Origin of the sequence: Myxococcus sp. CA033 (genome assembly GCF_013336625.1) — a bacterium.
GTDB lineage: Bacteria > Myxococcota > Myxococcia > Myxococcales > Myxococcaceae > Myxococcus > Myxococcus llanfairpwllgwyngyllgogerychwyrndrobwllllantysiliogogogochensis.
This window is the reverse complement of the sequence record NZ_JABUMU010000025.1, coordinates 113,756-170,024: the sequence shown is the minus strand read 5'-3', so window position 1 is coordinate 170,024 and position 56,269 is coordinate 113,756. Positions and strand designations below refer to the sequence as shown.

Here is a 56,269-nt window from a genome sequence, read left to right as displayed (position 1 = left end):
GGGCCTTCTCGCTCTCAGGTCTTCTGCGCACACAGAGCCGAACGAGAGGTGCCCCTGCTCCCTCTTCCCGCTCACTTCACGCCCGCCCGCCCTCCGGCCTGATCGAGAATCACGAACTCCGGTTTAGCGTGTCGCAGCGCTCAAGCCGCGTTCAGTCCTTTCCCAGGGTGCGGAACACGGCGGGCAGCTCCTGGGCGCCCAGCCCCGCGCCGACGGCCCGCCGGTAGTTCTCGAGCAACTCCCTGGGGAAGCGCGTGCTGATGCGTGCGTCCTGGCTCAGCCGGACGATGTGCTCGATGGCCGCGACATGGGTGTTGAGGCTGCACTGCTCACCCGTGAAGTCGTCGCGCGCGACCATGTCCTGCGCGGCATCGGCGGTGACGGAGATCAACCCCAGGAAGGAGTTCTTCTGGGCAAAGAATGCCTTCGGGTCGAGTCCCTCGGCCTTGCACATCGCCGCCGCGTGGAGGACCGCCAGGGAGCCTCCGTAGTAGGCCTCGAGAATCGCGCAGTCGAGCGTCGCCGCGGAGCCAATCTTCTCGTCGACGTAGACGGAGTTCTTCGCCACCGCCTGGAGCGTCCCGAGGTGCCGGTCGAAGACGGCGCGCGACCCGGCGTAGAAGACCGTGGCGTAGTCGGTGGCCACGAAGGCGGGATAGGCGAGGATGGCCGCATCCAGGTAGTCCACGCCGTGGGCCGTCGCCCACTCCAGTGCGTTCCTTGCGTCCGCGGGCGAGCCGCTGGTGAGCTGGACGAGCGTCGTCCCGGCGAGCGCCGCCACCACGTCCTTCGAGGAGAACACCTCCGAGAAGGCGGCGTAGTTCGACAGCGAGACGACCACGAGGTCGCGCCCCGTGATGGCCTCGCGCAGCTCCTCGAACGCGAGGGTGCCACCGCCCACGGCCTGGGCCTTGCTCGGCGTCCTGTTCCAGACCGCGACCTCGTGCCCCACCGCCGCGAAGGCCCGCGCGAGTGCACTTCCCATGAGCCCGCTGCCAATCACCGCGATCTTCGACGAACGGCCGGATGTCATCTTCAGTCTCCTGATGCTGCGCTCGAATGCCGCGCCCGGAATCGGGGCCTGAAGATGAGACCACAGCTTCGGGAGGAATCGACCCTGGATGTTTTTGTCCGCCTCCGGGGAGCGCCGTCCGTGCGGGCCTCAGTCCGCCAGCGAGCCTGACTGGAGGGTGCTCGCCGCCGAGTTCGTCATCCGCTCCGCCAGCGTTTGCACCGAGCGCGCCACGTTGCGCGTCTCCTCCACGACGCGAAGCGTCTGCTGCATCTCCTGGGAGAGGTCCTGGATGGCCACGGCAATCTGGGACGTGCCCGCCTCCTGCTGCGACACCGCCGCGGAGATCTGCCGCACGCTGCCGCTGGTGTCGCCGATGATGCCCGCGAGCTTCTGAAGCTGCGTGCCCGACACGCGCACCGCATCCAGGCCCACCCTCACCCGCTGCTCGCCCTGCTCGCTGAGCTTCGCGGCCTCGCGCATGCTGGTGCTCACGCCCTCGAGCACCTCGCGAATGCGCTGGGTGGCGACAACGGACTGGTCCGCCAGGCTGCGCACCTCCCGCGACACCACGGCGAACCCCTTGCCATGCTCCCCGCTGCGCGCCGCTTCAATCGCCGCGTTGACCGCCAGCATGTTGGACTGGTCCGCCAGTCCCTTGACGGTGTCGACGATGCCGGAAATCTCCCGGGTCCGCGAATCCAGCGCGAGCATGCGCGCGGCCATTCCCGACACCTCCAGACGAATGGCTTCCAGGTTCGTCAGCGTCTTCTCGATGGCCGCACCGCCCTCGCGGCCCGCCTCCTCCGCGACCACGATGGAGTGGGTCAGCGCTCGCGTCTTCTCCGACGTGACGAGCGAGCCCTGACGGATTTCCTGCACCGTCTGGTCCAGTTCCTTGAGCGCCGTGGCCTGCCGGTCGATTCCCACCGTCTGCGCCTCGCTCGACGTGCGCAGCTGCTGCACCACCGACGCCAGCTCTCCGGCGCCGCGCCCCATGTCCCTGGCGAGCATCTGTACGTCCAGGCGCCGGGCCTCCAACTGGCGCGTATGCGATTCCAGCGAGCGCACCACCCGCAGGGAGCGCCGCGCGACGATTCCCACCAGCGACGCGGTGAGCGCCAGGAAGCCCCAGTGGACGAACGAGCCCTCCAGCTTCACCCAGCCCAGCAGCGGCAGCATGCCGAGCACGAGGATGGCGGCGAGCACGCCCAGGCCGACGCCGAAGATGCGTGCATCGACATTGCCGCGATACGCGGCGACGACCGCGACAATGACATACGCCAGCAGGCAGGGGATGGAGTAGAGCATCACCAGCTGGAACAGCCAGCTCGCGACGCCCAGGTCCACCAGCACCACCGCGGTATTGAGGGCCGCGAGCACGGTCAGACACCACACCAGCCCCCGGAACCAGCGCAGCCGGCCCTCCAGGATGCCATCCAGGATGAACCAGCCCAGTCCCGGCAGCACACAGTAGGCCGCCGTGAGGGTGACCTGCCCCATCACCCGGTCCACGTCCCAGGCCAGGGGCAGCACGCCGCTCATGCCCGCCAGCAACACGCCCGAGCTTCCGGCGAAGACGGCCAGCGACAGCAGCACGCGCCGCTGCCCGCCCATCAACGCCATGCCCAGGGCGACCAGCGCGACGGCCACCAGCAACACCCCCGTCACGAGGGACGCCTGGCCCTGCCGCAGCACCTGCGCCATCAGCGCCGGGTGGGAGCCCACTTGCGCCCGCAAAGTCACGCCGATGGCCGGAGTGCTGCTCTGGATGCGGAGCAGCATCCGCGAGCCCTGGACCGAGGACGGCAGGGGAATCAGCTTCCCCAGAATGCCCTGCCTCACCTCGGTGCCCGACGGGTTCACCGTCCCGCTCGAGTAGACGCGCCGGCCCCCGACGTAGACCTCGAAGGCGTTGGACACGGAGCCCAGCAGCAGCGCGGGCTCACCCCACCCACGCTCCGGGATGGGAATGCTCACCCAGAGGAGCGTGTGTCTCCCCCGTCCCGGTGGCGTCCCCAGCGCCTGCATGGGTCGCCACGCGCTCGAATCGGCTTCACGCGCCCAGACGGGCACACCCTCCGGCCCCAGCGGTGAGTCTCCCCAGCGGTAGAGCCATCCCTCCCGCAGGTCCACCCCGCCCTCGCGCACCTGCGCCTGGACGTTGGAGCCCCACACCGCCAACACGAGCAGCACACGCGCCAGGCGCGACAGCCACCTCCCATCAAAACGCCCCTGCATGAAAGGAAGCCCTCGCGGCGAGACATGAAACATCGATGACGGGCGCTGCGAGACATGAGACCGGGCCATGAAGGCACCGATGCTCATGTGTCGACGACACCTCCGCAAACGGGTCTCTCTCACCCCGCCCGCCTGCTCCACACGCGTGCATCACCAGCGCTGCCTCCGAGCACGCATCCACTCCGCGTGACGACGCGATGCAGTGCCGACAGCGCCATGAATCAGCAATCCCAGACTTCCGCTCTCCGAGCCCGCGCCCCAGCTCACAACGCCCGCTGTCCGGATTCCAGAAACTGGATCCAGCCCTCGGACAACCGTGACAGCGGACCGTTTCAGATGGCTTCAAATCCAGACAACCGCGCGGTGAATCCGTTGTTTCGCACTGGCACCCTCGTTGCTTTTCCGCAAGGGCGTGACAGAGCGAGCGACATCCCCCCACGAGCCTTCTCCCCGGCGTGAAACATCTGGCTGGGATTCCAAGCCACCCGGTGAATTCTCGGTTTCTGCCGCACCGCTCCTGACGGATTCGACCTCCCTTCGCGCGCCGCCCCTCCCCGCCCGCCCTGGTACTCCCATGTCCTCCACGTCTCCTCGCCGGGCCAGCAGTCGCGCCATCTTGCGTCTGCAGTGGCTGCTCCCCCTGTTGTGGATGGTGTCCTCGAGTCAGGGCGCGGCGGCCCCCATCCTGCGCCACACGGCGAACCAGCGCGGCGACCTCCTGATGGTGGGCAACACGCTCGCCCACGACTGCGCCTCCGGCGTGCCGGCGCCGCTGGTGGGGACGGTGGGGAGCTGCGGGTCGAACACCTCGGATGACGCGGTGGACGTCTACTGGACCCTCCAATCAGGCGTGGCGACCGCGAACACCTCGGTGAGCCCCACCAATGCCCGGAGCCGCGCCGCGCTCAGCATCCCCACCGGCGCCATCGTGACGTATGCGCGGCTGTACTGGGCCGCGCACCTGTCCACCACCACGTCGCAGCGGACCCCGGACACCACCGCGGAGTTCAGCCGCCCCGGGGTCTTCACGCAGCAGCTGACGGCGGACGTCGCGCACAGCTACGCCCCGAGCAATCGCTACATCTACGAGTCCTCCGCGGACGTCACCAGCCTGGTCGCCGCCCACGGCACGGGCGACTACGAGGTGAGCAGCGTGGACGCCGTGCCGCTCGCCAACCTCAACAGCATGGACCCGTTCAGCGCGTGGGCGCTGGTGGTCTTCTACCGGCACCCCGACTCGCCCATTCGCAACCTGGCGCTCTTCGATGGCATCGATTACGTCAGCAGCGGCAACCCCCAGACGGTGACGCTGTCGGGCTTCACCGTCCCGCCGTCCGGCTTCGATGCCAAGCTGGGCGTGCTGGCCTTCGAGGGTGACGCCACGCGCACGGGCGACCAGTTCCTCGTCAATGGCGTGAGCATCTCCGACGCCGCCAACCCCGCGAACAACTTCTTCAACGGCACGCGCTCCGTGCTCGGCACGCCCTCCACGCATGCCAATGACCTGCCCCGCCCGACGGGCGCGCAGGCGAGCATGTCGGGGGTGGACATGGACGTGGTGGACATCACCCACCGCGTGACAGGGGGCGCCACGTCCATGTCGCTCACCGCCACGTCCACAGGTGACTCGTACATCCTCGGCGCGTTCGCGACGTCCATCGCCACGCTCCGGCCGGACTTCACCAACACCTACAAGACCGCGACGGCGGTGAACCCGCGCGCGGATGGCTCGCTGCGCGGAGGCGACGTCATCGAATACAACATCGTCACCACCAACACGGGCGACGACGTCAGCATCGAGACCGTCTTCACGGACCCGCTGCCCGCCCAGCTCACCTTCCAGCCGGGCTCGCTGCGGATTGTCTCCGGCCCCAACGCGGGCGTGCTGACGGACGCCCCGGGCGACGACGTGGGTGAGGTCAGCGCGGCGGGCGTCATCACGGTCCGGCTCGGCACCGGCGCGACGGCCACGCTGGGGGGCACCCTGCAGCTTCAACAGAGCACCACCGTCCGCTTCCGCGCCGTGGTGAAGGCCTCTGCCTCCGGAGTCATCGCCAACCAGGCCACCCTCACCGCCGCGGGCGAGCGAGGCGCTCCCGCCAGCTCCGCCACCAGCTCCCCCTCGTCGAACACCACCGGTCCGACGACCATCACCGTGTCCGTCCCGGATGCGCCCGTGGTGACGGCCCCGGCGAATGGAAGCACCGTGGCGACGAGCACGCCCGTCTTCTCCGGTACGGCCGAGCCGGGCAGCACCGTCAGCGTGGAGGTCGACGGCGTCGTCGTCTGCACCGCCCCCGCCCATGCGAGCACGGGCGCCTGGTCCTGCACCAGCATCGCGCTCCCCGAGGGCGCCCACACCGCCACGGTGACGGCCAGCGACCCGGCAGGCAACGTCAGTCCGCCCACCCAGGTGGACTTCACCATCGACACCCTCGCCCCTGACACGAGCATCGTCACCGGGCCCACGGGCGCGGTGGCCTCCAACAGCGCGACCTTCACCTTCGCCTCCAACGAGAGCCCCATCACCTACGCGTGCAGCCTGGATGGCGCGGCCTTCGCGCCTTGTGCCTCGCCGGCGACCTTCGGTTCCCTGTCCCAGGGCAATCACACCCTGGCGGTGCGCGCCGTGGACGCGGTGGGCAACATGGACCCGACGCCGGCCACCCGCGCGTGGAGCGTGGACACCGTCGCGCCGGACACCACCATCGTCAGCGGCCCGTCCGGACTGACGAACTCCGCCAGCGCCACGTTCACCTTCGGCTCCAATGAGGCGTCGGTGACGTACCAGTGCGCGCTCGACGGCGCGACCTTCGCGTCCTGCCCGAGCCCCGCGACGTTCGCCGACCTGTCACAGGGCAGCCACACCTTGCTGGTGCGTGCGGTGGACGGCGCGAGCAACGCGGACTCCTCACCCGCCAGCCGGACGTGGACCGTGGATACGGTGGCGCCGGACACCACCCTCGTCAGCGGACCGTCCGGTGCAACGAACTCCGCCAGCGCCGCCTTTGCATTCAGCTCCACCGAAGGCTCCAGTACCTACGAGTGCAGCCTCGACGGGGCGACCTTCACCTCCTGCTCGACGCCCGCGACGTACAACACCCTCTCCCAGGGCAATCACACGCTGGCGGTTCGCGCTCGCGACACAGCGGGCAACGTGGACCCGACGCCGGCCACCCGCGCGTGGAGCGTGGACACGGTGGCGCCGGACATCACCATCGTCACCGGTCCGTCGGGGACGACGAACTCCACCAGCGCGACGTTCACCTTCACGTCCAGCGAGACGCCGGTGACGTTCGAGTGCGCCCTCGATGGCGCGAGCTTCACCGACTGCTCGACGCCCGCGACCTACGACACGCTCTCCCAGGGCAGCCACACCCTGGCGGTGCGCGCCCGTGACGCCACGGGCAACCTCGACGCCACTCCCGCGACCCGGACCTGGACGGTGGACACGGTGGCTCCGGAGACGTCCTTCACCAGCACCCCGCCGTCCTCTTCCAATTCGGCGATGGCTGCCTTCGACTTCACCTCCAACGAGAGCAGCGTGGCGTTCGAGTGTCGGCTGGATGGTGAGGTGTTGTTCACTCCTTGCGCCAACCCTCAGGCCTTCCCGGCACTGGCGCAAGGCAGTCATACGCTGCAGGTTCGCGCGGTGGACTCCGCGGGCAACGTGGACCCGACGCCCGCGACGTACACGTGGACCATCGACACGTCAGCGCCGGACACCACCCTCTCTGGCGGACCCTCGGGGACGACGGCTGCGACCAGTGCGACGTTCTCCCTCGCCTCCACCGAGAGCCCGGCGAGGTTCGACTGCTCGCTCGATGGTGCGACCTTCGTCTCCTGCACGAGCCCCGTGACACACACGGGCCTCGTGGATGGCGCTCACACCTTCGCGGTGCGCGCGGTGGATGCCGCCGGCAACATGGACCCGACGCCGGCCACCCGCACGTGGACGGTGGACACCACGCCCCCCGAGACATCCTTCACCAGCACCCCGGCGCCCGTGGCCAGCTCCGCGACAGCCACCTTCGGCTTCAGCTCCAATGAGGCGCAGGTGACCTATGAGTGCTCACTCGACGGCGCGACCTTCGCCACCTGCGCCACCCCGCAGCCCTTCCCAGGGCTCCAGGACGGCCCTCACACCCTGGCGGTCCGCGCCCGCGACGCCGTGGGCAACGTGGATGCGTCGCCCGCGACGTATGTGTGGAGCATCGACACGTCGGCTCCGGACACCACCATCGTCACCGGCCCGTCCGCGCTGACGAACAGCGCCGACGCGACGTTCTCGTTCAATGCCTCGGAGTCAGGCGTGACGTACGAGTGCTCGCTCGACAGTGCGACCTTCGCCTCCTGCGCGAACCCCGCGAGCTTCGGGTCCCTGACGGACGGAAGTCACACCCTGGCGGTCCGCGCTCGCGACGGCGCGGGCAACACGGACGCGACGCCCGCCATCCGGACCTGGACGGTGGACACCACGCCGCCCGACACCACCCTGACGAGCCAGCCGGCGTCCATCACCAACACCACCTCCGCCACATTCGGCTTCGGCAGTGACACGGACCCGGTGACGTACGAATGCGCTTTGGACGGGCCGGCGTTCACCGCCTGCGCTCATCCCGAGACGTTCCAGGGACTGGCCCAGGGCAGCCACACGCTGGCCGTGCGCGCTCGTGATGCGGCCGGCAATGTGGACCCGACGCCCGCGACCTATGCGTGGACGGTGGACACCACCGCGCCGGATGCGCCCGAAATCGATGTGCCCGCCAATGGTGTCGTGGTGCCCACTCGGCAGCCCGCCATCTCCGGCACCGCGCAGCCGGGAACCCTGGTGACAGTGACGGTGGATGGCTCCGTGCTGGGCACGGCTCCCGTGAACGCGCAGGGCGAATGGACCTTCACCCCGGCCACCCCGCTGGGCCAGGGACCGCACACCGCGACGGCCACGGCCACGGACGCCGCGGGCAACGAGAGCGATGCCAGCGCGCCCACGAGCTTCACCGTGGACACCGAGGCGCCGGAAGCCCCCGTCATCAGCGCACCCGCCAGCGGCGCCACCATCGCCACCGCGACGCCTGTCTTCGAAGGCACCGCCGAGCCCTTCGCCCAGGTCACGGTGGTGGTGGACGGCGACGTGGTGGGCACCGTGACGGCGGACATCGACGGCCACTGGAGCCTCCCCAGCCCGGACACCCTGGCGGAAGGCCCTCACACCGTGGAGGCCACCGCGACAGACTCCGCGGGCAACACCAGCGAGGACACGTCACACGACTTCGCCATCGACCTGTCCGCGCCGGAGACCTTCATCGACTCCGGTCCGCTGGCCTTCACTCGCGAGACGTCCGCCGCCTTCGTGCTGCGCATGGAGAACGGCGGCATCCGCTTCGAGTGCGGACTGGACGGCGCGGCCTTCATGGACTGCACCAGCCCGGTGGCGTTCAGCGGCCTGGCGGAAGGAAGCCACACCCTGGCGGTGCGCGCGGTCAACGGCCTGGGGACCGCCGACGCTACGCCCGCGACCTACGCATGGACGGTGGACCGGACGGCGCCCGTGTCGCCCACCGTCGTCTCGCCCGCGAGTGGCACCGTGGTGGGCACCGCGACGCCGACCCTCGTGGGCACGGGTGAGCCCAACAGCCACGTCTACCTTGAGGTGGGGACCGCCACGTATGGCCCCATCCCCGTGAATGGAGCCGGCGACTGGACCTTCGCCCTTCCGGTGGAGCAGCCCGAAGGCCCCGTCACCGTCTCCGCCACCGGCGTGGACGCCGCGGGCAACAGCTCCGGTGCGACGTCCCATGGGTTCTTCATCGACCTGACGGGGCCCGAGACGTTCATCGACTCCGGTCCAGCGCGGCTCACGCGCGAAACGTCGGCCTCATTCGAGCTGCGCTCCGAGGGTGGCGCGGTGGGCTATCAGTGCAGCCTGGACGGTGCCGCCTTCGCGACGTGTGACCCTCCGCTGGAGCAGACCGGCCTCGTGGATGGCGACCACCTGCTGCTCGTGCGCGCCGTGGACGCCGTGGGCAACGTGGACCCGACGCCGGCCGAGTACGCCTGGCGAGTGGACACGACGGAGCCGGACACCCTCGTCACCTCGGGCCCCGCGCTCCTCACCGACGAGTCCTCGGCGACGTTCGAGTTCGCCTCCAGCGAGCCCGACTCCACTTTCGAGTGCAGCGTGGACGGCGCGACCTATGCGGCGTGCACCAGCCCGGTCACCTTCGAGGGCTTCACGGAGGGCGAGCACACGCTGACGGTCCGCGCCGTGGATGCGGCGGGCAATGTCGACGGCTCGCCTGCCTTGCACACGTGGACGGTGGACCTGACGCCTCCGAATGCCCCGGTCATCACCGCGCCTGCCCCGAGCGCCGTTCTCGCGGATGGCACCGTGACTCTCACCGGCTCGGCCGTCGGCGCGGAGACGGTGCTCGTGACGGTGGGAAGCACGACCCACGGCCCCATCCCCGTGGACTCCAATGGCCACTGGACTTTCACGCTCCCCTTCACGCTGGCGGATGACACGTACACCGCCGTCGTCACGGCGACGGATGCCGCGGGCAACACCAGCGCCGCGACGAGCGTCACCTTCACGGTGGACACCACGGCGCCGGACACGGCCATCGACAGCGGCCCGGAGGCCCTGACGAACGAAGTGCTCGCTGCCTTCGTCTTCTCGTCGAACGAGGCCTCGGTGACCTATGAGTGCAGCCTGGACAGCGCGGCCTTCGCGCCGTGCACTGTCCAGGATGAGGCCGGCCCCCTCGCGGACGGCGAGCACACGCTGGCGGTCCGCGCGGTGGATGCGGCGGGCAATCGGGACGCTTCGCCGGCCACGCACACGTGGACGGTGGACACCGAGGCTCCTGCGGTCGCCATCACCTTCCCTACCCAGGGCGCGGTGCTGGACACCGCGACGGTGACGTACTCCGGCACGGCGGAGGCAGGCAGCACGGTGACGGTGGTGGCGGACGGCATCACCCTCGACTCCTTCGTCGCGGGCAGCTCGGGAGTGTGGACGCTCCCGGGCGGCTCGCCGCTCGCCGACGGCACGCACACGGTCTCCGTCACGGCGACGGACGCCGCGGGCAACACCAGCACCGTGGTGACGCACACGTTCAACGTGGACGCGCAGCCGCCAGAGACGCGCTTCACCCAGACGCCTCCCGCGCTGACGCGCCAGGAAACGGCCACGTTCGGATTCGGCTCGGACGAGTCCCCGGTGACGTATGAGTGCAGCCTGGACGGCGCGACCTTCGCGACCTGCACGAACCCGGTGGAGCTGCTCGGCCTGACCGACGGCGAGCACACGCTGGAGGTCCGGGCCCGGGACGAGGATGACAACGTGGACCCGACGCCGGCGTCCTCCTCGTGGACGGTGGACACCCTGGCGCCAGACACCTTCATCGCGAGCGGCCCTCCACTCACGGAGGCCCCTGCCCTGGCGGTGTTCGACCTCGACTCCAACGAGGCGGCCGTCACCTACGAGTGTGGCCTGGACGGAGCGGCCTACGTGCCATGCACGGACCCGGTCCGCTTCACCGACCTGGCGCTGGGGGCGCACACGCTGAACGTGCGCGCCGTGGACGCGGCGGGCAACGTGGACGACACGCCGGCCACCTACGCATGGGTGGTCACCGCCGACGCGGATGGCGACGGACTGACGGACGCGGAGGAGCTCGTGCTGGGCACCGACCCGAACGACGCGGACACGGACAGCGACGACCTGCCAGACGGCATCGAGGTGAAGGTCGCTGGGACGGACCCGCTCGACGACGACACGGATGATGACGGCCTGCTGGATGGCAACGAGGACGCCAACCACGACGGCGTCGTCGACGCGGGCGAGACGGACCCGAAGAAGACGGACACCGACGGCGACCTGCTCGCGGACGGCCTGGAGCTGGGCCTCACCGAGCCCCAGGGCACGGGCACGGACCTGACGCGCTTCACGCCGGACGCGGACCCGACGACTGTGACGGACCCGCTCAACCCCGACACGGATGGCGGCAGCGTGCGCGATGGCATCGAGGACGCCAACCACAACGGCCAGGTCGACTCGCGCGAGACGAATCCCCTGCGGCCCGAGGACGACCTCGACTCCGACCTTGACGGCATCGACGACGCGACGGAAATCGAACGGGGCCTGGACCCACGCAACGCGGACACCGACTCCGACGGCGTGCCGGACGGCCTGGATGGACTCGCCGACACGGATGGTGATGGCGTCATCGACGCGCTGGACCCGGACAGCGACAACGACGGGCTCATGGACGGCACGGAGATGGGCGTGACGCGGGAGAGCGCGCCGGCGGACACGGACCGTGGCTCACCCCACTTCCGCCCCGACACGGACCCGAGCACCACCACCGACCCGAAGACCCCGGACACGGACGGTGACGGGTTGAGTGACGGCGAAGAGGATGCCGACCCCAACGGCCGCGTCGATGCCACGGAGACGGACCCGAACATCCCCGACACGGATGGGGACGGCCTGAGCGACGGCGTGGAGGTGAAGGGCAGCAACCCCACCGACCCGCTCAACGCCGACACGGATGGCGACGGACTGGTGGACGGCTTGGAGGATGCCAACCACGACGGCGTCTTCGGCAACGGCGAGACGGACCCGAACAACGCGGACACCGACCTTGGTGGGGCCAGCGACGGCGAGGAAGTCTCCGGCGGCTCGAACCCACTGGACGGCAACGATGACTTCCTCATCGCGGGCCGTGGCTGCAGCACGGGCGGCACGGGCACCTTCGCCCCGCTGGCGCTGCTGCTCCTCGCGCTGCCGTTGCTGAGCCGGCTTCACCGCGCCGGCGAACGGCGCACCCAGGACGTCCAGGCCCGCTGAGCATCACCCTGGCGCTGACGGATGACCTGCTCGACACGTATCGAGCAGGTCATCCGCGGAGGCGCGGCCGCTCGTCCCCACTCGGGCGAGCAGGTGTGCCCGCCTTGCGCGCGCGGCTGGTCGCGGGTGGCACCGGCTCGTCGAGGGCGCGGAGTTCGTCAGCATGGAGACGGCCCCAGTCACAGAGCGCCCCCACTATCGGCCGCAGGCTGAGCCCGAGCGCGGTGGCCGAATAGACGACACGCGGTGGCACCTCGGCGAACACCTCGCGGCGAACGACCCCGTGCGCCTCCATCTCCCGGAGCTGCTGCACCAGGACCTTCTGACTCACGCCAGGAATCACGCGCCGGAGCTCGGAGAGCCGCTGGGGTCCCCCGAAGAGGAAGTACAGGACGAAGACCTTCCAGCGGCCCCCAATCACCTTCAGCGCGCGCTCCGCGGGCACCAGCGGGAGCTCCTTCATGATGGGCATGGTTACCTCTGGGTTCCTATGGAACGAAGACGTCCGTAGAGGGTGAAAAGGTCTGTAGTCGCCAGGAGGGAGCGTATGGACAATCCGTGCCAGAAATCACGCGACTCCTGAAAGGAATCTCCATGTCCGTTGGCACGAAGCGATCCACCGCTCCCATTGCCCTCATCACCGGCGGAAGCCGAGGCCTCGGCCGAAGCACTGCGCTGGCCCTCGCGGACCGGGGAATGGATATCATCGTGACCTACCGGACAGGCCACGACGAGGCGAACGACGTCGTCGCCTCCATCCGCGCCAAGGGACGCAACGCCGTCGCGCTTCATCTCGACGTCGGCAAGACGGGGACCTTCGAGGCGTTCACCGCCGAAGTCCGCGAGGCGCTGAAGCAGACATGGTCTCGTGAGCGATTCGACGCCCTCGTCAACAACGCCGGCATCGGCGGCTACTCGCCGTTCATCGAGACGTCCGAGGCCACCTTCGACGAGCTCGTCGCGGTGCACTTCAAGGGGCCGTTCTTCCTGACGCAGAAGCTGCTGCCGCTGATCTCCGACGGCGGGCGCATCGTCAACATGTCGACGGGACTCGCGCGCTACGTGTACCCCGGCTTCTCGACCTACGCCGCGGTCAAGGGGGCCGTCGAGGTGCTTACGCGGGCGCTCGCGGTGGAGCTGGGCGCGCGCCGCATCGCGGTAAACGTCGTGGCGCCTGGCGGAATCGCCACGGACTTCGGAGGTGGCGTCATGCGCGACCCCGAACTCCAGAAGACGGTCGCGGCCGAGACTCCGCTCGGGCGCGTCGGCGAACCCGAAGACGTCGCGGGCGTCATCGCGATGCTGCTCGCACCCGAAACCGGGTGGATGACCGGCCAGCGCGTCGAGGTCACCGGCGGATATCGCCTCTAGTCGGCGAGGCTGCCTCCACCCCATCAGCCCACACGGAAACACGGAGGCGCGCGCGTGAAGCTGAAGGGTGAGTCATGATTCACTTGCCCCTCCCCTTTCCGTCCACTTATCGCGCCCAGGAACCCGGGCGCGCCTGCTTCCAGTGGACGGGGAGGCGGGACACAGCCTTGAATCAGCGCATGACGCGGAGATTCGGGGAGCGGCTGGTGCTGGAGGGCGTGCTGACGCCGGAGCTGCTGTCCAGGGCGCTCGCCCATCAGCAGGAGACGGGTCAGAAGCTGGGTGAGTGCCTGGTCCGGCTGGGCGTGGACGAAACGCCGGTGCTCCGCCTGCTGGCACGGGAGCTCCAGACGCGCTTCGTCTCCACGGAGAAGCTGGCCCAGGCGAAGCTCGGCCCCGCGCTGCTGGAGCGGGTTCCCGTGCGGCTGGCGGAGGGCTTCGACTTCATGCCGCTGCGGCTGGACCCGGGGGTGCTCTGTGTCGCCATCGCGGAGCCCCAGCGGCAGCGAGCGCTGGACGAGATTGCTCGCACGGTGGGCGTCACCCAGGTGCTGCCCTTCGTCGCGATTCGCAGGTCCATCCGCGCGGCCATCCGCAAGCACTACTACGCGGTCGCGGACGCCTTCGAGCACCCGCCGGAAGATGACGCCTGTCCCCACTGCGGCGCGCCGACGCTCCCCAAGGACTTCCAGTGTCCGCGCTGCGAGCTGCTGCTGGTGCGCCACGTCGAGGACCTGCCTCCTCGCGACAACGTGTCGCTGGTGCGAGCCCTGCTGACACAGCCCGAGCGGAATGGAACCTCCGGGACACCCCAAGCCCCCCAGGCGGAGGCCACGCGCACCTCGTCGTTCGATGCACCCACGGGGGGAGCCAATGCGCGGCCGTTCATCGTGGGAGGGCTGAAGGTCGCGAACCTGAGGCTCAGCCCCTTCGAGGCGTACGTGCTGTCGCTGGTGGACGGCCACACCTCCCTGGCGGACCTGTCGCTCATCACCCAGCTCGCGGAGGTGGAGCTGCGCGCGCTCTTCGCGTCACTGGAGGAACGCGGAGTCACCAGGCTCTACGAGATACCGCCCCCGACGTCGCGAGCAACCTCCGCCCGGGAGGCCCCGTCGGAGGCAGTGGCCGCACCACCTCCGCCGCCAGTGACTCGAGTGCCGGCGCCTCGCCCGGAGGACGCGAACGAGGATGTGCTCCAGCGCGTCATCCGGATGGAACAGGAAGGTCGGTGGGCCGAGGCCGTCGAGCTGCTGGAGCGGGGCATCGGCCTGCTGCCGTCACCCGCGCCGCTCTACAACCGGCTGGGGATGATCGTCCTGAACCACCACCGCGACTACGAGCGCGCCACGGCCCTGTTCCAGAAGGCATCGGACCTGGCGCCGGAGAACAACCTCTACACGATGAACCTGTACTCGGTGATGTGCCTCCTGGCGGATGCCACCAACGCGGGACAAAAGAAGGCGCGACGCTGAGGGGCCTGGAGCGAACGGTTTCAGCGGGTCAGGAGTACCGCTGGATCACCAGCGCTGTATGGATGGGGGCGGCAACCTGGTATCCGCCGAGACGGGTGGTGGGAATCAGATAGGGATTGAACACGCCGTCCGAGGATGGCTCGGCGGACGCAAGCCCTTGAATCCGTCACAGGAAGTCTCGGGTAGGGCGCAACCCGACATGTCACAGAAATGTTCGGATAACATTCAAATCGGGCGTGTTATCTTCCACGGCCATGCACATCCCACTCCGACTGTCATCCCTCCTCCTCGCCGCATCTCTCGCTGCTGGCTGTCTGGGCCCCGAGACGGACACTGAGAACCTCGAGAGCCTCGAGCAACAGGCCACGGATCCCACGTTCCGTGTCTACAACGTCGTCGAGGCCATGCGTCCGGCCGGCAACTACGACGGCGTCGCCGGCAACGAGTGCATCGCGCTCCTGAATCCCGAGCACCGCCTCCGCAAGATCATCCTCGTCGTACCCGCCGGCACCGGCGGCTCCTGCGCGCTCAGCGCCTATACCGCGGGTACGGCCCTCAGCTTCACCTGGGGTGATACGTCCGTCTACCAGGGCTCGGCCGGCATCGCCGCCATCCGCGCCGCGCTCTCCGACACGAATGGCGCCGTGCACCGTCTCACCGGCACGCTCACCTCCGAGGCCGCGACCCTCGCCAACCTGCAGACCTTCCTCACGCTGAGCGACACCCAGCAGGCCACCCAGCTCGGCACCGCCACCTCCGTGGACGTCCACTCCCTCTATGACTTCGAGGGCCAGGAAGAGGTCTACGCCGAGGCCGCCTACCAGTCCGTCCGCGTCACCCAGCCCTGCGAGAACCCCGGCTCGCCTCAGCTCGTGGCCCTCGTCAAGAACGGCTTCGTCTACGGCTACTCCGCCAGCAACACGGGGAGCTGCCACAGCGGCTGGTTCACCCGGTGGCGCAAGTACAACCGCGCCTGGCACCTCGTGGCCCAGTACGACTACTCCGAGTAGCTCGCCGCACCCCTGTTCAGGGCGCTGAAAAGAAGGCCCTGCCCACCGGCAGGGCCTTTTTTGTTCCCCCGAGGCCCTGTTCCCCTCCAACCCCCTGAATTCAAAGAGACTTTCGTCGCCAGGCCGAAGGGGTGTGCCGCATCGGCCGAGACGGCCGGCAGGGGTGGAATCTTACAATTTGGTAAACAACCCAAGAATCTGGGAGGAGCGCCGCAACTCAGGCCGGGAACTCCCGAGAATTGTCGCAAGGAGCCACCATGTCCAACTACCGCATCCGTCCTGGCGACACCCTCTCCGGCCTGGCGGCCCGCTTCGGCACCACTGTCGAGAAGCTGGCCCGCGACAACAACATCTCGAACCCCGACCTCATCTACTCGGGCAACAACCTGAGCATCGGGCACTCCACGCGCGACACGTTCGACGCGGGCGGCAACAACCAGGGCGTCCGCGGTGGGAATGACGTGGGCGGTCCCACGGGAGTGGGCCCCAGCAACGCGTCGAACAAGATGCAGCGTCTGGCGGAGGCGGCCCGCGCGGCGGCGATGGGCATGGGCGGCTACAACAGCCAGGGCCTCTGCGCCACGGGCGTGAGCCGGGCCATCAGCAACGCCCTGGGCATTGGCGTGTCGGGCAACGGCAACCAGATTGATAACAACCTGCCGCGCGACAAGTTCAAGCAGGTCGACATGACGTTGGAGGAGGCGCTGAAGATTCCCGGCCTCGTCCTCACCTGGGAGAGCACCTCCTCGAACCTGGGCCGCATCTACGGCCACACTGCGGTCACCCTCGGCGACGGCCACTCCTCCGCGAGCGACTTCATCGAGCGCAACACGACCAACGGCGGTCGCACGGGCTTCAAGGTCTTCATGCCCATCGAGTAGCACCCGCGTCGCATCGTGGTGTTCCCCGAAGCCCCGGGCCCCCCTGGTTGGGCCGGGGGCTTCGTCGTTTCTGGGGGCCCTACTCGTCCGCCACGCGCTCGACGGTGGCGAGCCACGCCCGCGCCCCCTCGGGGTCCGTCTGCTCGTAGTGCGCCTCCCGGAGGGCCTTCACGCGCCAGCCTTCGTCGAAGGTCGCACGCAGGGCCTCCGGGGGCACCGCGCGCGGACCGTCGCGGAAATAGAGCGCGTGGTAGTGCCCGCCCGGACGCAGCACGCTCGCGAGGCTGGCGGCGAACGCCGGCCGGTCCCCGGGTTCAAAGACGTGGAGCAGCGCCGAGTCGATGAGGGTGTCGAAGCGCCGGCCCAGCGAGGCCAGCTCCATCGCGTTGCCCACATGAAACGCCACCTCGAGCCCTCGGGCCCGGGCCGCCTCGCGAGCCCGGAGGATGGCGGGCTCCATCAGGTCCACTCCGCACACCCGCAGGCCCTGGGCCGCCAGGAAGAGGGCGTTCTCCGCGAAGCCGCAGCCGACCTCGAGCACCTCACCGGAAATTCCTCCGGCCTCCCACAACTCGATGAAGGCCCGCTGGGGGCGGCCGATGTCCCAGGGCGCGCCCAGCGCGTAGGCCGCGCGGAAGAATTCACGCCGGACCGCGCCCCCCTCAGGCTCCCGCGACATGTCGCACCTCGTCCTCCTGCCCACCGCGAGCGCGGGACCTGGGAATCAGCCGGACCCCGAGCGGCTGGAGCGCGAGCGCGGGCCGGGGTCGCACCACACAGCCCGGAGCCAGCTCCAGCCGGAAGCGCCGCGCCACACAGGCGGTGATGAGCACCGTCTCCATCATGGCCAGCGCCGAGCCGATGCAGAACCGGGGCCCGCCCCCGAAGGGGAAATAGACATACCGGGGCATGCGCTGGGCATCCTCGGAGAGCCAGCGCTCCGGACGGAAGGACTCGGGTGCGTCGAAGTAGCGCGCGTCGCGATGGGTCACCCACTGACTCACCGCCAGCATCGTCCCCGACGGGACGTGGAACCCACCCAGCTCGCAGTCGCGCACCGCCTCGCGGCTCGTAATCCAGGCCGGGGAGTACAGGCGCATGGCCTCCTTCACCACGGCCTCCGTGTAGCGCAGCCTCGGCAGGTCCTCCGCGCCAGGAAGCCGGTCCCCGAGCACCGTGTCCAGCTCGCTCCCCAGCCGCGCCTCGGCGTCGGGGTGCTGGGCCAGCAGGTACCAGGCCCAGACGAGGGCGTCCGCCGTCGTCTCGTGCCCGGACATGATCATCGTCGCCAGTTCGTCCCGCAGCTGCCCCTCCGACAGGGGCACCGGGGACGACAGCAGCAGGGCGAGCAGGTCCGTGCGCTCCGCGGGCTGCTCCCGGTAGCGACGCACCAGCGTCTCCAGCAGCACGTTGAGCCGCCCCAGCGCGCGGCGCAGCCGGAGGTTCGTCGGCGTGGGCACCCAGATGGGCGGGCGCAACGGGCTGTCGGTGTGCCGCATGACAGCGTCCACGGCGGCGGCCACGTGCCTCGCCTCATCGTCGATGGGCGTGTGGAAGAGGAAGCGGCTGACGATGTCGAGCGCCAGCGCGGACACGTCCGAGTGCACGTCGCGCGCTTCCCCGGGACGCCACGTCTGGAGCCGCTGCTCGGTGAGGGACACCACCGTGTCGCCACACGCGGCCACGTGCTTGCGATGGAACGCGGGCTGGACGAGTCGCCGCTTTCGCAGCCAGTCCTCCCCTTCGCTGTTCATCATCGCCTCGGGAAAGCCGCCCTTGTGTCGCCTGCCCTGGCCCACGCCGGCGAGCTTCACGAAGTTGCCGTCTCCATTCACCAGGACCCGCTCGATGAGGTCGGGATGGTTGAGGAGGTAGTTGCGCTTTCCCAGCCGCACCACGTCGCCGTACTCCCTGGCGCAGCGGGTGAGGAACCCCAGCGGGTCCTCGGAGAACTCCACCAGGTTGCCTGCGATGAAGTGACCCCTGGGCCCTGGGGGGAGGCGCACTTGCGGCATGGAATTCCTGGGAGCATTCAAAGACAGCCGTCGCGTGGGAGGAGCAGGACCTTCACTCCACCCACGACTGCGAGGTCATCCGACCCAACCGTCAGGGCGCATTGCCTGACGACTGTTGACTAGTAATAGATGTAGGGAGCGGAGAGCTTGTCCGCGCGAGCAATCCGCATCAGCACAGCCAAAGAGTAGAGGGCCTTCTTCATGGCGAACTCCCGGTTTGAGGTGGTTGCGTGTTGCTGTTGGCTGCCCAAAGGGTCAGCGCGGCAAAATGTGGCATGCCCAAGATGTCTGGGCAAGCCCGTCTGATTGGTTATAGAGGAGGCACTGTTTTTCATTGTCACCAGAGCGGAGGCTGTGCGGGCAAACCCTGCTCAGTCACACCCGGGTGACATCCGTGCGCCCTACCCCTCGGACCAACCCTCCACCTCGCTCGCCGTCGCGCGCGCGAGCTTCGCGGCGGCCACCGGATCCAGTCGCGCGGTGACGAGCACCCCAATGACAGACCCCACCAGCAGCTCCACGCGACGCGCCACCGTCTTCCGGGGAATGGCGCCTGCTCGCGCCGCGGCCTCCAGCGCCCTCGTCAGGTGTCCGTGCAAGAGGGCCCGGTAGTCCTCCACCGCGCGGTGGGCCTCGGCGTCATGCGGGGCCAGCTCGGTCGCGGTGTTGACGAGCAGGCACCCCCGGCGCGTCAGGGCCTGGGGCGCGGTGCCCATCGTCGTCGCGAGCGACTCGAAGTACGTCACCACCTGCGTCAGGCCCGGCGGGCCCGCGGCGAAGACAACCAGCCGGGGCGTGATGACCTCCTGGAGGTACAGCGTCACGGCCCGCGAGAACAGCGCCCGCTTGCTCTCGAACGCCTGGTACAGACTGGAGCGGTTCAGCCCCGTGGCGGTCTCCAGGTCCGAAAGCGACGTGGCCTCGTAGCCCCGAGACCAGAACACCCCCAGCGCCTTGCGCACCGCCTCCGTCTCGTCGAACGCACGCGTACGCGCCACGTCACCCTCCTTGACAATTCTGGACCGAACGTTTCAATATGAATTCGGAACTGATTGGTCCAGAATACCGGAATCCCGGAGGGGAGTCATCATGTCGTTACTGGCGCAGGTCTTCGCGGTCATCGCGGCGCTCATCCACGTGCTGTTCTTCGTCATGGAGAGCATCGTCTTCTCGCGGCCGGAGGTGTGGCAGCGCTTCGGGCTGAAGTCGCAGGCGGAGGCGGACGTGCTGAAGCCGATGGCGCTGAACCAGGGCTTCTACAACCTGTTCCTCGCGCTGGGCGTGCTCGTGGGCGTGGCGCTGGTGCGCACCGGCGCGGTCACCTCCGGTGTGGCGGCCGTCATGTTCGGTTGCGCGTGCATGGCGCTGGCGGCGCTGGTGCTCGTCTCGAGCAACCGCCACTTCCTCCTGGCCAGCGTCGTCCAGGGCGCGCTGCCGCTGCTGGCCATCGTGCTCGTGGCGGTGCACGCGCGCGGGTGAGGCCACGGCACCTGGGCATCGCTGGCGGCGTGAGCTGAACGGCGAAGGCCCAGGAGTCCTCGCGAGGACTCCCGGGCCCGTGGCTCCCGTGAACGCGGCGCTACTGCACCGGGCTGACGTCCACGTCGACGACGCGCGACTCCTCGGTGTGGGTCGTCCCGGTGAGGGCCTCCATCGCGGCGCCCACCTGGAGCGTCAGCGCCCACTCGCCCGTGCTGAGCTGGGTGGGCACGTACTTCCAGAAGAGCCGCACGGGGCCCGCGGTCTCACCCTCGGCCAGCAGCGCCTCGCGGGCCCGCTGCTCGATGTCCGCCGTGCTCAGCCGCGTGCGCAGCAGGTGGCCCACCCGGGCCAGGGGCGGCCAGGAGATGAGCGCGCGCTGGAAGGTGCCATCCACGCCGTGGGACACCACCGCGCGGTGGCCCTCCACGCGGATGCCGTTGATGGCGCGCATCACGAAGGTCTTGTAGCGGTGGAGCTCCGGCACCGCGGCGACGCCGTCCTCCTCCGTCTCCAGGAAGGACTTCACCTGGTACACCGCCCCGATCTCCGAAGCGGGGATTCCCCAGCGCTGCAGCCGGGCAATGGCGGTGCGCTGCATCACCGCGGGCTCCTGGGGCACCGCGGGGCCACTGCCGAGCCTGTTCAGCACCAGGACCTGCCCCTCGGACGGGTCGTTCTCCAGCGTCCAGGTGCGCGACTCCAAATCTCGGCGCGAGCCGAGCGTCCCCGTCGTGGTGAAGGCCTCGGTCGAGCCCACCAGGGCGCCCTGCAGCACCGCGTCGTTGAACGCGGTGCGAGGAAGCAGGTCGGTGGGAATGCCTCCGGTGGGCGGCGTGGCGATCCGGGTGGAGTCGAAGACGAAGCCGACGGTCGTCGCGGACGCGACCTGCGTCTGGGGGTCCACGGGCTCGACGACGGTGGCGGCGCTGTCACAACCCAGCGCGGCGGCGAGCGGAAGGGCGGTCAAGAAGCGGATGAATGGGGTCTTCATGGCGTTTCGTTCTTTCTGAACAGGGTCGAAGGAGGCGGCGTTCATTCCGGAAGCTTCTGGCCGCTGGAGGGGTCACAACCGCCCACGTAGAAGATGGAGGAGGCGACCTTGCCGCCGGTGTTGTGACGGTCCTTCCAGCCACCGGACTCGAACATCGCGACCCGCTTCGCCTTCGTGTCGCCGAAGACGATGGACACCGGGCAGTCGTCGTTGTTCTTGCCCCAGTCCCTGTCGTACGCCTCGTCAATCCAGTTCTCGCCCACGCCAGACGTCTTCGAGTCGGCCACGTAGCGCTTCACGTAGCGCTTCACGTGGTTGCCGCACGACGAGTCGCCGTGAAACGCGTTCCACATGGTGAACCCGCTGGTGTTCGTCACGAGCGCGGTGCGGTATCCCCCCTGCTTCCAGACCTGGTAGTCACCGGACTGGCAGGCCTTGACGACGGCGATGTTCAGCTTCCCGTTGCCCAGGCTCATGTGGGTATCCGTGACGGCCGAGCACGCGTCCAGGTTGCTCCCCATCACAAGCCAGCTGCGGAGGTTCGCCTCGCTGTGGCCGCCGTGCGTGTGGACGAAGAGGATATCCGCGTCGTCCACGCCCGCGTTGGCCTGGGTGTCCTTCGCGTTCGCCGCGCTCCCCTTCGACGCATCCGTCCAAAGGTCCGTGCGCGCGCTGGTGTTGTTGAGCGTGCGGACGTCCGTCCACTGCCCGGCGTTCACCAGCGAGTTGAAGTAGCCGGCGAACTCCCCCGCCGTCTTGGTGTGGACGGAGTGCGAGTCGGCATCGCACTGCCCGCTCGCCGCGCCGTTGAAGTTCGCGATGCCGTAGACATGGGTCTCGTTCGCCAGCACCGCCGCGGGCAGGAGCAGCGCCCCCGCGAGGGTCGCGCCCGTCCACTGCCTGGTTTGCTTCCTGAGCTTCATGGTCCTGCTCTCCCCCCCGTGTGGGGTATCGGTGGTTGGCCTGTCACGACGGGAGAAGCGCACGCGGTCCGCCGTGCGTTCTCCGGCCTTGGCTCCTCAACGAAGGTCGCGGAGATTTCCCCTCACCCCCTTCGTGCGCGATTTTTCCGCGTCGACGCCGTGCGGGGTGCGGTGACACGATGCCCGAACCGCCCCGGCTCACCTTCGGCACCTCGGGTGCCAGGGCCGCTCGGACGTCACCTGGAAAGGTCGTGGGCCATGTCGGCGCAATATGACGAGATTGGAGAGAAGGTCGCGGACTGGGATGTGCTGCCGGTGCGCTCGGAGTACATCGAGGGGCACTCCTTCTTCAAAGCGCTCGGCTCGGTGGCCGAACGGACCGTCCTGGACCTGGCCTGTGGCGACGGGCTGTACACGCGGCAGCTCAAGGCGCGAGGCGCACGCCGGGCGGTCGGCGTCGACATCTCCGAGGAGATGATTCGCGTCGCGAGGCGACAGGAAGCCGAACACCCCCTGGGCATCGAGTACCACGTGTCGGACGTCGCCGACCTGGCGCCCCTGGGCACGTTCGATGTCGTGACGGCCATCTACCTGCTGCACTACGCGCACTCGCCCGAGCACATGCTGCGGATGTGCCGGAACATCCATGCCCACCTGAAGCCCGGAGGCCACTTCGTCACGTACTCGTTCAACCCCGAGTTCAGCGCGAAGGGCCCCAACAGCACGCGGTATGGCATCACGATGTTGGACTTCCCGGAGTCCCCTCGGGAGGGACAGACGCTCTCCGCGGAGCTGCACACGAAGACGCCCTTCACCATCCACTTCTCCTACTGGAGCCGGGCCACGTACGAGCAGGCGCTTCGAGATGCGGGCTTTCACACCCTCACCTGGATGCGTCCCGAGTGTTCCCCCGAGGGAATCGCCCGGTATGGCCGGGAATTCTGGCAGGACTATCTGGATAACCCGCACGCGGTGGCGCTGCGCTGCGAGCGGTGAGCCGCGTGAAGACTCCTCGACCGAGTGGTGTCCGCGGTGTGATGGTGGCGGCCCCCTCGTCACTCTCCTGGAGCTTCATGAATCGCCTCTGCCTCACAGCCCTGCTCGCCCTGTTCGTCGGCGCATGTACCTCTGGAGGGCGCGACAAGCTGAACGCCGAGGAGTACATGGATGCGAGCGTCTCCATGTGGAACACCATGACGTCGACGTCGGAGCCCTGGCTGAACGGCAAGCGCGCCGAGGGGTTCTCCAAGGACATCCAGGGCCGCAAGAACCTGGGCCGATACAAGACAGAGCTGGGCAAGCTCCACCAGCTGGTGTCGAGCCACCTGGCGGCCACGCAGAAGTATCCCATCCCCGAGGATGCCACCGAGTTGCACGCCCGGTTGATTGCCTATCTGAACAGCCACATCGCGTTCTTCGCGACGATGCAGCAGATCGCCGCCCTGCCGGATGGCTTCACCGACGCGCAGCTTGAACCGCTGGGCGCGGAGCTGGACCGCCGGGCCCTGGAGATCTCCACGCTGATGGATGAGCTCGACCAGGCGCAGAAGGACTATGCGAAGAAGCACCGCATCCGGCTGAACGAAGTCAGCCACTGACGGGGGTGCGTCGAGGAGCCCCGCCCGGACAGGACGGGACTCCTCGCGCGGTCGTCAACTTGGAAGGCGGCCCCCTACATCCCTGCTCGTCGTCATGGGATACATCGACGAGGACGGCCGGGCGCGCTCGCCTCCAAGAAGAACCTCTATTGAGCGGAGCCCCTGCCGGCCATCCGCTCAGAAGCGGCCGGACAGCCCCAGGAACTTGTGGTCGCGCGTCAGCGTCAGGGACGGTGCCAGGCTGACGGCGGGCTCGGGCGGGGCAGGAGCGTTCGAGGCGTGTGACACCTCGTAGCTCACGACGGCGCCCACCAGACAGAAGGCGGTGATGACCCCGGCCCGGGCCTCGTCGTACTTGAGGAACAGCGAGGCCACCACGCCCGCTGCCGCCGCCACGCCCGTCCCCAGGTAGGTCCCCTCCAAGGTCCCCCTGCCGCCCGCGATGCGCGCTCCCCACCAGACGCCCAGCGGGGCCCCCAGCGAGGCTCCTACGAGGGCGCCGTAAATCACTTCCGTCGACCCCGTCGTTGGACCGCCTGTCGCCTCGCGAAACAAGGCCCCGACATACGCGCCCGTGAAGGCCAGGGACGCGGAGGTCAGCGACATGGCCACGACCTCCAACGGGAGGCGCACCACGGGGTGCGCGGGCTCTCGTGCCGGTGGCTCATCGAGCAAGCGGAGGGCCTTGCGTGGCTGCATTCCCGGAAGCGATTCGTCCACGGCGCCCTCCCCTGTCCGCGCGAGGCAGACGCCGGGAAGAAGCACCCAGCAGGAGAGCCACAGGGAACACGTCCACGCGAGTCGAGCCGTCAGCACATTCATGGCCGTCGCGGGCTGCAAGGCGGGGACCTCTCCGGCTGTTTCACGGCGCTCCCAGGAGAGCGCGGGCGCCCCCGCGCGCGCCGTGTGCGCAATCCACTGCACAACCAGCGCGCTGGTGTGCAGCCGACTGCTCAAGCCCCTGTCACTTCGACGGGCGGACGTCGCGACGGACACCTCGCCCACGCACCGGAGCACGCCGGTTCGCGCGGCGACGAAACGCTCGCCACAGGAGACAGAGCGCCACGACGGCGACCACCGCCGCCAACAACACCGGCCAGAAGACCTCCAGCATGAGGAGCAGGAGCACCGGATACGAATACATATCCAGGTCGCCATCATCCGCGTGAGCGGGCAAGGCCATCAGCACCGCGGTGAGACATCCGACGACAAGGGCTCCATTCAAGTTTCGCGACAGAGCCCTGGCGCAGGCCTCTCTCGCATGGGTGACACGTCGCATTACCGCTCCCGGCTGGAGATTGCCCCTGGGTCCGTGGGGCCACGTCGTGCGGATGTTTCCATGGCTTTCCAAGAAGCCTAGAGTCCACCCGAATCAAGACGCGAGGGAAGAGCACAATGTTCCAGAGGGCGGCGGTTGCCGGGCGATGATGCGTGAGCCCTGGGGTCCATTCATGACGCGGTGGTGCGCACGACTCTCGGGCAGCGTGGTCCTGGGCCTGTCCGCCTGCGGAGGAACTCCCGCGCCCGTGGTGCCCGCGGTCTGCGAGCAGCCCACGCCGGCGAAGGTGAGCAGCTTCGCGCAGTGCGGTCCGAGCCTCGACTTCACCCCCATCAACAGCTACCAGGGCGAGTTCGCCGACCTCCACGACACGGAGGACGCTGTCGTCATGATCAACGGAGGCTGTACCGGAACGTTGATTGAAGCACTCGCGGGGCCCGTGGTCCTCACCGCGGGGCACTGCGTCGGACTCGGGGACCGTTCGTTTGTCGTCTTCAACTTCGAGGACGAGCCCGACGGCGACCCGCTGATGACCGATGGCACCGTCATCGAGCAGGCGCTCGAACCCGACTACGCGCTCATCCAGCTCGATGTGCTTCCCCAGGTCGCCCCGCTGAAGCTGACGACGCGGGCCAGCGAGCGGCTGGCCATCATTCAGCACCCCCGGGGACGCCGCAAGGTCATCGCCGAGGGCAGGTACGTGGACTCGTGCAACCAGCTTGTCTACTACTCGGACCTGGACACCCTGGTCGGCAGCTCGGGCGCGGGCGTGCTCAACCGTCAAGGCCACGTGCTGGGCATCCACACCGACGGCGACTGCGACGCGAAAGACAGCAGCACCAACAGGGGCTGGACGGCGGCAGTGATTGTCGAAGCGTCCCCGCATCTGCAAGCCGCCGACATCGCCGACCGCTGAGCGCGGCGGGTACCCCTCACGGCGCAAGTATTCCAGCGGGGGTGAGGGATTCGCGGACTGGGAATGGTCTGAAGGGAGACCCCGCGAATTTCGCGGGGCGCTCACCTGGAAAGGTCCCCATGACAGTCCCCCTTCACTTGCTCCGGGCGCCGTTGGCCATCCTGCTCCTCCAGTGCCTCTCCGGCTGCGAGGACTCCCCCTCCCCGTCTCCCCCTGACGCGGGCCCCTATGTCTGGGATGGCACCTACACCGAGCTCGAGGAGCGCGGAGACTGGGTGGACCGGGGACCCCTCTCGCCGTGCTCCTCCAGCGCCGTCTACGCGCAGGAAGGCGCCTGTGATGACCTGTCGCACTTCGACCTGTCGCAATGCGATGCACAGGCCCTCTCCGCCATTCCCAAGGAGGGCATCTACCTGTCCGACGGCCGTGGCGAACGGCACTACGAGGATGGCGGCGTGCGCATCAGCAGCGTCCCCATCGGCTTCCTGCTCCGGGAAGACGGCGGAACGATGTACGACGAGCCCCTCCGCCTCAAGGACACGGGGGATGGACGCTTCTCCATCATCGGCGGCCTGACTCGCAATGACCTCACCGTCGCCATGGTGGGATGCAAGACGCCCGCGCCCAACATCATCACCGGCTGCTTCACCTACTGCCGCCGGGGACGACTCACCCTCAAGGGCACCTTCGAGGCGAACCGCGTCGCGCTGTCGACCGGAGAGCCGGAGTCCTCGGGCAACCTCGAGCTGGTCGCCGAGCGCCACGTCCCGGTGGGAATGCCCGCGGACATCTACGTCGCCAAGGGCCACGCCTACGTCGTCTCCCTGCCACACCGCGGACAGGCCGGCGGCCTCACCGTCATTGACGTGAGGGACCCCACCCGGCCTGTCCTCACGACGTCCATCAGCCTGCCCGAGGACAACTCCTGGAACGGAGTCTGGGCCAGGGGTGACGCCCTCTACGTCGCCAGCAACGACGTGGGGCCGCTCATCTACGACATCTCCAACCCCGCCCTTCCCACCTTCGTGAAGAGCCTGCCGACGGGAGACTTCGGCGCGCACACGGTGCTCGTCGACAATGACCGGCTCTACGCCATGGTCCCCAATACCGGCACCCATGTCTACGACCTGACCGAGCCGCTCAATCCCATCCTGCGCACCATCATCTCCCTGCCCGAGGACGCCGAGCTGGGAGGGCCTCACGACGCCTTCGCGTATGAGAACCGCCTGTACATCAGCAATTCCTTCGGCGGCTACTCGGTGATGGCTGTCACGAACCTGGACAACGTGAGCCGCCTGGGCCGCTACGAGCGCTTTGGCTACGACTACGCGCACCACAGCGCGGTGGGCACCTTCGCCGGAAAGACCATCGCCTTCGAAGGGGGCGAATTCAACGCCTCCCACGTGCGGGTGCTGGACGTCACCGAGCCCTCCCGCATCGTGAAGATTGGCGAGTTCCGCATGCGCGATGTCACGTCCATGCACAACCTCATCCTGCGCGGCAACCTGCTCTATGTGGCGTGGTACCACGAAGGGCTGCGCGTGCTGGATGTGTCCAATCCCACCAGGCCCCGACAGGTGGCGCACCACCACACCTTCCGCGAGAGCGACCCCCAACGGGGCGACAGCATCTTCGAGGGCGCCTTCGGCGTTCGCATCCCCGGTGACGGCTACGTGTATCTCGTCGACTCGTCGCGAGGACTGCTCATCTTCAACGAGCTGTGAGGGCCGAGGGAGCGTCACGCCCGGACATGTGCGACGTCCGGGCTGACGCTCCTGGGGCTCAGTTGACGAGCAGCACCTTGCCCGCGCCACCCTTCTCGGCGTGCTTCTGGGCATCCTTCGCGGCGTCCATGGGGAATGTCTTGCCAATGGGGATGCGCAGCTCTCCCTTGGCCACGCTCTCGCCAAGCTGCGCGAGCCGGCGTCCGTCCGGGTGCGAGAAGAAGGTGACCACCTGGAGGCCCTTGTCCTTGGCCCCCTTCGGCTCACCCACCACACTGCCCACGAGTCCGCCGCGCTTCACCTTGTCCAGCACCGCCGCCACGGCCTCGCCACCCACCGTGTCCGCCACGGCGTCCAGCGTGGGCAGCTTCGCGACGTCCTTCGGATCATCCAGCGCGACGACTCCGTCCGCGCCGAGCTTCCGCGCCTCCTCCACCTGCCGGGCCCGCACGCCGGCCCAGACCTTCACCCCACGCGCCTTCGCCGCGAACAGGGCCGCGCGACCCACCGCGCCCAGCGCACCGGTGATGAGCACCGTGTCTCCCTGGACAGGCTTCATCTGCTCTTCAATCAGCTGCACGCCCGTCAGCGTCACCAGCGGCAGCGCGGCCGCGTCCTTCAGCTCCAGCGAGTCAGGCACCTTGGCCCATACGTCGGACGGAGCGACCACCGTCTGCGCATAGCCCGCGGACACCAGGCCCATCACCCGGTCGCCGCGCTTGAAGCCCTCCACGCCTTGCCCCACCTCGATGACCTCACCGGACACATCCCGCCCCAGGATGGCGGGAAGCGTCAGCGGCATGTACTCCCTCATGTCGCCTCGGCGAATCTTCCAATCCACCGGGTTGATGCTCGCGGCGGTGACGCGGACCTTCACGTCTCCCGGCCCCACCTTCGGCTCGGGCATCTCCGACACGACGAGGTTGTCCACGTCTCCATAGGCCTTCAGCACGACGGCTTTCATGGGTGTCTCCCGGAATGAAGTGGCACGAAGCGCGCTCCAACGACGGACCAACGATAAGTACCGACGGAGGGAGCGCCATCGTTCGCGGGCGCCTGCTTCCCTGGCTCCCCTTCACGGGACGGGCGCGTGGTGGCGAGCTCACCGGGCCCCAGGTGTCACGGTCGCACGTCGTAGACCTTGCGCAGCGGAAGGCCACCACGGTCGATGTCGAGTTCCAGGTGCCGGAACTTCTTGAGCAGCATGTACTGCTCCAGCGCCTTCTCCGTGGAATCGAGCGCGACGCCGTTGATGCGCTGGATGACATCGCCATTCTGGAGGCCCAGCTTCTCGTACACAGAGCCCTGCCGGACGGCGAGGAGCTTGAAGCCCTGGGGCTGCCCCTCCTTGAAGTACGGAACGATGCGCGCCTGCGTGAGCGCGGCGCCCTGGGTCCACTGGTCGAGGTCCAGGTACCTGTCAGGCACCTCGTAGGTGTGCTCTCCCACGCGTCGGATGTCGCTCCCACGCTCGCTGCCCGCGGCCACTGGAGCCCCGGTCGATGGGGGCCCCTCGGGTCCCTGGCCGTCGATGACCTCCTGCTGTCCTTCCCGGGTGACGATGATGCGCTCTCGTTCGATGACGACCACCTCCGCGTCCTGAAGCACGTCTCCCACGCGGAGGCTGCGCACGCGCCGGCTGTCGAGGTCTTCCACGGACGCGAGCGACCAGAAGGGCTCGCGCGACGTCAGCGTCCCCACGAGCTTCGCGCGCCGCGCGCTCCTCCGGGGCCCGCTGTGGGCAAGAGGCCCAGCCGAGGGCTTCTCCTTGATGCCGAGCACACGAGCCAGCGACTCGGTGCGAAGCGAGAGCCGCGCCTCCGTGCTGGCGAACCGGATGGGTTTCGCGGGCATCGAGTCCAGTCCCGGGACGGGAACCGCGAGGTGGAACTCCGTGACGAGGTGGACGGTGCGCGCGGCGATCAACGCGGCGACGAGGAGAAAGCAACAGCTCACCAGCCAGAAGTACTTCTGGAGCAGAGGTCTCATGGCGCCAGGCCAGAGCAAGCACGGGGCCAGGGAATGGCATACACCGGGCCTCATTCGGGGACACCGCGCTCCGGGCGAAAGGCACACACGCAGAGGCCTCGCGGGGATGCCTGGATTGTCACGGGTCAGAGGTGTGTCCGAGACAGGCTGTCACGGTGGACGCTGCTGTCGGCACTGATGTAAGCAGCCGCCCCTCTTCTTCGCGGAGCCGAGCATGTTCATCATCTCTGGAAGTTCGCCGAAACAGCAGGACCTCGGCGAGCAGCGCGCGCCCTGCCCGGACTGTCAGCAGGAGACGTCCCAGCGGCTGCAGCGTCACTACCGGGTGATTCACGTCTTCTGGTTCCCCCTCTTCTCGCTGGGAACGAAGTACGTGCGAATCTGCGGGCGCTGCAACCTGCACACGGAGGTGCCGGAGCAACAGGTCGGCCCCGTGCCGGTGGCGCCGCTGCTGCACCGGATGGGCGGCCTGTTCCCGGTGGCCGCGCTGGCGTTCTGCTGTGTGGGCTTTCCCCTCGTCAACGCGGTGGTCTCTCTCGGCACCGGTGACTCGAGCGGTTCTTCCCAGCAACAGGAGCAGCGGGCGGGCAGGCAGGGCTTCGACCAGCGCTTCGAGGCCCAGGCCGAGGACCTGGCCGTGGAGACCACGATTCAGTCCGCGTTCGAGGAGCAGGGCCACCAGTCGGTGACGGTCTCCGCCAGCTCCGCCTCCGTGAAGGAGCACGTCATCCGCGTCGTCTCCGCGCAGACCCCTCGCTTGAAGAAGGTGAGCGATGGAGACCGCATCCGGATGCTCGAGATGATGGAGGCGGAAGCCGACAAGCGCTTCGCCAACGACGAGGTCTTCCTGGGCCTGCGGGGCAAGCTCCTCTGGGGTGGGTATTCCCACCGCGCCCCGGGTGGGAAGTGGAAGCGCGTCGTGGACGGCACCACGTCCAGCCCCATGGTGGATGCCTTCGAGGCGCTCCTTCAGCGGGAGGCCGCGCTGCCTCCCTCGGCGCCGGATGCGGTGCCAACGCCGGAGCCCACGGCGGCTCCCTCGGTGGTGGACGACACGGCGCGGTGAGCACGGCCCTGGCCCCACCGGCCAGGGCACTCGCGGTGTTCAGCGCGCCTGCCGGAGTTGCGTGGCGGGCGCTTCCAGCGAGTCGAGGAACGCGAGGATGCGGAGGGCACACCCCTCCGGGTCCTCCAGCGGAAAGAGGTGCCCGCCGGGAAACTCCTCGAGCCGGGCCCCTGGCATCACCCGCCGGGCACGCGCGAAGGCCGACTCCGCGAGCGTGCGGGTGTCACTCCCCCGCACGATGAGGGTGGGCACCGCGATGGAGCGCAGCGCCCGCCACATGCCCACGGGCGTCGTCTCGAAGACGCGGGCCTCCCAGGCACGGGGGATGGTCAGCCGGAACCCGCCTTCGGGTGCCTCGGTGAGTCCGTATGTGAGGTAGTCCTGAAAGCACTCCGGGTCGAAGCTCTGGAACAGGGGCTTCTTGCGGTAGCTCGCGGCGGCCTCCTCGCGAGAGTTCCAGTGCTCCCGCCGACGCCACGCGAAGCTCGCGGGAGGCACACGACTGCGCTGGCCCAGCAGCGTCAGCACGTCGAGCGCCAGCTTGCGCATCCCCGAGAACAACACGGGGTCCAGCGTGACGATGGCGCGGAAGAGGCCGGGGTCCTTCACGGACGCGAGCAGCGTCGCCACGCCGCCCATGCTGTGCCCCACGCCGACGACGCCTTCCAGCCCGGCGGCGCGCAGGGCCTGCGCCAGCTCGTCCGCCATGTCGTTCCAGGTCCGCATGGACAGCGGGTCCGAGCCCGGCACGAGGCAACGGCTCCGCACCGAGACGACGTGGTAGCGCGTCTTCAGGCGCTCGATGAGCTTGCGGTAGGTGCCCGGCGGAAAGCCGTTGGCGTGCGCCAGGTGCAGCACGGGGCCGGTGCCGCCCCAGTCATCCAGTTGAAGGGCCTTGCTCATGGCCCTGTCCGGATACCGCGAACCGCGCCCGCTGTCTCGCGCCCCGGACGCGTGGACCGGGTGCGAGGCACTCACAGCGGGGGCCGCCAGCCGTCCCGGAGTGGCCGGAGCCCCCAAGATGCGTCCCCCGTTCAGGAGCCGGTGATGGTCAGGACCGTCGGTCCCACCGTGGCGGTGACGCCCTCCTCCGTGAAACATCCCAGCACCTGGGTCTGAGTGAGCACGAAGGTAATGAGCACGCTGGCCCCCTGGAACCGTCCGCCCACCACCGTCCCCGAATAGGTCGCCACCACCTCGCCCAAGGGCCTGACGGTGATGACGACGCTCGTGTCCAGGTTGCTGACCGAGCCGTCACTCCAGTTGAGCTGCGAGTCAAGCCGGTTCGTGCCGCTCACGCAGCTCAACATGCCGGTGCCCTCCGCCACGAATGAGGCCGAGAGGAGTGACAACGGAACCCCGACACACGGACCGAACGTCCCGTCCCCTGTCGCGGTGATCACCCGGGGCGCGTTCGTCATGCCCGGTGAGTATTGGGCCTGGACGATGCCGGGGCAGGTCAGCAGCACCGGCTCCGCGCTGGCGGGCGCCGCGAAGAGGGCCAGGGTCGCGATGAAGGCGGAGAAAAGCGGGGCGCGGCGAGAACGCAAGACAAGCGGCATGGGAAGGCTCCTCGTCCGCCTTGGACTCTCCCGCGGACGCTCACCTCTTAGCGGTTCGCTTCACCCGCTCCCATTGCACCCTCGTCCCAAGGGACACGCTCTCACTCCCCCATGCATTCCCTTGCATGAACAGGGATTGAGTACACCCTCCATCGCCAGTGGATTGAATCAACACCACGGATGGGCCCGCACGCGGGCCCCAAAGACGCGTCCCCCGTTCAGGAGCCGGTGATGGTCAGGACCGTCGGTCCCACCGTGGCGGTGACTCCCTCCTCCGTGAAACATCCCAGCACTTGGGTCTGAGCGAGCACGAACGTGATGAGCACATTGGCCCCCTGGAACCGTCCGCTCACCACCGTCCCTGTAGAGGTCGCCACCACCTCGCCCAAGGGCCTGACGGTGATGAGGATGCTCACGCTCACGTTGCTGACCGAGCCGTCGCTCCAGTTGAGCTGCGCGTCAAGCTGGCTCGAGCCCCCCACGCAGCTCAACGTGCCCATGCCCCCCGCCACGAATGACGTCGAGAGGAGTGACAACGGAACCCCGACACACGGGCCGAACGTCCCGCTCGCTGTCGCGGTGATCACCCGGGGCGCGTTCGTCATGCCCGGTGAGTATTGGGCCTGGACGATGCCGGGGCAGGTCAGCAGCACCGGCTCCGCGCTCGCGGGCGCCGCGAACAGCGCCAGGGTCGCGACGAAGGAGGCGAACAGCGGGGCGAGGCGAGAACGCGAGAAAAGCCGCATGGCGAGACTCCTCGTCCGCCTTGGACTCTCCCGCGGACGCTCACCTCTTATCGCTTCGCTTCACCCTCACCCATTGCCCCCTCGTCTCAAGGGACGCGCTCTCACTCACACATGCATTCAGACGTCCCGGAGCGGCTGGAGGCCCCCAAGACGCGACTCCCGCTCAGGAGCCGGTGATGGTCAGGACCGTCGGTCCCACCGTGGCGGTGACGCCCTCCTCCGTGAAACATCCCAGCACCTGGGTCTGAGCGAGCACGAACGTGATGAGCACGCTGGCCCCCTGGAACCGTCCGCCCACCACCGTCCCCGAATAGGTCGCCACCACCTCGCCCAAGGGCCTGACGGTGATGAGGATGCTCGTGTCCAGGTGGCTGACCGAACCGTCGCTCCAGTTGAGCTGCGCGCCAAGCTGGTTCGAGCCCCCCACGCAGCTCAACGTGCCCATGCCCCCCGCCACGAAAGAGGTCGAGAGGAGTGACAACGGAACCCCGACACACGGGCCGAACGTCCCGCTCGCCGTCGAGGTGATCATCCGGGGCGCGTTCGTCATGCCCGGTGAGTATTGGGCCTGGACGATGCCGGGGCAGGTCAGCAGCACCGGCTCCGCGCTCGCGGGCGCCGCGAACAGCGCCAGGGTCGCGACGAAGGACGAGAACAGCGGAGCGAGGCGAGACTGCGAGAAAGGCCGCATGGGAAGGCTCCTCGTCCGCCTTGGACTCTCCCGCGGACGCTCACCTCTTAGCGGTTCGCTTCACCCGCTCCCATTGCACCCTCGTCCCAAGGGACGCGCTCTCACTCGCACGTGCATCAACTTGCATGAGCAGGAATTGAGCGCCCATTCCCTCACACGGAGATTGAATCAACGCCACTGCGGATGGGCCAGCACGCGGGCCTCGACGTCGGGCGTCAACGTCGCGCCATGGGGCGCCCGGGACGACGAGCGCGTCCAGCGCTCCAGCCACCGCGTACCCAACGGCGATGCCAGCGCTTCGCGCCGCGTGGAGGCCACCGTCGTCTCACCCTTGGTCCCCGTGGACGCACCCGCCCCCACGAAGAAACCGGCCAGCAGCAGCGTCACCCGCGTGGGCGTCGCCGCGCTGTAGGTCAACAGCAGCGCGCCCTCGCCATCCTCACGGCAGTGCCGGCGAACCCGCGCGAGCACGTCCTCGGTCCACATGTCCGGGTTCGACGCGGGAGAGAACGGATCGAAATACACCAGGTCCGCCACGGGCAGCGCCCCGTCCAGGAACGGCACCGCGTCTCCCAGGTGCAGCCGCCAGCGCAGGCCGTCCTCCTCCCACACGCCGTCGCGCATCAGCGCCTGGGCCGCCTGACGAAACGGTTGGAGGAACGGGAAGCCCGCGGCGTCCGCCAGCGCCAGCCGCAGCGGCGCCAGGTCCACCTCGAAGCTGATGACCTCCAGCGTCCGCCGCCGAGCGGCCCCCAACTCCCGCGCGCACGTCAGCGCGGCCACCGCGTTGGTGGCGGCCCCCAGGCCCACATCGTGGATGACGAGCGGCGGGCCCTCCTGGGAGAGCCGCTCCGCGAGCCGGGGCTGCTCCACGTAGAGGCCCAGGGCCTCCTTCCACGGGCCCACCGAGGGGTGCATCACCTCGCCATGGCCCAGGTGCCGCACCGCGCGCGAGCCGTTGCGCAGCGTGACGAGCTCGAAGTCCCCGTCGCGCGGGTTGGCCTCCTCGCTCATCCGACTTCCTTCAGCGTCACCTCGTTCGCGCTCGCCCCTTCCTTCAAATCCTTGGGCGTGGCGATGGCCACCTTCAGCTCGCGCGCCACCTGCTCGTAGGTGCCGGAGAGAATCCCCGCGCGGATGCGGGCCATCAGCTTCTGGTAGTGCCGCACGTTGTGCACCGACAGGAAGCGCGAGCCCAGGTGGTGCTTGCCGCGCATCAGGTGATGCAGATACCCGCGCGTGTAGCGCTTGCACACGTAGCAATCACACTCGGCGTCGAGCGGCTCGTCCGCCAGCCGGAACACGTTGCGGGTGATGCGCACCAGGCCCTGGAAGGTGTACGCGTAGCCCTGCTGCGCCATCTTCGTGGGGATGATGCAGTCGAACATGTCCACGCCGCGCAGCACCGCCTCGATGAGGTCCGTCGGCGTACCCACGCCCATCAGGTAGCGAGGCTTGTCCGCCGGCAGCGACGCGGTGGTGCGCAACGTCATGGACTCGCGCTCCGCCTTCGTCTCCCCCACCGCCAGCCCGCCAATGGCGAAGCCGTCGAAGGGCAGCTTCGTCAGGAACTCCGCGCTCTCGTCGCGCAGGTTCGGGAAGACGCCGCCCTGGACGATGCCGAACATCGCCTGGCCCGTGTCCACCTTGGCCTTCGCCGCCAGGCTGCGCACCGCCCACCGGTGCGTGCGCTCCATCGCCTCGCGCGTGCCCGCCTCGTCCGTGCGCGAGTCGATGCACACGTCCAGCACCATCATGATTTCGGAGTTGATGGACTGCTGCATGGCGATGCTCGACTCGGGGCTGAGCAATTGCCGGCTGTTGTCGTAGAAGCTGCGGAAGTGCGCGCCCTTCTCCGTGATGAGCCGGTCCTCCGGCAGGGAGAAGATTTGAAAGCCACCCGAGTCGGTGAGCACGCCCCCATCCCACTGCATGAAGGAATGGATGCCGCCAAAGCGCTGGAAGACCTCCGCGCCGGGCCGGAGCATCAGGTGGTACGTGTTCGCCAGCAGGATGCTGGCCCCCGTCTCCTTCACCTCCTCCATGCCCAGATGCCGGAAGGCGGCATGGGTCGCCACCGGCATGAACATGGGCGTGCTGAAGGAGCCGCGCCGGGTGTGAAGCACTCCGGCGCGGGCGCCGGTGGGGTCGGTGGTGAGGAGTTCGAAGCGGACGGCCATGGGCGGGGCCTTATACCCGTCATCCCCGCCCCATGGTCCACCCCTGTCGCCCGTCCCCCCGCCTGCCAGCCGGACGGGGACTCAAGACCCCGCCATTTCAAGGCATTTTTCGTCGCCTGCCGGGCGTTTCATGAGGTCACCGCGAGACGGATGGGTCGCGATTCCACGCAGCCTTGGCCGCTCCGCGTCAATTCCGCTACAACGCGCCCGCCATGTTCAACGTCATCAACGTCTCCAAGGCCTACGGGCCCAAGAAGCTTTTCGAGGAGGTCAACGTCACCTTCTCCCCGGGCCGCCGCTACGGCCTGACCGGCCCCAACGGTGCGGGCAAGTCCACGTTCATGAAGATCCTCGCCGGAGACGAGGAAGCCGACATGGGCAACATCGTCCGGCCGCGCAAGCTGGGCATCCTCCGCCAGGACCACTTCCGCTACGAGGAGGAACGCGTCCTCGACGTCGTGCTCATGGGCAACCTGCCCCTGTGGGCGGCCATGTCGGAGAAGAACAAGCTGTTGGCCAAGTCGGACATCACCGACGAGGACGGCAACCGGCTGGGCGAACTGGAGGGCGTCATCGCCGAGGAGGATGGCTACTCGGCGGAGAGCGACGCGGCCACGCTGCTGGCGGGCCTGGGAATCGAAGAGGCCTTCCATGAGGGCCCCATGCGGCAGCTGACCGGCGGCCTCAAGCTGCGCGTGTTGCTCGCCCAGGCGCTGTTCGGCAAGCCCGAGGGGCTGCTGCTCGACGAGCCCACGAACAACCTCGATATCGACTCCATCCGCTGGCTGGAGAACTTCCTGCACGAGTACGAGGGCGTGCTCATCACCATCAGCCACGACCGGCACTTCCTCAACTCCATCTGCACGCACATCGCGGACATCGATTACGAGGCCATCATCCAGTACAACGGTGGCTACGACGACATGGTGCGGCAGAAGTCCCAGCTGCGCACCCGCGTGGAGTCCGAGACCGAGGAGAAGAAGAAGAAGATCGCCCAGCTCCAGGACTTCGTGGCGCGCTTCCACGCCGGCACCCGCGCCTCGCAGGTGCAGAGCCGCATCAAGCAGATCGACAAGCTGAAGTCGGACGACCTCAAGCGCTCCAACATCGCGCGGCCGTTCATCCGCTTCGACCAGAAGGTCGTCAGCGGCAAGCAGACGCTCATGGTGGAGGGCATCAGCAAGTCCTTCGACGGCGTGCCCGTCATCCGCCCCTTCAACGCGCTGGTGTGCAAGGGCGAGCGCGTCTGTGTCATCGGCCGCAACGGCGTGGGCAAGTCCACCCTGGTGAGGATGCTCGCCGGGCAGCTCGAGCCGGACACCGGCAAGATTGGCTGGGGCCACCAGGCCTCCGTCGGCTACCTGCCGCAGGACCACCACGGCGTCGTGCGCAAGGGCACCACCTGCTTCGGCTGGCTGCGCGACTTGCACGACAAGCTCACCAACGAAGAGATTTCCGGCGTGCTCGGCCGGATGCTCTTCTCCGGCGAGGAGCGGATGAAGAACACCGACACCCTCTCCGGTGGTGAGACGGTGCGCCTGCTGCTGTCCAAGCTGATGATCATGCAGGACAACGTCCTCGTGCTCGACGAGCCCACCAACCACCTGGACCTGGAGTCCATCTCCGCGCTCGCCGAGGGCCTCCAGAAGTACGAAGGCACCGTCATCGTCGTGACGCATGACCAGGAGCTCATCTCCGAGGTCGCCACGCGAATCTGGTCGCTCGAGGCGGGCCGCGAGGTGCTCGACTTCAACGGACCATACGCGGAGTTCCGCGAGAAGCACGCGGCCGTCGCGGCCCAGCGCCGCTGACGTGAAGGGCCCGCCTGTCGCTCAGCCCGTCTTCTCCGGCGGGTTGAGCGCGAGGAAGCGGGCGTTGAGGTCCGCGGACATCTGGGCCACGGTGGTGCCTTCCAGGCTCTGCTTCAGCGCGGCCTCCGCGCGGCCGAAGACACCTTCCAGGTAGTCGGCCACGCAGGGGCCAATGGCGCAGTCCGGAGCGGGCCCCACCGGGTGCCTGCCGAACAGCTCCGCGCCCTCCTCCACCGACTCGTAGATGTCCCGAAGGGTGATGTCCTCGGGGCGCCGGGCCAGCGTCACGCCTCCGCGAACGCCCCGCTTCGTCTCCACCAGCCCCGAGCGAGCCAGGTCTCCCAAGAGCCGCCGCACCACGACGGGGTTCGTCTGGATGCTGCGCGCCATCGCCTCGGACGTCAGCGGACCGGCCGCGTCACCGGAGCACTTCGCGAGCATCGCGACGATGTGCGCCGCCATGGTGAATCGGCTGTTCACTCACCCTCCGGGCTGGAATGGAGACTCCGATGGTTACCTATCGCCCGCCCTGACGGCGTGCAACCCGGCATTCCCCGACTGCCGGGCTGCTCGTCCGCTGGGAGCCCCGGGACTCAGGGATTCACGAGTCCAAAGCTACCCGTCCCCACGGCCCAGTCTCCGGCCGCGTGGGTGTCTCCAGCGGTGACACGGCGCAGGGTCGTCTGCTTTCCAGCCGACGCGAAGGCCGGCGCCCAGGCGACGGTGATGTCCCAGGCGGAAGGGGCGGAAGAGTACGTGCAGGGGACACCGCCACACGTCGCGGGTATCCACTGGCCCAGGGACTGGAGCAGCGCGAGGTCCGTCAGGAAGCCAGCGAACGTGTTGGTCCCAATGGAGACCGCGAGGCCGTCCTGCGTGGCGCCGAAGGGGTCCAGCACGCGCAGCACCCGGTTGCCCGGGAGGAGGCTGAAGGTGGCGCCGCTGTGAAAGTCCCACGCGGTGTCATGCGTCGCGGGATACAGCATCCGGCGATGCTCCATGGGCCCGCTCAGCTCCGAACGGGGCCCCGCCTCGCCCACGGGGTCCGGGTTGAGGTGCATGACGAGGACGTCGCCGGCCTGCACCTCCACGTCGGGGAACGTCGCGAGCGGCTCGGAGCCCCCGTCCTGCATCAGGGTCATGCCCGTCACCGGTCCGGACTGGAGCACGACCAACTCCACCAGGTCGCGGTTGAACGACATGTTGGGAGCAACCTCCGTGATTCGCAGCCGCGCGGGCGTCGCGAACCCCCGGAAGGAGGCGGTGTTGTTCGGCGCCTGCACGCCGTCCCCCTTGAGGTCCCGCAGCGTCGCGGCGACCTGGACGCCATAGCTGCCTCGCGGAGTCTGCGGCGGCGTGGTGACGACCACCTCCTTGGGCGACTGCAGCGTCGCGCCGGTGACGGAGAGCCCGGGGATGGTGATTTGCGCACCGCTGCCCAGGAGGCTGCCCGCATCCAGCCGCCGGTCGAAGCGCACCAGGACGGTCGTCGAGGAGAGCGCGAACGCTCCGAGGACCTTCGGGGGCGGACACGTCTGCGCGGTAAGCTGCTCGGGAACCCAGAGGGAAGGCTGCGTCGACGCGGAGACCGTCCCGAAACGCCACAGCGGAGAGGTGAGCGAGACGTCGCAGCCCTGCACCAGCTCCAGCGAGTCGTTCACCGTCGCCACCATGCGCAGCCGGAGCTGGGCGGCGCTGGACGAGTTCGCGGGGACGCCCACCGTCGTCAGGGGCGCCTGGAGGTGGTCCGTGCCCGAGGCGGAGAAGGGGCCACTGATGACGCCGCGCAGGGAGATGAGCTCGGACTCGAAGTTTTCCAGAGCCATGGGCAGGTCGATGGCGCTCACATCCTGCGCCAGCGTCTGCACGGGGAAGTCCCTGGCGAACACGGTGTAGCTGCTGGGGTCGATGGTCGCGCGGCGCAGGCCGTTGCCGGTGCGCACATTGAGCACGCGGACGCCCACCCAGTCTCCCGCCACCGGAGGAGGCGAAACCGCGGAGGGGTTCAACTCCACGAACAGGGCCGGTCCCTCGCGCGTCGCCTGAAGAAAGATGCCCGGGCCGTCATTCGTCAGGTTGCCCACCCCGGGCTTGACGAAGGTGATGATGGCGCCGTCGATGGGCAGTCTCGGCACGTTGCCATCCGCCGCGGCGCGCACGGTGGCGATCTGCTGCGACGCGACGGTGGCCACGTCGGGCAATGTGTAGATCTCCTGCCGCCCCAGCTCCTCGTTCCCGACGTTGTCCACCGACTTGAATTTCACGGTGGTGTTGCGCGCGAGCACGAAGGGCGCGGTGTACAGCGGCGAGCTGCTCGAGACCGCCGTGCCGTCCAGCGTGTAGCGCGTCTCACCGCACCCCGCGGGGGCATCCGCGCAGGTGAGCCGCACGGTGACGGGGCCGTTGAACGTGCCTCCAGGCGGCTCGGCCTGCGTGAGCGGGGCCGACACGTCGAAGGTGTAGACCTGGAGGCGGGATGCTTCCAGGTTGCCGGCGACATCCCTCGACACGAAGCGCAGGCGCGTGTTGGCGGAGAGCGTGAGGGGCGCGGTGTACGGAGTTCCCGTCGTCGGCGTCGGCTCGCTGTCGTCCAGCGTGTACCAGGTCCCCGCGCAGCCGCTGCCCGCGCCGTCGCCGCACGCCAGCGTCACCGTCCGCTGGGTCCGGAACACGCCCCCCTCGGGCTGTGCCACGGTGGTGGGCGCCGTCGGGTCCACCAGGATGGAATAGGTCTCCGTCACCGAGGGACTGACGTTCCCCACGTTGTCCACCGCGAGGAAGCGCAGCGTCGTCGTCGCCGAGAGCGCCAGCGGCTCCGTGTAGCGAGGTGAGGTGGTGCCCGGCGCGGTGCCGTCCGTCGTGTAGTGCAGCGCGGAGCAGCCGGAGCCCCCCGTGTCCGCGCAGCGCAGCGTCACGGATTGCGCCGAGAAATAGGCGCCACCCCGAGGCGTCGCGGAGGCGGTGGGCGACACGGTGTCGATGACGTACGTCTCGATGCCCAGCTCGCCAAGGTTTCCCACCACGTCCACGGCGACGAACGCCACCGTGGTGGTGTTGGTGAGCTGAAGAGGGCCGTTGTACGCCGGGGAGTCCATCGTCGGCGTCCTGCCATCCAGCGTGTAGTGGATGCGAGCACAGCCGGAGCCCCCCGCGTCATTGCACGCGAGCGCGACCTGAGTCGGGCCGGCGAACAGTCCCCCCCGAGGCGTGGCGACGGAGTCCGGCCCGGTCATGTCGGCGGTATACAGCGCGGCTCCCGGCGCGGAGGCGTTGCCTGCGCGGTCCAGGGCGATGAAGCGCAGCCGTGCCCCGGCCAGCAACGTGAGCGGCGTCGTATAGAGTCGCGAGGTCTCCAAGGGGATGGCGCCGTCCAGCGTGTAGTGGATTCGGGCGCAGCCGGAGCCCGTGCCGTCGTCACACGTCAGCGTGACGACGAGCGGAACGCCATAAATCCCCGAGCCCGGCGACATGGTGACCTTCGGAGGGTCTGCGTCCACCACGAACTCCGCCGAGCGCGCACTCTCGCTGTTGCCCGCCCGGTCCACGGAGAAGAAGCGCAGCGTGGCGCTGGCCTCCACCATGACGAAGTCCGAGTAGCGGATGGACCGCGTCGTCGGAGCACTGCCATCCAACGTGTAGTACGTGGCCTCGCAGCCGGAGCCCGTCCCGTCAGCACAGGTGAGCGTCACCGTGCGCGGGCTGTTGAAGAGGCCCCCCGCTGGAGAGGCCACGGTGGTGGGCGCGACGGTGTCCGTGGACCCGGGGGGCGTGGGGACGGGATCCGAGCCTCCTCCGCCGCACGCGCTCGTCAGCACCAACGTGCAGAGCACTCCCCACAGGGAACGAGAGAAGAACGACACAAACCGAGGCATCGCGAATCCATGGCATGCGCGTCCACTCCCCGCGAACGGGGAGGAACGGATATCGGGGCTGTCGGGGGAGGGAACGGCGCCGTGTGCCATCCGTGGATGGCACGCACCACCGCCTGATAGCGGAGCCTCGCGGAAGTTTCAAATTCCGGCGGCCCTCCGCGAAGGAGTCCTTCGGTTGGGGCTCAGGGATTCACGAGTCCAAAGGTCCCCGTGCCCACGGCCCAGTCCGAGGCGCTATTGCTGTCTACGGAAGTGACACGGCCCAGGGTGATCTGCTTCCCCGTCGACACGAAGGCCGACGACCAGCTGACGGAGACGCTCCAGGCGGTGGGGAGCGTGGAGTACGTGCAGGGGACACCGCCACAGTTCGTGGGTGACCACTGGCCCTGACCCTGGAGCGTTTGGAGTTCGCCCAGGAAACCGGCGCTGGTGTTGCTCTGAACCGTGACGGCGAGGCCATCCTGGGCGGCCCCCTGGGCGTCCCGCACACGCAGCACCCGGTTGCCCGTGGGGAGGCTGACGGTGGCGCCGCTGTGGAAGTCCCACGCGGAGTCATGGTTCGCGGGAAACGCCGCCTGCGGAAACTCCGTGCGCCCGAGCGTCTCTGATTGCGGCCCCGCATCCTCCTGCACGAGGTCTGGATTGAGGTGCATGACGATGACGTCGCCGGCCTGCACTTCCACCTCGGGGAACGTCGCCAGCGGCGCGGGGCCCCCGTCCAGCAACAGCGTCATGCCCCCCACCGAGCCGGACTGCAGCACGCGCAGCTCCACGAGGTCGCGGCCGCCCGTCATGTTGGGCGCGACTTCGGTGATGCGCAGGCGCGCGGAGATCGAGAAGCCTTGGAAGAAACCGCTGTTTGTCGGCGCCTGCACGCCGACGCCCCTCCTGTCCCTCAGCGTCGAGGCGACCTTGAGGTCATAGCCTTGGCGGGGAGTCTGCGGCGCCGTGGTGAGGACCACCTCCGTGGGCGACTGGAGCGTCGCGCCCGTGACGGCGAGCCCGCCAAGGGCGGTGATGGAGAACTGGGCACCGCTCCCCAGGAGACTGCTCGCATCCAGGCGCCGGTCGAACCGCACCAAGACACTCGTCGCGCTCAGGGCCTTCGTCTCGATGACAGCCGGGGACGGGCACGTCTGCGAGGTGAGCTGCTCGGGGACCCAGAGGGAGGGCTGCGTCGACGCCGAGGCGGACACGTAGTGCCACAGGGGTGAAGTGAGAGAGACCGTGCAACCAGGAGTCAGCTCCACCGTGTCGTTCACCGTCGCCACCATGCGCAGACGGAACTGGGCCGCGCTGGAGGAGCCCACGGGGATGGCCGACGTCGTCAAGGGCGCCTGGAGATGGCCCGTGCCGGAGGGAGTGAAGGCGCCGTTGATGACACCTTGCAGCGAGATGAGCTCGGAGTCGAACATGTCCCGCACGAGGGGCAGATCGACGGAACTCACCTCCTGGGCCAGCGTCGCCACGGGGAAGTTCTTGGCGAGCACGGCGTAGCTGCTGGTGTCGATGCTCGCGCGGCGCAGGCCGTTCACGGTGCGCAGGTGATTCACCCGGACACTCACCCAGTCACCCGCCACTGGAGGCGGGACGAGTCCGGCGGGGTTCACCGACACGAAGATGGCCGGCCCCTCCTGCTTCGCCTGGAGGAAGATGCCCGGGCCATCACTCGTGGGGTCGCCCACGCCCGGCTTGACGAAGGTGACGATGGCTCCATTGATGGGCAGCATGGGCTGGGCGCCATCCGCCGCGCCACGCAGCCAATCGATCTGCGACGAGGCGTTGTTGGCCACGTCGGGCACCGTGTAGATCTCCTGCCGCCCCGGTTCCTCGTTCCCGACGTTGTCCACCGACTTGAAGTTCACGGTGGTGTTCCGCCCGAGGACGATGGGCGCGGTGTACAGCGGCGAGCTGCTCGAGACCGCCGTGCCGTCCAGGGTGTAGCGCGTCTCACGGCAGCCCGCGGGCGCATCCGTGCACGTGAGCCGCACGGTGACGGGGCCGTTGAACGTGCCTCCGGGAGGCTCGGCCTGCGTGAGCGGGGCCGTCACGTCGAAGGTGTAGACCTGGAGGCGGGACGCTTCCAGGGTGCCCACCGAATCCCTCGACACGAAGCGAAGGCGCGTGGTGGAGGACAGCGAGATGGGGCCGGTATACGGAGTTCCCGTCGTCGGCGTCGGCTCGCTGTCGTCCAGCGTGTACCAGGTCCCCGCACAGGCGAGGCCCGCGCCGTCGGTGCACACGAGCGTCACCGTCTGCGGGGTCCGGAAGAGGCCGCCCTCGGGCTGAGCCACGGTGGTCGGGGCCAGCATGATGGAATAGGTCTCCGTCACCGTGGCACCGAGGTTTCCGGCACCGTCCACCGCGAGGAAGCGCAGCGTCGTCGACGACGAGAGTGCCAGGGGCTGCGCGTAGCGCGCGGAGGCGGTCGTGGGAGAGGTGCCATCCGTCGTGAAGTGCAGCGCGGAGCAGCCGGAGCCCCCCGTGTCGTTACAGCTCAGCGTCACGGACTGCGCCGAGGAGTAGGTGCCACCCCGAGGCGTCGCGGACGCGGTGGGCGGCACGGTATCGATGACGTACGCCTCCGAGACCACGGGGCCAAGGTTCCCAGCACTGTCCACCGCGAGGAAGCGCAGCGTCGTCGACGACGAGAGCGCCAGGGGTTGCACGTAGCGCGCGGAGGCGGTCGTGGGAGTGGTTCCATCCGTCGTGAAGTGCAGCGCGGAGCAGCCGGCGCCCCCGGTGTCCTCGCAGCTCAGCGTCACGGACTGCGCCGAGGAGTAGGTGCCACCCCGAGGCGTCGCGGACGCGGTGGGCGGCACGGTATCGATGACGTACGCCTCCGAGACCACGGGGCCAAGGTTCCCAGCACTGTCCACCGCGAGGAAGCGCAGCGTCGTCGACGACGAGAGCGCCAGGGGTTGCCCATAGCGCGCGGAGGCGGTCGTGGGAGAGGTTCCATCCATCGTGAAGTGCAGCGCGGAGCAGCCGGAGCCCCCCGTGTCGTCACAGCTCAGTGTCACGGACCGCGCCGAGGAGTAGGAGCCACCCCGAGGCGTCGCGGACGCGGTTGGCGGCACGGTATCGATGACGTACGCCTCCGAGACCACCGGTCCAAGGTTCCCAGCACCGTCCACCGCGAGGAAGCGCAGCGTCGTCGACGACGAGAGCGCCAGGGGTTGCCCATAGCGCGCGGAGGCGGTCGTGGGAGTGGTTCCATCCGTCGTGAAGTGCAGCGCGGAGCAGCCAGCGCCCCCGGTGTCCTCGCAGCTCAGCGTCACGGACTGCGCCGAGGAGTAGGTGCCACCCCGAGGCGTCGCGGAGGCGGTGGGCGGCGCGGTATCGATGACATACGTCTCGATGACCAGGTCCCCGCGGTTCCCCTCCGTGTCCATGGAGAAGAAGCGCACCGTGGTGGTGGTGGTGAGTTGGAGCGGGCCTGCGTACACGGGGGAATCCAGCGTCGGTGCCGTGCCATCCAACGTGTAGCGGGTGCTGGCACAGCCGGAACCGCCCGAGTCATCACACGTGAGCGCCACCTGCGTCGGACCGGCGAACACCCCACCCCGAGGGGTGGCGGCGGAGGCAGGCCCGCCCTTGTCGAACGAGTAGAGCTCCGTGCCCTCGCGCGACGCGTTGCCTGCGCGGTCCATGGCGATGAATCGCAGCCGCGCGCCGGCAATCAACGTGAGCGGGGCCGAGTAGAGGGGAGACGTCTCCGAAGGGACAGCGCCGTCCAGCGTGTAGTGGATGCGAGAGCAGCCGGAGCCCGTGCCGTCATCACACGTCAGCGTCACGATGAGCGGAGCATCGTGGGTACCCGAACCCGGAGTCGCGGAGACCACCGGAGGGTCCACGTCCACCACGAACTCCGCCGAGCGCGCGCTCTCGCTGTTGCCAGAATGGTCCACGGAGAAGAAGCGCAGCGTGGCGCTGGCCTCCACCATGACGAAGGCCGAGTAGCGGATGGACCGCGTCGTCGGAGCGCTGCCGTCCAGCGTGTAGTACGTGGCCTCGCAGCCGGAGCCCGTCCCGTCATCACAGGTGAGCGTCACCGTGCGAGGGCTGTTGAAGAGTCCCCCCGCCGGAGAGGCCACGGTGGTGGGCGCGACGGTGTCCGTAGACCCGGGCGGCGTCGGCCCGGGGCCCGACCCCGCGTCGCCACATGCACTCGTGAGAACCCCCAGGCAGAGCAATGCCGACAAGGGGCGGATGAGGAACAACACAGTCCGAGACATCAAATATCCATGGCATGCGCGTCCACGCCCCGCTGAGCGGGGGGAACGGATAACGGGGCTGTCGGAGGGGGCGACGGCGACGTGCGACGCCTGAGAGTGACACACCCAGCCGACACATGGCTGAGCCCCGGGAAATATTCAAACCGAGGACGGCCTCCGTGAGCGTCCGTTCCTGGGACTCAAGGACTCGCGACGCCGAGGATTCTGATGCCAGCCGCCTCGTCGTCGGCCGAGTCAATGTTCCCGGCGGAGACTCGCCCCGGGGAAGGGCGGCTCCTCCCCAGCACCCTCCAGGGGCGCGGGAGCCAGGGCCCGGGAGCAGACCTGCGAATTCAATGCGTCGAGGCTCAGCGACCGGTGTTTCGCCGCAGGAAGAAGACGCCCAGGCCCAGGCCCGCGGCCCACTTCGCGGCGGCGGCCAACGGCGTCTGCTGGAGCTTCGGGGGCGCGTCGCTGGCGAGGCCCTGGCCCGTCGCCGGGTCCACCGCCGGACGGAAGTCCCGAGCGCCAGGGATGTCCGCCCCGCCCTGCTCCAGCTCCGACTTGGTCGCCAGCACGGCCTTGCCCTGCCCCGGCACGTGCTGTCCCGGCGCCTTCCCCTCCGGCGAGCGCTGCTCGAGGATGGAGTTGATCTCCGCGCCCAGCAGCACCACCTGCGAGGACAGCCACATCCACAGCAGGAGCACGATGACGCCACCGATGGCGCCGTAGTTCACGTCGTACTTGCCGAAGTTGGCCACGTACTTGGAGAAGGCCCACGACGCCGCCACCCAGATGAGCACGCCCACCACGGAGCCCGGGGTGATGAAGCGGAACTTCTGTTTCGCGTTGGGCAGGACGTAATAGAGCACCGCCCACAGGAACATCATCAGCAGGCCCGCCACGGGCAGCCGCAGCCACAGCGCCACCGTGGACGCGGGGCCCGGCAGCTTGCTGGCCAGCGCGGGCGTCGCCACGGCCGCCAGCGCCGCGAAGATGGCCACCGCCGCCGCCACCAGCGTCGTCGTCACCGCGATGAGCCGAAGCTTCCAGACCGGCCGCGTTTCCTCGACGCCGTAGGCCGTGTTCAGAGCGTCCATCAACGCGACGATGCCCCCGGAGGCCGCCCAGATGGCGCCCACACCACCCACCGTCAAGAGCCCCACCGGGTTGCTGTCCGCCAGCGACTGGATGCGCTGCCCCAGGATGGTCGTCACCTCCTTGGGCGCCACCTTCCCCAATTCCTGGATGAGCACCTGGGCCTGGTTGGGGTCGATGATGACGCCCGCCAGCGACACGAGGAACAGGAGGAAGGGGAACAGCGCCAGGATGGCGCGGAACGTCAAGGCCCCCGCGACGTCGCTGACATCGTCGCGTTTCCACTCGTCCTTCAGGACCTTGAAGAACTCCCACCACCCCATGCCCTTGCCTGGCAAGACCATCTCGCCCCCTCATCCATGTAAGTCCTGGGGAAGATGGCCATACGGACCCTCGGTGGCGCCCCTGCCCCAATGGGCAGCCTCCCTGGCCGCTCCACCCTCGGGGGGCCGTCTTCCTGAAAAACATTTCATCCGGTAAAAAACACCCGGCGCCCGTTTTCCGCCCTACCCGGGCAGACGGGACCTCACCGCCTCAGCCCGCCCCGAGGACGCAATGTTCGTCGCCTCTCTCCTGAGTGTCAGCCTGGCGCTGGTCGCCAGCGCGACACCCGGCGCTTCACCGGAAGCCCGCGCCGAGGCCCCGGCCCACACCCTCTGGCTCATCCAGCCCATGTATCCAGGGCAGGACGCCCTGGTGAAGCGGACCGAGGAAGGCATCACCGGCCTGCTGCCGGGGGACGTGAAGCCTCGACAGGTCGTCGGCGTGGGGGCGCTGGCCTCGCACCTCCAGGGCCGGGAAGGAGACCTGGGCTGTCTGGCCGGCGGCGCCCGGTGTCGGGAGCCCCTGGGGACCTATCTGGCGTCGCTCGGCCTGGAGCGCGTGGTGCTGGTGCGGGTGGGCCAGGACGACGCCGGTTACCGCTTCCGCGCCGTCAGCGTGCGCTCGGAGAGCGGAGCACGCGCGGAGGCGGAGACGAGCAACCCCGCCTTCGAGAAGGCCCTGGCCGGCGTGCTGGTGAAGTTCCTGTCCCTCAACGCGCTGGTGGAAGCGGTGTCGGTGCCCGCGGGCGCCACGGTGTTCATCGACGGGGTGAAGATGGGCGTCACGCCGTACGCCACGGAGGTGCTGCCCGGCGAGCACACGTTCCGCTTCGAGCTGGCCTCGCACCTGCCCAGGGAAGAGACGCGCGTGGTGGGCTCGCGTGAGCAGGTGAAGCTGCGGCCGGCCCTGGAGAAGGTGCCCGCGCGGCTGGTGGTGAAGGTCCTGCCGGAGGGCACGGAGATCTCCGTGGACGGCGCCGTGGTGGGCAAGGACGCGGTGGACCAGGGCATCCAACCCGGCTCACGCACCCTGCGACTGGCGCGCGAGGGCTACGAGCCGCAGGAAGTCCAGGCGGAGATTGCCCCGGGCGCGACGTACACGCTGGAGCGGGAGCTGAAGCCCACGTCGATGCAGGCCTTCAAGCTGGCCATGAAGAGGCGGCAGGAGGCCACCATGGCGCGGCAGAGCTACCTGGAGGCGGCCTACGAGTTCACCAGCCTCACGTCCGACACGCTGACCGCGCAGCCGGTGAAGACGGAGGGCGGGCTGAGCGACGTGCGCGGCAACGGCGTGCGCGCGCCGGGCTCGCGTCGGCTGCGAGGGCTGGGCCTGGAGTACGGACGCTACGGCCAGTACTTCGGCGTCATGCTGGTGGGCGCCACCTGGTACTCCACCGGCGACGTCTGGACGATGGGCGTCAACGTCCCGCAGGACGTGCAGAACCCGAACGTGGCCGGGCTCACGCAGGTCGACACCAAGGTCCAGATGGTGTCGCTGCGAGCATTGCAACCGCAACTGAGATACGTGTTGGGCCCGGTGTCCTTCGCCATCCAGGCGGGGCTCGATTTGCGCGGCGCGCTCGCGAAGGAGGAGGACGACGGCTCCGGCAACTCGCCCCGCTTCGAGGACGGCCTCTACGCGCTGGACCTGCACGCGTCCGGACAGGCCTCCGCGCGAGTCTTCGTCTACGAGGGGCTGTACGCCTCCGTGGCGTACCAGCGGGGCTTCTCGCTGCTGGGGAAGATCGCCGGGACGAGCAACTTCCGTGGAGGGGTGGGCTATGCGTTCTGAGTCGCGTCGACTGCTGCTGACGTGCGCGCTGCTGGTGTGGGGCACGGCCAGCGCCGCGCCGCTCGTGGGCCCCTCGGTGGGCAACGCCGACGCGCTCGTCGCCGAGGGCACGAAGCTCTACAACAAGCGCAAGTACGCGGAGGCCTCGCGCGTGTTCCTCCAGGCCACGCGCGCCAATCCCTCGCTGCTGCCCGCCTACCTGGGTCTGGGCCGCGCGCGCATGGGGGCCAAGGAGACGGCGAGCGCGTGCGCCGCGTACCGCGCCTGGCTCAAGAGCGCCCCGGACATCCAGGAGCGTCCCAAGGCGAAGGGCGAGCTGGAGCTGTGCGAGCGCCAGCTCAAGGCCGCGCGCAAGAAGAAGAAGAAGGGCCCGGTGCCGGCGGACATGACGGCGCGGCACGTGGAGCTGAAGGCCGACTTCTTCGAGGCGCTGGAGGCTGGCACGCTCGCGGGCCCGGCGGGCGCGGGCGAGCAGTTGCGCACCCTGGTGACCGCGGACTACCTGGGCGTGGACCTGGCGGAGATGGGCACGCGCCTGAGCACCGCGAGCCGCGCCTCCGCGGAGGACGTGCACCAGCGCGCGCTGAAGGGCGAGGCGCTGACGACGGAGCAACTGCGCACCGGCCGGGAGCTGCTGGACTGGGCGAAGGACTCGGGAGAAGCCGCGCCCCAGGCGCCCGCGCAGGGCCTGTTCCTGGAGGGACTGGTTGCGCTCCAGGGCAATGACTCCAAGGGCGCCGAGGGGCTGTTCGCGAAGGCGGCCTCGGCGGCGCCGGGCGTGACGGAGTACCGGGTGTGGCGCGCGGCGGCGCTCCAGCGCGCGGGGGACCTGAGAGGTGCCCTGGCGGTGATGGAGGCGGAGCTGCCGGAGGACCCCCGCACGGACCTGCTCCGCGCGGCGGTGGCGCAGCGCACGTCGAAGGAGGACGGCGCGCGCGAGCTGGAGCGCCTGCTCTTCCAGCGCTACGCCGCGCCCCCGTCACGCTGACGTCGCACCCACCTCGCGGTCAGGAAGGACTTGGATGGCCCTCTTCATCTGTCAGCGGTGCGAGACGGAGCACGACACCTGGGGCGGCGCCTGCCCGAGCTGTGGAAGCACCGAGCAACTGAAGGTCGCGCCGCAGGTGGACCGGATGCTGGGCCGCACGGTGGCGGGCCGCTACCGCGTGCTCAAGCGGTTGGGCCAGGGCGGCATGGGCTCCGTGTACCTGGCGGAGCAGGTGGGCATTGGCCAGCAGGTCGCGATGAAGTTCCTCAACAGCGGCCTGTCGTTGGACCCGGACGTCGCGCGGCGCTTCCTCAACGAGGCGAAGAGCTACGCCCGCGTGGGGCATCCCAACGCGGTGACGTTGCACGACTTCGGCCAGGACGAGGAGGGCAGCCTCTACATCTCCATGGAGTACGTGGAGGGTGATGACCTCAAGCGCCTGCTCGCGAACGTGGGCCGGCTGAGCCTCCATGAAGCCGGAGACATCATCCTCCAGGTCGCGGACGTGCTGGCGTACGCGCACGCGCGCGGCGTGGTGCACCGGGACCTCAAGCCGGAGAACGTGATGGTCCGGCAGGGCATGCGCGGCTGGCACGTCAAGGTGCTGGACTTCGGCATCGCCCGCATCGCCGACGGGGCCACGCGCCTCACGGCGCAGGGCGCGGTGGCCGGCACGCCCCGGTACATGTCCCCCGAGCAGGCCATGGGCCAGGACGTGGACGCGCGCGCGGACATCTACGCGGTGGGCGTGGTGCTCTTCGAGCTGCTCACTGGCGTGCAGCCGTTCGACGGCACGAGCGTCGCGGACATCATGCAGAAGCAGGTGCATCAGCCCATTCCCCGGCTGGTGGACGTGGTGCCGGACCTGGACATGCCCGCGCTCGACGCGGTCATCCAGAAGGCCACCGCGAAGAAGCGCGTGGAGCGCTACATGACGATGGAGGCGTTCGCCGCGGACCTGAGCAACGCGCTGCCCACCATGTCCGGCCGGCCCGCCATCAGCGGCGTCAGCCCCGTGGTGAAGCCAGGCGCGGCCGAGGAGTCCTCGCCGGGCACCATGCTCTACGGCGACGGCACCGAGGACACGATGTTGCGCGGCGCCGCCGTGTCGACGCCGCCCCCCATCGACCCGGGCCTCTACAACACGGGCCGCGTGGCGCCCATCCAGCTCACGCAGCCCGCGCCAGGCATGCCCGAGCTTCCGCAACGCACGGCGCGCGACGGGTTCGACAAGACGGCGCACGCGGCCTCTCCCTACGCGCCGCCACCGAGCGGTCGCCCGGGCTGGGTGCTGGCCCTGAGCGTCGCGGGCGCGCTGCTCGCCGGTGGCTTCGGCGTGATTGCCCTGCGGGGCCCGCCTCCGGGTGACAGCCAGGGACCTCCGGGCCCCCACGGGATGGGAGACCTGGGGCACCCGCCTCCCCATCCTCCGCCTCACGGCCCGCCTCCGCGTCCCCCGCCCCCGCGAGGTCCACCACCCGCCGAGGAAGGCCCCCCGCCCCACGAGCCCGGCGCGGAGCATGCCCCGCCCCCCACCGAGGGTGTCGCGGCGGGAGCGGGCGATTCGGCCCTGGAGCGTCAGAAGGAGCGCGCGCTGGATCGACTCATCGATATCGGCGACGACTTCACGAACGGGGAGCTGGCCAAGGCCTCGGAGAAGTTCGCGCTGGCCAAGAGCATGGGCCTGGACTCCGTCGAGCCGAAGCTCGCGGAGCTGGGAGGCAAGATTGAGGACGTGACGAAGCGGTTGTCACGGGCCCGCGCGCGCGAGGAACAAGGCAACTGCGAGGAGGCCATCAAGCTCTACGGGGCCGTGTCACGGGACTATCCGCGGCTCGCCGATGCACAGCGTGGCATGGCGCGGTGCCGCCAGATGCTGCCACCGGACGTCTCCGAGTAGCGGAAGGCGTCCCACCCAAGTCCGCTCACGCAAAGGCGTGGCCCGCGAGGGAGCCACGCATCGGAGCGGACCGGGGAGCGCCAGGTCAGCGCGCGGAGCAACGACTACTCAAGGCTACAGCCGGGGATGCAGTGACGCACGTTGATGAGCGTCCTCGTCCCGGAGATGTTCGACTGACAGGCCGCGTACTGCGTCGCCGGCTGACCGGGCAGACGCGTCGACCCGCACTTCAGGACGCAGGCCTGCACGTTCTCCACCCAGTAGATGAGCGTGTCGCCGCTCGCGCAGGACGGCGGGTAGCCGATGCCCTGCTCCACGCTGCTCACGGGGGCCTGCGTCTCGGGGGCGAACGCCGTCGGCTCGCCTCCTCCGCAAGCCAGGAGGGACAGGGAGAAGCAGGCGGTCAGCGCGGCGAGGATTCGGGGGGCGTTCATGGGGGACTCCTGAGCCAGAGATGGAACTCCAGCATCATGCATAAGCCCTGACTTCCGATGAAGTCCCTCCCACGTCCGAAATCTGCTGTCACATATGCCCGCTGTCTCAAGGCGCCCCCGAACGCCAGGGCGCCTCACCCGCCCGTGGTGGGCGCGGGTCTCGCGTCGTCGGACAGCCGGGCGTGGACCTGGGAGAGCAGCTCGTAGGAGCGCAGTCGCGCGGTGTGGTCGAAGATCTGCGCGGTGACCATGAGTTCGTCGGGCTGGGTTTCGGCGATGAAGGAGCGCAGTCCCTCTCCCACCTGCTCGGGGTCGCCGACGATGGAGCACGCGAGCATGGACTCGACCTCCGCCAGCTCATACTCGGTGATGCGCCCGTCCATCGTCTCCACGGGGGCTGGAAGCAGTCCCGGCCGGCCGCGCCGCAGGTTGACGAAGGCTTGCAGCAGCGACGTGAAGAGGCGCTGGGCCTGGGCCTCGGTGTCGGCGGCGAAGACGTTGATGCCGAGCATGGCGTAGGGCTTCTGGAGGACCTCGGACGGGCGGAACTGGCTGCGATACAGGCGCAGGGCGGTCATCATCTGCTGCGGCGCGAAGTGCGAGGCGAACGCGAAGGGCAGGCCCATGGCGGCGGCGAGCTGCGCGCTGAAGAGGCTGGAGCCCAACAGCCACAGCGGCACCTTGAGGCCCATGCCCGGCACGGCGCGCACGGCTTGATGGGGCTCCGGCTCCTGGAAGTAGGCCTGCAGTTCGGCGACGTCCTGGGGAAACGCGTCGGAGGAGTCCACGCGGCTGCGCCGCAGGGCGGAGGCGGTGCGCTGGTCCGTTCCGGGAGCGCGGCCCAGGCCCAGGTCGATGCGACCGGGATACAGCGTCTCCAGCGTGCCGAACTGCTCGGCGATGACGAGCGGCGAGTGGTTGGGGAGCATGATGCCGCCCGCGCCCACGCGGATGGTGGAGGTGCCCTGCGCGACATGGCCGATGACGACGGCGGTGGCCGCGCTGGCGATGCCCGTCATGTTGTGGTGCTCGGCCAGCCAGAAGCGCTGATAGCCCCAGCGTTCCACATGGCGGGCCAGGTCCAGCGTGCAGCGCAGGGCGTCACCGGCGTCACTGCCCTGGCGGATGGGGGAGAGGTCGAGAACGGAGAAGGGAATCATCGAGGGACCCCAGGGCATGCACGCGGAACGGAGGACGGGCCCGTCCCGTCCCGGGCGGCACCACCCCCGGCGTCCCAGCGTTAACCGTGGGCCCCCGGGAGCGCACGGGAAACGCGGGAGGGCTCGGACGCTCCCTCGTCACCGGGCCGTGAAGCGGTGTGGCGCGAGGCCCGGTAGACTCCTGGCGCCATGCGCGAAGTCAGCCAGCGGGAAATGGTGGAGCAGCTCCGGTCCCTGGGCGTCCGCGAGGGAGGCGTGCTCCTGGTCCACACGTCCTTCAAGGCGGTGCGGCCCGTCGAGGGAGGCCCTCTCGGGTTGATTGGCGCCCTGCGCGCGGCGCTCGGGCGTGACGGCACCCTGGTCATGCCCACGATGACCGACGGCGAGACGGTGTTCGACCCCGCGTCCACGCCGACGACGGACATGGGCATCACCGCGGAGCTGTTCTGGCGACAGCCTGGAGTCTCACGGAGCACGCACCCGGGAGGCTCGTTCGCCGCCGAGGGCCCGCATGCGGCGGTCATCTGTCGGCCGCAACCGCTCTCTCCTCCGCACGGCCCCGACAGCCCGGTGGGCCGGGTTCACGACCTGGACGGACAGGTCCTCCTTCTCGGGGTGACGCAGGGGGAGAACACGACGCTGCATCTGGCGGAGGCCCTCGCGAAGGTGCCCTACTCCGTCTCCCATCCCTGTGTCGTCGAGGTCGATGGCGTGGCGCGCACGGTGATGATCGCCGAGACGGACCACTGCTGTCGGAACTTCCGGCTCGCCGACGACTGGCTTCGGGCCCGGGGCCTCCAGCGCGAGGGGAACGTCGGAAACGCCGACGCACGGCTGTTCGACGCGCGGGCGCTCGTGGACCTCGCTGTGGCCCACCTTGCCTCGGCGCCGCTCACCTTCCTCTGTCCTCCGGACGCCGGCTGCGAGGAATGCGACGTCGCCCGCACGAGCGTCACCGGCGTCGAGACCTGACCGCGCCGAGGAAGCGTCATCCGGCGAAAGGGTGGGTCCGACTCCGGGGCCGAACTGAGCACCGGAGATCAGCACGGGTGTTGCCGGCGCGACGGGCCCGAGGGCGTGCGCGAAATGCACGTGCCTCGCATGCGCGGCTTGCCTCAATAGCAGCGCGCCTTGAAGCGCGTCAGCATTGGGGGATGGGATGAACAAGACTCACGGGCATGTCGGCTGGGTATTCCTCGCCGCGGCCATGGCCACATCGCAGGTGGCCTGCTCGAAAAGCAACAAGGACAACGGCGACCCGGTCAATCAGAACCAGACGAAGGACGGCCCGGTGGACCAGGGGCCCGACCTCCCCCGGCTGACGGGAGGAGACAAGACGCGGGGCGAGCAGGTGTTCCGCTTCGAGACCTTCGGCAACGAGGGCTTCTGGACGGACGCGGTGCGGCTGCCCACGGGCATCGTGGCCGCGAAGCTCACCCCGGTGCAGGCGCTTCAAGCGGGCCTGAGCGTCAACGTGGATGCGCTCGACGCGGCCACGAAGACCGCCGTGGCGAATGAGCTGGCCAGCCAAGGCACCAGCGGCCCCTTGCTCAATGACCCGGCCACCACCCTGCTGCTCATCAACGCCAACGCGGTGATTGGTGTCGTGGTCAAGGACACCAATGGCGACGGCAAGCGGGATGTCGCCAGCGGCGACAAGGTCGGCGTGAGCTGCGCGCTGTGCCATGCCATCACCGATGGCTCGGTGGTGAAGTCTCCGAACAACCTCGGAGGTGGCTCCATCGGCAAGCAGGTGGACGGGCCCACCCCGCACAACCTCAACGTCGGTGGCATCTTCGCGGTCGCCGCCAATACGCGCGCGCTCTACCCGCTGCTCCAGGTGAAGCTCGCCGCCAACGGGAACAAGTCCATTGGCCGGGCGCCGTCGGACCAGGGGCTCACGGAGACGTCCACGGAGGCGCAGGTCGACGCGCTCGTCGGCAACCCGGCCTTCTATCCGCTGGGCACGTTCGACGATGCCCCGGACGGCACGGGAGCGCAGCAGCACATCGCGGCCTTCTTCCGGACGGACCTGGCGGCGCCGTGGGGGACTCCCGGCGACATCGCTCGGCTCGAGAACTTCAACAACCTCGTCTACACCGTGCTGCTGGACCCGACGAGCCTGGTGACGCCGGATGGCCGCGCGTTCCTCAGGGCCCTGGGCGGCGTGGCCGCGGGCAACGAGCTGGCGGACGACTACCTCGCCATCCTCAAGGACACCCAGGTCAAGGGGAAGGGAGGCGTGGTGGGCGAGGGCTTCCCGTACATCACCGCGACGCAGGTCTCCGACAAGGCGGGAACGGAAGAGGCACCCGTGGGCCTGCGCGTGAACGAGGACGCGCTGCGGGACTTGAATGCGTACACCGACAGCCTCGCCGCGCCCGCGCCAGGGACTTTTGACGCCACCCTGGCCGCGCGAGGCAAGGAGCAGTTCACCGCGCGCTGCACCAACTGCCACAACGTGGACCAGGGCAAGCGCGTCCCGTCCTTCATCGTGCCGATGAAGAGCATCTTCCCGGGCTACAACCCGACGGTGATTGCCCAGCGTCCGGAGGAAGCGGGCGTGCGCCCCATCGCCTTCGCGCCCATCCAGGACGACCCGGCCAGCATCTTCGACGACAAGACGGTGGTGGTGGAGGCCAGCCGCCGAGGAGAGCCGCGGGGCTCCGCC

At 69.0% G+C, this 56,269-nt stretch carries 42 protein-coding genes (1 of these 42 only partly in view); 17 read left to right on the top strand and 25 right to left on the bottom strand.

The features are described 5' to 3' along the window. Positions 1–151: 151 nt before the first annotated feature. Both HUA78_RS37875 and HUA78_RS37870 read right to left on the bottom strand, forming a co-directional pair. Positions 152–1,033, bottom strand: a complete 882-nt coding sequence (locus tag HUA78_RS37875) for an NAD(P)-dependent oxidoreductase (RefSeq protein WP_174455791.1) — start codon at positions 1,031–1,033, stop codon at positions 152–154. Positions 1,034–1,162: 129 nt separating this feature from the next. Beyond that, complete coding sequence (locus HUA78_RS37870) at positions 1,163–3,253, bottom strand: methyl-accepting chemotaxis protein (RefSeq protein ID WP_254624113.1); 2,091 nt, start codon at positions 3,251–3,253, stop codon at positions 1,163–1,165. Positions 3,254–3,827: 574 nt separating this feature from the next. Between HUA78_RS37870 and HUA78_RS37865 the strand changes: the two genes are divergently transcribed. After that, a complete protein-coding gene (locus HUA78_RS37865; protein ID WP_174478394.1) occupies positions 3,828–12,107 on the top strand; it encodes an Ig-like domain-containing protein in 8,280 nt (2,759 codons plus the stop codon). Positions 12,108–12,156: 49 nt separating this feature from the next. Here HUA78_RS37865 and HUA78_RS37860 read toward each other — a convergent pair whose 3' ends face one another. Beyond that, the gene (locus HUA78_RS37860) at positions 12,157–12,579 is read right to left on the bottom strand and encodes a helix-turn-helix domain-containing protein (RefSeq protein WP_174478393.1); all 423 of its coding nucleotides are present in this window, start codon (positions 12,577–12,579) and stop codon (positions 12,157–12,159) included. Positions 12,580–12,701: 122 nt separating this feature from the next. Between HUA78_RS37860 and HUA78_RS37855 the strand changes: the two genes are divergently transcribed. The 4 genes from HUA78_RS37855 (at position 12,702) to HUA78_RS37840 (ending at position 16,841) form a co-directional block, all read left to right on the top strand. Continuing rightward, positions 12,702–13,478 (top strand): SDR family NAD(P)-dependent oxidoreductase, encoded by a 777-nt coding sequence (locus tag HUA78_RS37855; protein ID WP_141643704.1) that lies wholly within the window; start codon positions 12,702–12,704, stop codon positions 13,476–13,478. Between the two features lie 179 nt (positions 13,479–13,657). Continuing rightward, a complete protein-coding gene (locus HUA78_RS37850; protein WP_174478392.1) occupies positions 13,658–14,950 on the top strand; it encodes a general secretion pathway protein GspE in 1,293 nt (430 codons plus the stop codon). A gap of 254 nt (positions 14,951–15,204) precedes the next feature. Next, positions 15,205–15,960, top strand: a complete 756-nt coding sequence (locus HUA78_RS37845; RefSeq protein WP_141643706.1) for a hypothetical protein — start codon at positions 15,205–15,207, stop codon at positions 15,958–15,960. 257 nt (positions 15,961–16,217) lie between these two features. Continuing rightward, positions 16,218–16,841, top strand: coding sequence for a LysM domain-containing protein (locus tag HUA78_RS37840; RefSeq protein WP_174455797.1), 624 nt, complete (start codon positions 16,218–16,220; stop codon positions 16,839–16,841). Between the two features lie 79 nt (positions 16,842–16,920). Here HUA78_RS37840 and HUA78_RS37835 read toward each other — a convergent pair whose 3' ends face one another. The 4 genes from HUA78_RS37835 to HUA78_RS37825 all read right to left on the bottom strand — a co-directional run bounded on the left by HUA78_RS37835 (position 16,921) and on the right by HUA78_RS37825 (position 19,854). Beyond that, positions 16,921–17,520: a class I SAM-dependent methyltransferase gene (locus HUA78_RS37835; RefSeq protein ID WP_174478391.1), complete on the bottom strand. Its 600-nt coding sequence runs from the start codon at positions 17,518–17,520 to the stop codon at positions 16,921–16,923. Beyond that, positions 17,504–18,856 (bottom strand): cytochrome P450, encoded by a 1,353-nt coding sequence (locus HUA78_RS37830; protein WP_174478390.1) that lies wholly within the window; start codon positions 18,854–18,856, stop codon positions 17,504–17,506. Before HUA78_RS37830 ends, HUA78_RS37835 begins: the two co-directional genes overlap by 17 nt. Positions 18,857–18,975: 119 nt before the next feature. After that, positions 18,976–19,059 (bottom strand): cittilin family RiPP precursor, encoded by an 84-nt coding sequence (locus tag HUA78_RS47845; RefSeq protein ID WP_371745755.1) that lies wholly within the window; start codon positions 19,057–19,059, stop codon positions 18,976–18,978. Positions 19,060–19,257: 198 nt separating this feature from the next. Further along, positions 19,258–19,854, bottom strand: a complete 597-nt coding sequence (locus tag HUA78_RS37825; RefSeq protein WP_174455800.1) for a TetR/AcrR family transcriptional regulator — start codon at positions 19,852–19,854, stop codon at positions 19,258–19,260. A gap of 91 nt (positions 19,855–19,945) precedes the next feature. Here HUA78_RS37825 and HUA78_RS37820 point away from each other — a divergent pair, with 91 nt between their 5' ends. After that, a complete protein-coding gene (locus tag HUA78_RS37820; RefSeq protein ID WP_174478389.1) occupies positions 19,946–20,335 on the top strand; it encodes a DUF1304 domain-containing protein in 390 nt (129 codons plus the stop codon). A 100-nt stretch (positions 20,336–20,435) separates the two neighbouring features. Here the strand turns inward: HUA78_RS37820 and HUA78_RS37815 are convergent, their stop codons facing one another. Both HUA78_RS37815 and HUA78_RS37810 read right to left on the bottom strand, forming a co-directional pair. Next, positions 20,436–21,329, bottom strand: coding sequence for a hypothetical protein (locus HUA78_RS37815; RefSeq protein ID WP_141643712.1), 894 nt, complete (start codon positions 21,327–21,329; stop codon positions 20,436–20,438). Positions 21,330–21,370: 41 nt separating this feature from the next. Next, positions 21,371–22,252: a hypothetical protein gene (locus HUA78_RS37810; protein WP_141643713.1), complete on the bottom strand. Its 882-nt coding sequence runs from the start codon at positions 22,250–22,252 to the stop codon at positions 21,371–21,373. Positions 22,253–22,510: 258 nt separating this feature from the next. On the opposite strand from HUA78_RS37810, the gene HUA78_RS37805 reads away from it, so the two are divergent. Next, the gene (locus HUA78_RS37805) at positions 22,511–23,248 is read left to right on the top strand and encodes a class I SAM-dependent methyltransferase (protein ID WP_174478388.1); all 738 of its coding nucleotides are present in this window, start codon (positions 22,511–22,513) and stop codon (positions 23,246–23,248) included. A 77-nt stretch (positions 23,249–23,325) separates the two neighbouring features. Beyond that, positions 23,326–23,850 carry a hypothetical protein gene (locus tag HUA78_RS37800; RefSeq protein ID WP_174478387.1) on the top strand — a complete coding sequence of 175 codons (525 nt, stop codon included), beginning with the start codon at positions 23,326–23,328 and terminating at the stop codon, positions 23,848–23,850. Positions 23,851–24,027: 177 nt separating this feature from the next. On the opposite strand, the gene HUA78_RS37795 is transcribed toward HUA78_RS37800, so the two are convergent. Next, entirely contained in the window at positions 24,028–24,807 is a 780-nt protein-coding gene (locus HUA78_RS37795) for a hypothetical protein (RefSeq protein WP_174478386.1), read from the bottom strand. Between the two features lie 7 nt (positions 24,808–24,814). Continuing rightward, the gene (locus tag HUA78_RS37790) at positions 24,815–25,075 is read right to left on the bottom strand and encodes a hypothetical protein (protein ID WP_174467105.1); all 261 of its coding nucleotides are present in this window, start codon (positions 25,073–25,075) and stop codon (positions 24,815–24,817) included. Between the two features lie 226 nt (positions 25,076–25,301). Here HUA78_RS37790 and HUA78_RS37785 point away from each other — a divergent pair, with 226 nt between their 5' ends. Further along, entirely contained in the window at positions 25,302–26,045 is a 744-nt protein-coding gene (locus HUA78_RS37785; RefSeq protein ID WP_254624112.1) for a serine protease, read from the top strand. A 119-nt stretch (positions 26,046–26,164) separates the two neighbouring features. Further along, the gene (locus HUA78_RS37780) at positions 26,165–27,769 is read left to right on the top strand and encodes an LVIVD repeat-containing protein (RefSeq protein WP_174478384.1); all 1,605 of its coding nucleotides are present in this window, start codon (positions 26,165–26,167) and stop codon (positions 27,767–27,769) included. A 58-nt stretch (positions 27,770–27,827) separates the two neighbouring features. Here HUA78_RS37780 and HUA78_RS37775 read toward each other — a convergent pair whose 3' ends face one another. Further along, entirely contained in the window at positions 27,828–28,733 is a 906-nt protein-coding gene (locus HUA78_RS37775; protein WP_174478383.1) for an NADP-dependent oxidoreductase, read from the bottom strand. Between the two features lie 155 nt (positions 28,734–28,888). Next, positions 28,889–29,758: a type II secretion system protein GspC gene (gene gspC / locus HUA78_RS37770; RefSeq protein WP_174478382.1), complete on the bottom strand. Its 870-nt coding sequence runs from the start codon at positions 29,756–29,758 to the stop codon at positions 28,889–28,891. Positions 29,759–29,972: 214 nt separating this feature from the next. Here gspC and HUA78_RS37765 point away from each other — a divergent pair, with 214 nt between their 5' ends. Continuing rightward, positions 29,973–30,824 (top strand): hypothetical protein, encoded by an 852-nt coding sequence (locus HUA78_RS37765; RefSeq protein ID WP_174478381.1) that lies wholly within the window; start codon positions 29,973–29,975, stop codon positions 30,822–30,824. A gap of 39 nt (positions 30,825–30,863) precedes the next feature. Here the strand turns inward: HUA78_RS37765 and HUA78_RS37760 are convergent, their stop codons facing one another. The 6 genes from HUA78_RS37760 to tgt all read right to left on the bottom strand — a co-directional run bounded on the left by HUA78_RS37760 (position 30,864) and on the right by tgt (position 36,003). Beyond that, positions 30,864–31,727 carry an alpha/beta fold hydrolase gene (locus tag HUA78_RS37760; protein ID WP_174478380.1) on the bottom strand — a complete coding sequence of 288 codons (864 nt, stop codon included), beginning with the start codon at positions 31,725–31,727 and terminating at the stop codon, positions 30,864–30,866. A gap of 131 nt (positions 31,728–31,858) precedes the next feature. Continuing rightward, entirely contained in the window at positions 31,859–32,386 is a 528-nt protein-coding gene (locus HUA78_RS37755; protein ID WP_141643724.1) for a hypothetical protein, read from the bottom strand. Positions 32,387–32,604: 218 nt separating this feature from the next. Beyond that, entirely contained in the window at positions 32,605–33,132 is a 528-nt protein-coding gene (locus tag HUA78_RS37750; RefSeq protein WP_174478379.1) for a hypothetical protein, read from the bottom strand. Between the two features lie 163 nt (positions 33,133–33,295). Further along, positions 33,296–33,823 carry a hypothetical protein gene (locus tag HUA78_RS37745; RefSeq protein ID WP_141643726.1) on the bottom strand — a complete coding sequence of 176 codons (528 nt, stop codon included), beginning with the start codon at positions 33,821–33,823 and terminating at the stop codon, positions 33,296–33,298. Between the two features lie 168 nt (positions 33,824–33,991). Further along, the gene (locus tag HUA78_RS37740) at positions 33,992–34,837 is read right to left on the bottom strand and encodes a tRNA (5-methylaminomethyl-2-thiouridine)(34)-methyltransferase MnmD (protein WP_174478378.1); all 846 of its coding nucleotides are present in this window, start codon (positions 34,835–34,837) and stop codon (positions 33,992–33,994) included. Then, a complete protein-coding gene (tgt, locus tag HUA78_RS37735) occupies positions 34,834–36,003 on the bottom strand; it encodes a tRNA guanosine(34) transglycosylase Tgt (RefSeq protein WP_174455814.1) in 1,170 nt (389 codons plus the stop codon). The genes HUA78_RS37740 and tgt overlap by 4 nt, the downstream gene beginning before the upstream one ends. 212 nt (positions 36,004–36,215) lie before the next feature. On the opposite strand from tgt, the gene HUA78_RS37730 reads away from it, so the two are divergent. Continuing rightward, positions 36,216–37,814: an ABC-F family ATP-binding cassette domain-containing protein gene (locus HUA78_RS37730; protein WP_141643735.1), complete on the top strand. Its 1,599-nt coding sequence runs from the start codon at positions 36,216–36,218 to the stop codon at positions 37,812–37,814. A gap of 21 nt (positions 37,815–37,835) precedes the next feature. On the opposite strand, the gene HUA78_RS37725 is transcribed toward HUA78_RS37730, so the two are convergent. From HUA78_RS37725 to HUA78_RS37710, 4 genes are all read right to left on the bottom strand, one after another. Beyond that, positions 37,836–38,294 (bottom strand): Rrf2 family transcriptional regulator, encoded by a 459-nt coding sequence (locus HUA78_RS37725; RefSeq protein ID WP_217440687.1) that lies wholly within the window; start codon positions 38,292–38,294, stop codon positions 37,836–37,838. 113 nt (positions 38,295–38,407) lie between these two features. Further along, positions 38,408–41,686 (bottom strand): chitobiase/beta-hexosaminidase C-terminal domain-containing protein, encoded by a 3,279-nt coding sequence (locus tag HUA78_RS37720; protein WP_254624111.1) that lies wholly within the window; start codon positions 41,684–41,686, stop codon positions 38,408–38,410. Between the two features lie 182 nt (positions 41,687–41,868). Further along, the gene (locus tag HUA78_RS37715) at positions 41,869–45,924 is read right to left on the bottom strand and encodes a chitobiase/beta-hexosaminidase C-terminal domain-containing protein (protein ID WP_174478376.1); all 4,056 of its coding nucleotides are present in this window, start codon (positions 45,922–45,924) and stop codon (positions 41,869–41,871) included. Between the two features lie 347 nt (positions 45,925–46,271). Then, positions 46,272–47,345: a YihY/virulence factor BrkB family protein gene (locus HUA78_RS37710; protein ID WP_174478375.1), complete on the bottom strand. Its 1,074-nt coding sequence runs from the start codon at positions 47,343–47,345 to the stop codon at positions 46,272–46,274. A gap of 211 nt (positions 47,346–47,556) precedes the next feature. Here HUA78_RS37710 and HUA78_RS37705 point away from each other — a divergent pair, with 211 nt between their 5' ends. From HUA78_RS37705 to HUA78_RS37695, 3 genes are read left to right on the top strand one after another with little or no spacing between them, the layout of a single operon-like run. Continuing rightward, positions 47,557–49,116, top strand: coding sequence for a PEGA domain-containing protein (locus HUA78_RS37705; protein WP_141643732.1), 1,560 nt, complete (start codon positions 47,557–47,559; stop codon positions 49,114–49,116). Then, positions 49,106–50,104 carry a tetratricopeptide repeat protein gene (locus HUA78_RS37700; protein ID WP_141643733.1) on the top strand — a complete coding sequence of 333 codons (999 nt, stop codon included), beginning with the start codon at positions 49,106–49,108 and terminating at the stop codon, positions 50,102–50,104. The genes HUA78_RS37705 and HUA78_RS37700 overlap by 11 nt, the downstream gene beginning before the upstream one ends. A 34-nt stretch (positions 50,105–50,138) precedes the next feature. After that, a complete protein-coding gene (locus tag HUA78_RS37695) occupies positions 50,139–52,004 on the top strand; it encodes a serine/threonine-protein kinase (RefSeq protein ID WP_174478374.1) in 1,866 nt (621 codons plus the stop codon). Between the two features lie 104 nt (positions 52,005–52,108). Here the strand turns inward: HUA78_RS37695 and HUA78_RS37690 are convergent, their stop codons facing one another. Then, positions 52,109–52,438, bottom strand: coding sequence for a hypothetical protein (locus HUA78_RS37690; protein WP_174478373.1), 330 nt, complete (start codon positions 52,436–52,438; stop codon positions 52,109–52,111). 134 nt (positions 52,439–52,572) lie between these two features. Then, positions 52,573–53,598, bottom strand: coding sequence for an LLM class flavin-dependent oxidoreductase (locus tag HUA78_RS37685; RefSeq protein ID WP_141646891.1), 1,026 nt, complete (start codon positions 53,596–53,598; stop codon positions 52,573–52,575). 189 nt (positions 53,599–53,787) lie between these two features. On the opposite strand from HUA78_RS37685, the gene HUA78_RS37680 reads away from it, so the two are divergent. After that, entirely contained in the window at positions 53,788–54,570 is a 783-nt protein-coding gene (locus HUA78_RS37680) for an AAC(3) family N-acetyltransferase (protein WP_174455820.1), read from the top strand. Between the two features lie 187 nt (positions 54,571–54,757). Beyond that, on the top strand, positions 54,758–56,269 hold the 5' portion of the coding sequence (locus HUA78_RS37675) for a hypothetical protein (protein ID WP_217442741.1). The gene runs 171 nt beyond the window's last position; only the first 1,512 of its 1,683 coding nucleotides appear in the window; it begins with the start codon at positions 54,758–54,760; the stop codon falls past the right edge of the window.

What these genes read in the sequence shown, in the direction of transcription:
- HUA78_RS37875 (WP_174455791.1), bottom strand. Translation starts at nt 1,033, where the DNA reads ATGACATCCGGCCGTTCGTCGAAGATCGCGGTGATTGGCAGCGGGCTC.
- HUA78_RS37870 (WP_254624113.1), bottom strand. Translation starts at nt 3,253, where the DNA reads ATGCAGGGGCGTTTTGATGGGAGGTGGCTGTCGCGCCTGGCGCGTGTG.
- HUA78_RS37865 (WP_174478394.1), top strand. Translation starts at nt 3,828, where the DNA reads ATGTCCTCCACGTCTCCTCGCCGGGCCAGCAGTCGCGCCATCTTGCGT.
- HUA78_RS37860 (WP_174478393.1), bottom strand. Translation starts at nt 12,579, where the DNA reads ATGCCCATCATGAAGGAGCTCCCGCTGGTGCCCGCGGAGCGCGCGCTG.
- HUA78_RS37855 (WP_141643704.1), top strand. Translation starts at nt 12,702, where the DNA reads ATGTCCGTTGGCACGAAGCGATCCACCGCTCCCATTGCCCTCATCACC.
- HUA78_RS37850 (WP_174478392.1), top strand. Translation starts at nt 13,658, where the DNA reads ATGACGCGGAGATTCGGGGAGCGGCTGGTGCTGGAGGGCGTGCTGACG.
- HUA78_RS37845 (WP_141643706.1), top strand. Translation starts at nt 15,205, where the DNA reads ATGCACATCCCACTCCGACTGTCATCCCTCCTCCTCGCCGCATCTCTC.
- HUA78_RS37840 (WP_174455797.1), top strand. Translation starts at nt 16,218, where the DNA reads ATGTCCAACTACCGCATCCGTCCTGGCGACACCCTCTCCGGCCTGGCG.
- HUA78_RS37835 (WP_174478391.1), bottom strand. Translation starts at nt 17,520, where the DNA reads ATGTCGCGGGAGCCTGAGGGGGGCGCGGTCCGGCGTGAATTCTTCCGC.
- HUA78_RS37830 (WP_174478390.1), bottom strand. Translation starts at nt 18,856, where the DNA reads ATGCCGCAAGTGCGCCTCCCCCCAGGGCCCAGGGGTCACTTCATCGCA.
- HUA78_RS47845 (WP_371745755.1), bottom strand. Translation starts at nt 19,059, where the DNA reads ATGAAGAAGGCCCTCTACTCTTTGGCTGTGCTGATGCGGATTGCTCGC.
- HUA78_RS37820 (WP_174478389.1), top strand. Translation starts at nt 19,946, where the DNA reads ATGTCGTTACTGGCGCAGGTCTTCGCGGTCATCGCGGCGCTCATCCAC.
- HUA78_RS37815 (WP_141643712.1), bottom strand. Translation starts at nt 21,329, where the DNA reads ATGAAGACCCCATTCATCCGCTTCTTGACCGCCCTTCCGCTCGCCGCC.
- HUA78_RS37810 (WP_141643713.1), bottom strand. Translation starts at nt 22,252, where the DNA reads ATGAAGCTCAGGAAGCAAACCAGGCAGTGGACGGGCGCGACCCTCGCG.
- HUA78_RS37805 (WP_174478388.1), top strand. Translation starts at nt 22,511, where the DNA reads ATGTCGGCGCAATATGACGAGATTGGAGAGAAGGTCGCGGACTGGGAT.
- HUA78_RS37800 (WP_174478387.1), top strand. Translation starts at nt 23,326, where the DNA reads ATGAATCGCCTCTGCCTCACAGCCCTGCTCGCCCTGTTCGTCGGCGCA.
- HUA78_RS37785 (WP_254624112.1), top strand. Translation starts at nt 25,302, where the DNA reads ATGACGCGGTGGTGCGCACGACTCTCGGGCAGCGTGGTCCTGGGCCTG.
- HUA78_RS37780 (WP_174478384.1), top strand. Translation starts at nt 26,165, where the DNA reads ATGACAGTCCCCCTTCACTTGCTCCGGGCGCCGTTGGCCATCCTGCTC.
- HUA78_RS37775 (WP_174478383.1), bottom strand. Translation starts at nt 28,733, where the DNA reads ATGAAAGCCGTCGTGCTGAAGGCCTATGGAGACGTGGACAACCTCGTC.
- gspC (WP_174478382.1), bottom strand. Translation starts at nt 29,758, where the DNA reads ATGAGACCTCTGCTCCAGAAGTACTTCTGGCTGGTGAGCTGTTGCTTT.
- HUA78_RS37765 (WP_174478381.1), top strand. Translation starts at nt 29,973, where the DNA reads ATGTTCATCATCTCTGGAAGTTCGCCGAAACAGCAGGACCTCGGCGAG.
- HUA78_RS37760 (WP_174478380.1), bottom strand. Translation starts at nt 31,727, where the DNA reads ATGAGCAAGGCCCTTCAACTGGATGACTGGGGCGGCACCGGCCCCGTG.
- HUA78_RS37755 (WP_141643724.1), bottom strand. Translation starts at nt 32,386, where the DNA reads ATGCCGCTTGTCTTGCGTTCTCGCCGCGCCCCGCTTTTCTCCGCCTTC.
- HUA78_RS37750 (WP_174478379.1), bottom strand. Translation starts at nt 33,132, where the DNA reads ATGCGGCTTTTCTCGCGTTCTCGCCTCGCCCCGCTGTTCGCCTCCTTC.
- HUA78_RS37745 (WP_141643726.1), bottom strand. Translation starts at nt 33,823, where the DNA reads ATGCGGCCTTTCTCGCAGTCTCGCCTCGCTCCGCTGTTCTCGTCCTTC.
- HUA78_RS37740 (WP_174478378.1), bottom strand. Translation starts at nt 34,837, where the DNA reads ATGAGCGAGGAGGCCAACCCGCGCGACGGGGACTTCGAGCTCGTCACG.
- tgt (WP_174455814.1), bottom strand. Translation starts at nt 36,003, where the DNA reads ATGGCCGTCCGCTTCGAACTCCTCACCACCGACCCCACCGGCGCCCGC.
- HUA78_RS37730 (WP_141643735.1), top strand. Translation starts at nt 36,216, where the DNA reads ATGTTCAACGTCATCAACGTCTCCAAGGCCTACGGGCCCAAGAAGCTT.
- HUA78_RS37720 (WP_254624111.1), bottom strand. Translation starts at nt 41,686, where the DNA reads ATGCCTCGGTTTGTGTCGTTCTTCTCTCGTTCCCTGTGGGGAGTGCTC.
- HUA78_RS37715 (WP_174478376.1), bottom strand. Translation starts at nt 45,924, where the DNA reads ATGTCTCGGACTGTGTTGTTCCTCATCCGCCCCTTGTCGGCATTGCTC.
- HUA78_RS37710 (WP_174478375.1), bottom strand. Translation starts at nt 47,345, where the DNA reads ATGGTCTTGCCAGGCAAGGGCATGGGGTGGTGGGAGTTCTTCAAGGTC.
- HUA78_RS37705 (WP_141643732.1), top strand. Translation starts at nt 47,557, where the DNA reads ATGTTCGTCGCCTCTCTCCTGAGTGTCAGCCTGGCGCTGGTCGCCAGC.
- HUA78_RS37700 (WP_141643733.1), top strand. Translation starts at nt 49,106, where the DNA reads ATGCGTTCTGAGTCGCGTCGACTGCTGCTGACGTGCGCGCTGCTGGTG.
- HUA78_RS37695 (WP_174478374.1), top strand. Translation starts at nt 50,139, where the DNA reads ATGGCCCTCTTCATCTGTCAGCGGTGCGAGACGGAGCACGACACCTGG.
- HUA78_RS37690 (WP_174478373.1), bottom strand. Translation starts at nt 52,438, where the DNA reads ATGAACGCCCCCCGAATCCTCGCCGCGCTGACCGCCTGCTTCTCCCTG.
- HUA78_RS37685 (WP_141646891.1), bottom strand. Translation starts at nt 53,598, where the DNA reads ATGATTCCCTTCTCCGTTCTCGACCTCTCCCCCATCCGCCAGGGCAGT.
- HUA78_RS37680 (WP_174455820.1), top strand. Translation starts at nt 53,788, where the DNA reads ATGCGCGAAGTCAGCCAGCGGGAAATGGTGGAGCAGCTCCGGTCCCTG.